Annotated in this window: 52 protein-coding genes and 1 riboswitch (2 of these 53 only partly in view); of the genes, 39 read left to right on the forward strand and 13 right to left on the reverse strand. The window is 61.0% G+C overall.

All coding sequences use genetic code 11. From position 1 onward, the window contains the following. Together HB676_RS20850 and HB676_RS20855 are read right to left on the reverse strand one after the other, a co-directional pair. Positions 1-381 carry the 5' end (the start) of an SDR family oxidoreductase gene (locus HB676_RS20850; RefSeq protein WP_213739992.1) on the reverse strand. The gene continues 426 nt to the left of window position 1, outside the view, so only the first 381 of its 807 coding nucleotides appear in the window; it begins with the start codon at positions 379-381; its stop codon lies off the left edge, out of view. A gap of 76 nt (positions 382-457) precedes the next feature. After that, the gene (locus HB676_RS20855; RefSeq protein WP_213739993.1) at positions 458-1516 is read right to left on the reverse strand and encodes a polysaccharide deacetylase family protein; all 1059 of its coding nucleotides are present in this window, start codon (positions 1514-1516) and stop codon (positions 458-460) included. Between the two features lie 368 nt (positions 1517-1884). On the opposite strand from HB676_RS20855, the gene HB676_RS20860 reads away from it, so the two are divergent. The 11 genes from HB676_RS20860 to phoB all read left to right on the forward strand — a co-directional run bounded on the left by HB676_RS20860 (position 1885) and on the right by phoB (position 12336). Then, positions 1885-3282, forward strand: coding sequence for an OmpA family protein (locus tag HB676_RS20860; protein WP_213739995.1), 1398 nt, complete (start codon positions 1885-1887; stop codon positions 3280-3282). Between the two features lie 2 nt (positions 3283-3284). Further along, a complete protein-coding gene (locus HB676_RS20865; protein WP_213739997.1) occupies positions 3285-3581 on the forward strand; it encodes a hypothetical protein in 297 nt (98 codons plus the stop codon). A 35-nt stretch (positions 3582-3616) separates the two neighbouring features. Continuing rightward, positions 3617-4132, forward strand: coding sequence for a DinB family protein (locus HB676_RS20870; RefSeq protein WP_213739999.1), 516 nt, complete (start codon positions 3617-3619; stop codon positions 4130-4132). Positions 4133-4403: 271 nt separating this feature from the next. After that, complete coding sequence (locus tag HB676_RS20875) at positions 4404-5456, forward strand: lysylphosphatidylglycerol synthase domain-containing protein (RefSeq protein ID WP_213740001.1); 1053 nt, start codon at positions 4404-4406, stop codon at positions 5454-5456. Between the two features lie 34 nt (positions 5457-5490). Continuing rightward, positions 5491-6798, forward strand: coding sequence for an ATP-binding protein (locus HB676_RS20880; protein WP_213740003.1), 1308 nt, complete (start codon positions 5491-5493; stop codon positions 6796-6798). Between the two features lie 115 nt (positions 6799-6913). Further along, positions 6914-7924: a phosphate ABC transporter substrate-binding protein PstS gene (gene pstS, locus HB676_RS20885; RefSeq protein WP_213740005.1), complete on the forward strand. Its 1011-nt coding sequence runs from the start codon at positions 6914-6916 to the stop codon at positions 7922-7924. A 244-nt stretch (positions 7925-8168) separates the two neighbouring features. Next, positions 8169-9158: a phosphate ABC transporter permease subunit PstC gene (gene pstC / locus HB676_RS20890; RefSeq protein ID WP_213740223.1), complete on the forward strand. Its 990-nt coding sequence runs from the start codon at positions 8169-8171 to the stop codon at positions 9156-9158. Between the two features lie 2 nt (positions 9159-9160). After that, positions 9161-10006 carry a phosphate ABC transporter permease PstA gene (pstA, locus tag HB676_RS20895; protein ID WP_213740007.1) on the forward strand — a complete coding sequence of 282 codons (846 nt, stop codon included), beginning with the start codon at positions 9161-9163 and terminating at the stop codon, positions 10004-10006. Then, the gene (gene pstB / locus HB676_RS20900; protein WP_213740008.1) at positions 10003-10827 is read left to right on the forward strand and encodes a phosphate ABC transporter ATP-binding protein PstB; all 825 of its coding nucleotides are present in this window, start codon (positions 10003-10005) and stop codon (positions 10825-10827) included. The genes pstA and pstB overlap by 4 nt, the downstream gene beginning before the upstream one ends. An 11-nt stretch (positions 10828-10838) precedes the next feature. Beyond that, entirely contained in the window at positions 10839-11555 is a 717-nt protein-coding gene (gene phoU / locus HB676_RS20905) for a phosphate signaling complex protein PhoU (RefSeq protein ID WP_213740009.1), read from the forward strand. Positions 11556-11634: 79 nt separating this feature from the next. Next, on the forward strand, positions 11635-12336 hold the full coding sequence (phoB, locus tag HB676_RS20910) for a phosphate regulon transcriptional regulator PhoB (RefSeq protein WP_213740010.1): 702 nt from the start codon (positions 11635-11637) through the stop codon (positions 12334-12336). A 425-nt stretch (positions 12337-12761) separates the two neighbouring features. Here phoB and HB676_RS20915 read toward each other — a convergent pair whose 3' ends face one another. Beyond that, complete coding sequence (locus tag HB676_RS20915) at positions 12762-13271, reverse strand: GcrA family cell cycle regulator (protein ID WP_213740011.1); 510 nt, start codon at positions 13269-13271, stop codon at positions 12762-12764. A gap of 445 nt (positions 13272-13716) precedes the next feature. Here HB676_RS20915 and HB676_RS20920 point away from each other — a divergent pair, with 445 nt between their 5' ends. The 3 genes from HB676_RS20920 to HB676_RS20930 all read left to right on the forward strand — a co-directional run bounded on the left by HB676_RS20920 (position 13717) and on the right by HB676_RS20930 (position 16976). Next, complete coding sequence (locus HB676_RS20920) at positions 13717-14928, forward strand: aspartate aminotransferase family protein (protein WP_213740012.1); 1212 nt, start codon at positions 13717-13719, stop codon at positions 14926-14928. After that, complete coding sequence (argF, locus tag HB676_RS20925) at positions 14925-15851, forward strand: ornithine carbamoyltransferase (protein ID WP_213740013.1); 927 nt, start codon at positions 14925-14927, stop codon at positions 15849-15851. Before HB676_RS20920 ends, argF begins: the two co-directional genes overlap by 4 nt. 120 nt (positions 15852-15971) lie before the next feature. Further along, positions 15972-16976, forward strand: a complete 1005-nt coding sequence (locus tag HB676_RS20930; protein ID WP_213740014.1) for an Hsp33 family molecular chaperone — start codon at positions 15972-15974, stop codon at positions 16974-16976. Positions 16977-16982: 6 nt separating this feature from the next. On the opposite strand, the gene HB676_RS20935 is transcribed toward HB676_RS20930, so the two are convergent. After that, positions 16983-17855 (reverse strand): aldose 1-epimerase family protein, encoded by an 873-nt coding sequence (locus HB676_RS20935; RefSeq protein ID WP_213740016.1) that lies wholly within the window; start codon positions 17853-17855, stop codon positions 16983-16985. A gap of 163 nt (positions 17856-18018) precedes the next feature. Between HB676_RS20935 and HB676_RS20940 the strand changes: the two genes are divergently transcribed. Further along, the gene (locus HB676_RS20940; RefSeq protein WP_213740018.1) at positions 18019-18804 is read left to right on the forward strand and encodes an outer membrane beta-barrel protein; all 786 of its coding nucleotides are present in this window, start codon (positions 18019-18021) and stop codon (positions 18802-18804) included. A gap of 70 nt (positions 18805-18874) precedes the next feature. Here the strand turns inward: HB676_RS20940 and HB676_RS20945 are convergent, their stop codons facing one another. The 3 genes from HB676_RS20945 to mdcA all read right to left on the reverse strand — a co-directional run bounded on the left by HB676_RS20945 (position 18875) and on the right by mdcA (position 22867). Further along, positions 18875-19606: an alpha/beta hydrolase gene (locus tag HB676_RS20945; protein ID WP_249780381.1), complete on the reverse strand. Its 732-nt coding sequence runs from the start codon at positions 19604-19606 to the stop codon at positions 18875-18877. 126 nt (positions 19607-19732) lie between these two features. Beyond that, positions 19733-21154: a malonyl-CoA decarboxylase gene (locus tag HB676_RS20950; protein ID WP_213740020.1), complete on the reverse strand. Its 1422-nt coding sequence runs from the start codon at positions 21152-21154 to the stop codon at positions 19733-19735. 60 nt (positions 21155-21214) lie between these two features. Next, positions 21215-22867: a malonate decarboxylase subunit alpha gene (gene mdcA / locus HB676_RS20955; RefSeq protein WP_213740022.1), complete on the reverse strand. Its 1653-nt coding sequence runs from the start codon at positions 22865-22867 to the stop codon at positions 21215-21217. Positions 22868-22986: 119 nt separating this feature from the next. On the opposite strand from mdcA, the gene HB676_RS20960 reads away from it, so the two are divergent. Beyond that, positions 22987-23850, forward strand: coding sequence for a LysR substrate-binding domain-containing protein (locus HB676_RS20960; protein ID WP_213740023.1), 864 nt, complete (start codon positions 22987-22989; stop codon positions 23848-23850). A gap of 128 nt (positions 23851-23978) precedes the next feature. On the opposite strand, the gene apaG is transcribed toward HB676_RS20960, so the two are convergent. Continuing rightward, on the reverse strand, positions 23979-24371 hold the full coding sequence (gene apaG / locus HB676_RS20965) for a Co2+/Mg2+ efflux protein ApaG (RefSeq protein WP_213740024.1): 393 nt from the start codon (positions 24369-24371) through the stop codon (positions 23979-23981). A gap of 237 nt (positions 24372-24608) precedes the next feature. On the opposite strand from apaG, the gene HB676_RS20970 reads away from it, so the two are divergent. From HB676_RS20970 to HB676_RS20980, 3 genes are read left to right on the forward strand one after another with little or no spacing between them, the layout of a single operon-like run. Further along, positions 24609-25880, forward strand: coding sequence for an OpgC domain-containing protein (locus tag HB676_RS20970; protein ID WP_213740025.1), 1272 nt, complete (start codon positions 24609-24611; stop codon positions 25878-25880). After that, positions 25877-26644 carry an SGNH/GDSL hydrolase family protein gene (locus HB676_RS20975; RefSeq protein ID WP_213740026.1) on the forward strand — a complete coding sequence of 256 codons (768 nt, stop codon included), beginning with the start codon at positions 25877-25879 and terminating at the stop codon, positions 26642-26644. Before HB676_RS20970 ends, HB676_RS20975 begins: the two co-directional genes overlap by 4 nt. A 13-nt stretch (positions 26645-26657) precedes the next feature. Then, entirely contained in the window at positions 26658-27677 is a 1020-nt protein-coding gene (locus tag HB676_RS20980) for an SGNH/GDSL hydrolase family protein (RefSeq protein ID WP_213740027.1), read from the forward strand. A gap of 156 nt (positions 27678-27833) precedes the next feature. Here the strand turns inward: HB676_RS20980 and HB676_RS20985 are convergent, their stop codons facing one another. Then, on the reverse strand, positions 27834-29039 hold the full coding sequence (locus tag HB676_RS20985; protein ID WP_213740028.1) for an O-succinylhomoserine sulfhydrylase: 1206 nt from the start codon (positions 29037-29039) through the stop codon (positions 27834-27836). Between the two features lie 72 nt (positions 29040-29111). Continuing rightward, positions 29112-29191, reverse strand: a riboswitch (SAM riboswitch). Between the two features lie 219 nt (positions 29192-29410). Here HB676_RS20985 and HB676_RS20990 point away from each other — a divergent pair. After that, positions 29411-30517 carry a 2'-deoxycytidine 5'-triphosphate deaminase gene (locus HB676_RS20990; protein ID WP_213740029.1) on the forward strand — a complete coding sequence of 369 codons (1107 nt, stop codon included), beginning with the start codon at positions 29411-29413 and terminating at the stop codon, positions 30515-30517. A gap of 125 nt (positions 30518-30642) precedes the next feature. Here HB676_RS20990 and HB676_RS20995 read toward each other — a convergent pair whose 3' ends face one another. Beyond that, entirely contained in the window at positions 30643-31992 is a 1350-nt protein-coding gene (locus tag HB676_RS20995; protein WP_213740031.1) for a sorbosone dehydrogenase family protein, read from the reverse strand. A 283-nt stretch (positions 31993-32275) separates the two neighbouring features. On the opposite strand from HB676_RS20995, the gene HB676_RS21000 reads away from it, so the two are divergent. Continuing rightward, entirely contained in the window at positions 32276-33730 is a 1455-nt protein-coding gene (locus tag HB676_RS21000; RefSeq protein WP_213740033.1) for an MATE family efflux transporter, read from the forward strand. A gap of 131 nt (positions 33731-33861) precedes the next feature. On the opposite strand, the gene HB676_RS21005 is transcribed toward HB676_RS21000, so the two are convergent. Continuing rightward, positions 33862-34443, reverse strand: a complete 582-nt coding sequence (locus tag HB676_RS21005) for a methylated-DNA--[protein]-cysteine S-methyltransferase (RefSeq protein WP_213740036.1) — start codon at positions 34441-34443, stop codon at positions 33862-33864. Positions 34444-34704: 261 nt separating this feature from the next. Between HB676_RS21005 and HB676_RS21010 the strand changes: the two genes are divergently transcribed. The 11 genes from HB676_RS21010 to HB676_RS21060 all read left to right on the forward strand — a co-directional run bounded on the left by HB676_RS21010 (position 34705) and on the right by HB676_RS21060 (position 45698). Next, complete coding sequence (locus HB676_RS21010; RefSeq protein WP_213740037.1) at positions 34705-35655, forward strand: helix-turn-helix domain-containing protein; 951 nt, start codon at positions 34705-34707, stop codon at positions 35653-35655. Positions 35656-35757: 102 nt separating this feature from the next. Further along, a complete protein-coding gene (locus HB676_RS21015; protein ID WP_346347396.1) occupies positions 35758-36999 on the forward strand; it encodes an acyl-CoA dehydrogenase family protein in 1242 nt (413 codons plus the stop codon). 38 nt (positions 37000-37037) lie between these two features. Next, entirely contained in the window at positions 37038-38288 is a 1251-nt protein-coding gene (locus HB676_RS21020; protein ID WP_346347397.1) for an acyl-CoA dehydrogenase family protein, read from the forward strand. A 35-nt stretch (positions 38289-38323) separates the two neighbouring features. Then, a complete protein-coding gene (locus HB676_RS21025) occupies positions 38324-39043 on the forward strand; it encodes an SDR family oxidoreductase (RefSeq protein ID WP_213740038.1) in 720 nt (239 codons plus the stop codon). 292 nt (positions 39044-39335) lie between these two features. Next, positions 39336-40247 (forward strand): 3-hydroxyacyl-CoA dehydrogenase, encoded by a 912-nt coding sequence (locus tag HB676_RS21030; protein WP_213740039.1) that lies wholly within the window; start codon positions 39336-39338, stop codon positions 40245-40247. A gap of 20 nt (positions 40248-40267) precedes the next feature. Further along, on the forward strand, positions 40268-41218 hold the full coding sequence (locus tag HB676_RS21035; protein ID WP_213740040.1) for a 3-hydroxyacyl-CoA dehydrogenase NAD-binding domain-containing protein: 951 nt from the start codon (positions 40268-40270) through the stop codon (positions 41216-41218). A gap of 60 nt (positions 41219-41278) precedes the next feature. Continuing rightward, positions 41279-42493, forward strand: a complete 1215-nt coding sequence (locus tag HB676_RS21040) for an acyl-CoA dehydrogenase family protein (RefSeq protein ID WP_213740041.1) — start codon at positions 41279-41281, stop codon at positions 42491-42493. A 93-nt stretch (positions 42494-42586) separates the two neighbouring features. Continuing rightward, on the forward strand, positions 42587-43399 hold the full coding sequence (locus tag HB676_RS21045) for an enoyl-CoA hydratase-related protein (RefSeq protein WP_213740229.1): 813 nt from the start codon (positions 42587-42589) through the stop codon (positions 43397-43399). Between the two features lie 35 nt (positions 43400-43434). Further along, entirely contained in the window at positions 43435-44661 is a 1227-nt protein-coding gene (locus HB676_RS21050) for a CoA transferase (RefSeq protein WP_213740042.1), read from the forward strand. Positions 44662-44739: 78 nt separating this feature from the next. Then, positions 44740-45522 (forward strand): enoyl-CoA hydratase, encoded by a 783-nt coding sequence (locus tag HB676_RS21055; RefSeq protein ID WP_213740044.1) that lies wholly within the window; start codon positions 44740-44742, stop codon positions 45520-45522. A 26-nt stretch (positions 45523-45548) separates the two neighbouring features. Continuing rightward, complete coding sequence (locus HB676_RS21060; protein WP_213740046.1) at positions 45549-45698, forward strand: hypothetical protein; 150 nt, start codon at positions 45549-45551, stop codon at positions 45696-45698. Between the two features lie 32 nt (positions 45699-45730). Here HB676_RS21060 and HB676_RS21065 read toward each other — a convergent pair whose 3' ends face one another. Next, positions 45731-46174: a hypothetical protein gene (locus HB676_RS21065; RefSeq protein ID WP_213740048.1), complete on the reverse strand. Its 444-nt coding sequence runs from the start codon at positions 46172-46174 to the stop codon at positions 45731-45733. Between the two features lie 876 nt (positions 46175-47050). Here HB676_RS21065 and cyoA point away from each other — a divergent pair. From cyoA to HB676_RS21100, 7 genes are all read left to right on the forward strand, one after another. Then, positions 47051-47926, forward strand: a complete 876-nt coding sequence (gene cyoA, locus HB676_RS21070) for a ubiquinol oxidase subunit II (protein WP_213740050.1) — start codon at positions 47051-47053, stop codon at positions 47924-47926. Then, positions 47923-49905 (forward strand): cytochrome o ubiquinol oxidase subunit I, encoded by a 1983-nt coding sequence (cyoB, locus tag HB676_RS21075; RefSeq protein ID WP_213740051.1) that lies wholly within the window; start codon positions 47923-47925, stop codon positions 49903-49905. The genes cyoA and cyoB overlap by 4 nt, the downstream gene beginning before the upstream one ends. Positions 49906-49907: 2 nt before the next feature. Then, a complete protein-coding gene (gene cyoC, locus HB676_RS21080; RefSeq protein WP_249780383.1) occupies positions 49908-50537 on the forward strand; it encodes a cytochrome o ubiquinol oxidase subunit III in 630 nt (209 codons plus the stop codon). After that, positions 50534-50929, forward strand: coding sequence for a cytochrome o ubiquinol oxidase subunit IV (gene cyoD / locus HB676_RS21085; RefSeq protein WP_213740055.1), 396 nt, complete (start codon positions 50534-50536; stop codon positions 50927-50929). The genes cyoC and cyoD overlap by 4 nt, the downstream gene beginning before the upstream one ends. A 460-nt stretch (positions 50930-51389) precedes the next feature. Further along, positions 51390-51968: an AraC family transcriptional regulator gene (locus HB676_RS21090; protein WP_213740057.1), complete on the forward strand. Its 579-nt coding sequence runs from the start codon at positions 51390-51392 to the stop codon at positions 51966-51968. Further along, the gene (locus HB676_RS21095) at positions 51965-54805 is read left to right on the forward strand and encodes a winged helix-turn-helix domain-containing protein (RefSeq protein ID WP_213740059.1); all 2841 of its coding nucleotides are present in this window, start codon (positions 51965-51967) and stop codon (positions 54803-54805) included. Before HB676_RS21090 ends, HB676_RS21095 begins: the two co-directional genes overlap by 4 nt. 525 nt (positions 54806-55330) lie before the next feature. Continuing rightward, on the forward strand, positions 55331-56962 hold the full coding sequence (locus HB676_RS21100) for an NB-ARC domain-containing protein (protein WP_249780372.1): 1632 nt from the start codon (positions 55331-55333) through the stop codon (positions 56960-56962). 182 nt (positions 56963-57144) lie between these two features. On the opposite strand, the gene HB676_RS34270 is transcribed toward HB676_RS21100, so the two are convergent. After that, on the reverse strand, positions 57145-57538 hold the final stretch of the coding sequence (locus HB676_RS34270) for a LuxR C-terminal-related transcriptional regulator (protein WP_213740062.1). Its footprint extends 2246 nt past the window's final position; only the last 394 of its 2640 coding nucleotides appear in the window; its start codon lies off the right edge, out of view; it ends in the stop codon at positions 57145-57147.

Below are 57538 nucleotides of genomic sequence, written 5' to 3' on the forward strand. Positions count from 1 at the left end.
CAGAAAGAACGGCGTCTTGACGTTGAGGTTCATCACCTTGTCCCAGCCGCTTTCCGGAAATTCGTCGAAGTCCGCGCCCCATGCCGCACCGGCATTGTTGACGAGAATGTCGAGCTTCGGTTCGCGCTTCCTGATCTCGCTGGCCAGCATGTCGATGCCCGCCATGGTCGAAATATCGATCGGCAGCGCGATGCATTCGCCGCCATATTCGGTGGTCAGTTCTTTCGCGGTTGCCTCGCACGGCCCGGCCTTGCGCGCGGTGATGTAGACCTTGGCGGCGCCTTGGCTAAGAAATCCGGACGCGATCATCTTGCCGATGCCGCGCGATCCCCCGGTCACCAGCGCGACGCGGCCGTGCAGCGAAAACAGATCCTTGAACATGGGTGTCCTCCCTTTATTTTGCCGATATTTTTGGGCGCGAGGGAAGGATGAGTCAAGGAAAGGGCAGCGAGTGAGTTTACGCCGCGTCGATGCGCCGAAAGCCGTTCCACATCGCGGTGGCGGCGCCGGAGGTCAGGACCGGCAGGATGCGGATGTCCTGGTAATTGCCGTTGAGCGAGACCCGCGGCAACGCCGTCAGATGTCCCGCACTTTCCGGAAAGATCATGCCCGGACGTGTGGTCACCGCGGTTTTGAATCCGGCCGCTTGTGCCATGGTGAATTCGCGCGCGGCGGCCGCGAACTTGTCGCCATAGGGATAGGCGAGGTGGAGCACGGGCTTCTGTAGCGCGGCTTCAATCCGCTGACGGCTTACCGCCATTTCCTGGCCGGCGATTTCTTTGGATTGTCGGGCCAGACTGCAATGCGTGATGGTGTGTGCACCGATGCCGATCAGAGGATCTTGCGCGAAAGATTTCAATTCGTCCCAGGACATGCAGAGATCGCGGCTGATCGCGGTCTCATCGACGCCGTAACGCGCGCATAGCGCGCTGGCCTCGCGCTGCAGGTCGCCGCCGCCCCGTAACCCGCGCAGCCAGTCGTGTAGACGGTTGAAGGCGGCCCCTTTGGCAGCCAACGTGCTGGTATCGAGGCGTGCAGTCAGGCCGGCGACACCGGCTTCGATCGAAGATGTCCTGGCAATCACCATCTCAAGCGCGATCCACCACAGACGGCCGACACCTTCGGCGAAGTCGCTGGCCGCATACACCGTAAACGGCGCTTCGAACTCCCGCATCACCGGCAGCGCGAAGTCCCTGTTGTCGCGATATCCATCGTCAAAGGTGAAGCAGGCGAACCGCCGCGAAAAGTCGCGTTCGGTCAGCCGCCGGTACAGCTCATCCATGGTGATGATATCGACGTCATGCGAGCGAAGATGCCCCAGCATCGCGCGCAGGAATTCCGGCGCCACCTCGAGATGTCGGTTGGGCTGGAATGCGGCGTCGCGCGGCGGGCGGACATGATGCAGCATGAAGATGCTGCCGACGCCGGCGAACATCGGACGAAGCAAATTATGCGCGCCGGTGATGTAAAGCGCTCCAAGTCCGGCGCGGATGACGTTATTGCGAAGCTGCTTCATCAGGGGCGGTTGGCCGGTTGGAACGTGATTCCGAAGCTAGCGGGGGACCGCTGAAGAAACGGTTAGTCGGGCAGTTGCCCGGCGCAGGACTTGTTACAGGACTATTCCCTGTTATTTCGGGTTTGACAGCCCTGCAAGGGTTTGTTTTCTCTCTGTTCCCAGTGCCGCCGGTTTGACGTTCCTGCTAGGGCTTTGCCTGCCAGAGCTTTGCCTGAAACGGCTTTGCAAACGCGCAGGAAGCATCAAATTGAAAGCGGCGCTGAAATCATCGTTATACCGTACCCCCTTTATTGCCGAAGTTCGTGTCAGGGGATGCATGGCAGGTCACGAATTTCGGAAACGGGGAATCAGGCCCCGCGGGACATCGAATGCACGGACTTTTCAGGTGGAGCAGCAAATGGTGGCCGGGTGTTATTCCACTGATTGTCTTGTGGGCTTTGGCCGCATGGAACAACACCGTGCCCCTGGAATCCGATCTGGCCGCCCGCAGCACAGCCGCACTTAAGGATACCGTGCTCGACAAGAGCAGAATAGCGCTCGCGGGCCGCGACGTGACATTCAGCGCCGAAGCCTTCTCCGAAGAAGGCCGGCGCAGCTCGGTGGCCGCAGTGGAAGCGGTGCCGGGCGTGCGGCTGGTGGACGACCAAACCCGTCTGGTTCCTGAAGCCAAGCCGTTCGTCTGGTCGGCGGAACGGGACGTCGTCAGGGTTACCTTGAGCGGCAATTCGCCGCTGCCGGCCAGCAAGGGCAAATTGCTGGAAGCGGCCCGCGCGGATCTTGGTGGCGTCGAAGTCGTCGATCACATGAATCTGTCGCGCGGCGCGCCACCGCGTTTCGACAATGCTGCATTGCTGCTGCTCGATCAGATCGCCAAACTGAAAGACGGCAAGATCACCCTTTCGGACACCAAGGTCAGCCTGTCCGGCATGGCGCGTGACCTTGGCGGCCGGGAAGCGATTGCGGCCGCGCTGAAAAATCTTCCCGAAGGATTTTCGGTTGCCAGCAACGAGATCAAGGCGCCGCCCTATATCTTCCAAGCCTACAAGGATCCGGTTGCGCTGACACTGACGCTGACCGGCTATGTGCCCGACAACAATGTCCATGCGGCGCTGGTCGCGGCAGCCGGCCGCAAGTTCTTCAGCGAAAAGGTGGTCGACAATCTCAAGGCCAGCGTCGGCGCGCCCGCCGGATTTACCAACGCGGTGGTCGCGGCGCTGGGTGCGCTTTCACGGCTGTCGACCGGCACGCTTGTGGTGTCGGACCGGGAAGTGAAGCTGTCGGGCGATGCATTTTACGATGCGGCGCCGGCCCAGATTCGTGCCGGCTTTGCCAAGGATCTCCCGCAGGGCTGGCAGTCCAAGGCGGACATTCCGGTCAAGCCTGCCGCCGCTCCGGTGGATGCCACCGTGTGTCAGCAATTATTGTCGGATTTGCTGGCCAAGGGAACCATCCGCTTCGAATCCGGGCTTTCCACCCTCGATCCGGATTCGGCCGGGTTGCTCGATCATCTGATCGAAACCGCACTGCGCTGTCCGACCATCAATATCGAGATTGCAGGTCACACCGATGCCGATGGCCCCGAGGGCTTCAACAAGGCCCTGTCGGAAAAGCGGGCGGAGGTGGTGACGGATTATCTTGTGAGAGCCGGATTGCCCGCGAGCCGCTTCACGGCGGTGGGCTATGGCAGCACCCAGCCGGTTGCGTCGAACGACACCGACGAAGGCAAGTCGCATAACCGCCGCATCGAATTCGTGGTGAAGGAATAACGATGATCTATCTCGCGACATTTCACTGGGGCTGGCTGCTGGGATCGCTGCTGCTGGGTTTTGCGATGGGCTGGATCGCGGTGGTTCAGCGCGGTCAGGGCGTATCGAAGGTGACGTCGCGATGGCTGGCGGTGTTGGCGGCGGCATTGGTTGCCGCGGCGCTGGCCCACGTGATCCCCGGCCGCCCCGGCTATTGGCTCGATCTCGGCCTTGTCATGTTTGCATTATATCTGGCTGGCTGCACGGTGGGATCGTGGCTGCGCGCCTGGGTGGTTTCAGGCCACGCGCCGGCCGCTTGAAAGTAGCGGCGATCTCTGGATCCCTGAGGCAGACCATGACTCTCGCGGCTCATTATCAGATGTTCGGTCATTACAATGCCTGGGCCAACGGCCGGCTTTATGAGGCGGCCGCAGCACTGAGTACCGAGCAATACCGCGCCGATCGCGGCGCCTTCTTCAAATCGGTCCACGGTACCTTGAACCATCTCCTGGTAACCGACCGTGTCTGGATGCACCGCTTTACCGGGGAGGGCGGCGCACCGGATCGGCTGGATGCGATCCTGTTCGAGAGTTTCACCGAGCTGCGCGCGGTGCGTGAGGCGGAGGACCAGCGGATCATCGATTTCGTCGACCGGCTCGATGACGGACGCATCGCGGGCACGATCAGATATCGCCGCGTCTCCACGCCGGAGCAATTCGAGCAGCAGATGGCTCCGGCGCTGGCCCACTGGTTCAACCACCAGACCCACCATCGTGGACAGGTCCATGCCATATTGACCGGTCTCGTCGGCAAGGCGCCAGAGCTCGATTTGTTGATTTTCCAGCGGCTGTCGGGCCTCTCAGCCGCCTGAAATCGGGAAAACCCCATTTGCCGCCGATGGGGTTGTGTCATCAGACTATGCTAGACTGGGGCGAATGCCCCAAAACTGTGCGTTCTGCTGCTCTGAATCTGGCCTAATATATTGAAGGAACGTGTTTTATTCACATCAAGCGAATTCCACTCCGGCTCAAAACAAGCTACGACATCCCGGCAGGGAGCAAGCGTGGCGCTGGCGGCGGCGAAGTTCGCCCGGCATCCACCGTGGTGAGATCGTGGTTCTGGGATCGTAATTCGAGGTGTAGATGCTGGAAGCAATACGCAGGGCGATCTCGTTTCTGCGCCACAAGCAAATCTTGCATAAACTGGGTGTTGTGGTCAGCGTCACGGTCATCGGGATCGCGTGCTACGTACTTTATCATATGCTCAAGGGCATCGACACCGAAGAGGTCATCGAGGCCATCAAGGGCACCGAGCCCAAATCGATCGCTCTCGCGGCGTTGTTCGTGGCCGCGGGCTATTTCACCCTGACATTCTATGATCTGTTCGCGGTGCGCGCGATCAACCGTCCCGATATCCCCTACCGCGTCAACGCGCTCGCAGCCTTCACCAGCTATTCGATCGGACATAATGTCGGCGCCAGCGTCTTTACCGGTGGCGCGGTGCGCTACCGCATTTATTCGGCCTGGGGGCTGAACGCGATCGACGTCGCCAAGATCTGCTTTCTGGCCGGCCTGACGTTCTGGCTTGGCAATGCCGCGGTGCTGGGACTTGGGATCGCCTACCACCCGGAAGCGGCGTCCTCGATCGATCAGCTTCCGCCGTGGATGAACCGCATGGCCGCGTTCGCTATCATCGTGGCGCTGGTAGCTTATGTGGTCTGGGTCTGGACCCAGCCGCGGCGGGTTGGCCGCGGGCCCTGGACGGTGCTGCTGCCGGGCGGTCCGCTGACGTTGCTGCAGATCGTGATCGGCATCGTCGATCTCGGCTTTTGCGCCCTGGCGATGTACGTGCTGGTTCCGGATGAACCCAATCTCGGCTTTGTCGTGGTGGCCGTCATTTTTGTCTCGGCGACGCTGCTTGGCTTCGCCAGCCATTCCCCGGGAGGTCTTGGGGTGTTCGACGCCGCCATGCTGGTCGGCCTGTGGCAGATGGACCGGGAGGACCTGCTGGCCGGAATGCTATTGTTCCGGGTCCTCTATTATCTTGCTCCCTTTGTCATATCTGTAATCTTACTGACGTTTCGGGAGGTTATCGTCGGGACGCGGCTGAAGCGCCTGCGGCAGGCGACGGCTGGCTCCGGGGAACCGAAACACAAAGCCGTGTACGTGAGAGAGCGCGGGGATTCCGGCGCCTGACGATACGGACGCGAATGGGAAGAGAACCGGCCTGATGGCAATAGATGATTCTTCTTCATCGTCCTTTTTCTCGCCTTGGCCGGACCGGCTGCGGCATTCGGCCATCATCCTGATTGCGGCCGGCATGGCGCTGGCGGCCCTGGTCACCTTCGGCGAATTGTCGCCGCTCCGCGCCGTCGCGGTGTTTATCTGCATCGCTGCTGCTGCGCTGGTGCCGTGGCGATTGCATAACGTGTCCGCGTCCCGCGAGGATGTCCGCGGGGTCAACCCGGTGGAGTCTGCCGCGGTCAGCGCCATTGTCGCCGGCATGCCGGATCCCGCCGTTCTCCTCGACCGCGCCGGTCGCGTCATTCATCTCAATGCCGCCGCCGCACAGCTCGCGCCGGCGCTGCGCCGCAACGAGCTCGCCCAGTTCGCGCTGCGCTCGCCCGAGATCATCACGGCGCTGCGCGAAGCCATTGCGACCACGGAAACCAGGCGTGCGACCTATCTCGATCACGTGCCGGTCGATCGCTGGATGGAATTGATCATCACGCCGGTGCCGGTACCGACACTGTTCGGTGGCGCCGACAAATGCATGCTGATGACATTCCACGACCAGACGCCGCTGCGCCGGGTCGAGGAAATGCGCGCCGACTTTGTGGCCAATGCCAGTCATGAATTGCGCACGCCCTTGGCGGCCCTGTCGGGCTTCATCGACACGCTGCAGGGGCCGGCCAAGGATGACGTCAAGGCGCGCGAGCGCTTTCTGGGCATCATGCACACCCAGGCGACCCGGATGGCCCGGCTGATCGACGATCTGTTGTCGCTGTCACGGGTCGAACTGTCAGCCCATGTGCGCCCGGACACGCTGGTGGATATCGTGCCCATTATTCGCCAGGTGGCGGATGGGCTTGAGCCGCTGGCAGGGGAGCGTCAGGTCGAGATCGATATCGATTTGCCGGAGACGCCGGTGGCGATCGCGGGGGACCGCGAGGAATTGTTGCGGCTATTCGAAAACCTGATCGAAAACGCGCTGAAATACGGCGCGTCCGGCGGCAAGGTCATCGTCTCGCTCAGTCAGGCGATGTCGGGCGAAAACTCCCCCGAGGTGCGGGTCATGGTGCGCGATTTCGGGCCTGGTATCGCGCCCGAACATCTGCCGCGGCTCACCGAACGGTTCTACCGGGTGGATGTCGGCGACAGCCGCGCCCAGGGCGGAACCGGGCTCGGTTTATCGCTGGTGAAACATATTGTTAACCGGCATCGCGGCCGGCTTTTGATCGAAAGCGTGCCGAAAAACGGCGCTACTTTTACCGCCTGTTTTCCCCAGGCAAAGACCTCCGCTTCGGCATTAAGTTAAGCAATTTCAATAGCCTAACGCTGTCATCCATCTGTCACCAAACCTTCGTAAAAGGGGCACCGACCGCCCCTAAACGGGCGACGTGAGCGCTTCGCTTACGAGATGGAGACCAGCAATGAATTTCATGAAAACGATCGTCGCTGCCGGCCTGGTCGCCGCATCGACGTCGGCGTTCGCCGCCGACATCACCGGAGCGGGTGCGACGTTCCCGTTCCCGATCTATTCGAAGTGGGCCGATGCCTACAAAAAGGAAACCGGCAACGGTCTGAACTACCAGTCGATCGGTTCGGGTGGTGGCATCAAGCAGATCGAAGCCAAGACCGTGACGTTCGGCGCCACCGACATGCCGCTCAAGGTCGAGCAGCTCGAGAAGGACGGTCTGGTGCAGTGGCCGATGGTCATGGGCGCGATCGTGCCGGTGGTTAATCTTGAGGGTGTGAAGCCCGGCGAGCTGGTGTTCGACGGCGATACCCTTGCCAACATCTATCTCGGCAAGATCACCAAGTGGGACGATCCGGCGATCAAGAAGCTCAATCCGAACGTAAAGCTGCCGACCGACGCCATCACGGTGGTCCGCCGCTCGGACGGATCGGGCACGACGTTCAACTTCACCGACTACCTTTCCAAGGTGAGCGCGGAGTGGAAGACCAAGGTTGGCTCCGGCACCGCGGTTGAATGGCCGGCTGGCGTTGGCGCCAAGGGCAATGAAGGCGTTTCCGGCAATATCGGCCAGACCAAGAACTCGATTGGTTATGTCGAATACGCCTATGCCAAGCAGAACAAGCTGACCTATGCGGGTCTGATCAACAAGGCTGGCAAGGCTGTGCAGCCGAGCGTGGAGGCCTTCCAGGCCGCCGCCTCGAATGCCGACTGGGCCAAGGCTCCCGGTTATTACGTGATCCTCACCGACCAGCCGGGTGAAAAGTCATGGCCGATCACGGCCTCGACCTTCATCCTGATGCATAAGGAGCCGGCCGATAAGGCGGCCTCCGCGGAAGCCGTCAAGTTCTTCACCTGGGCTTTCGCCAAGGGCGACAAGATGGCTGAGGAACTCGACTACATTCCGATGCCGGACCCCGTGGTCAAGCTGATCGAGAAGACCTGGTCGGCCGATATCAAGAGCTAAAGATCGCTCTCGCTTCCCGTCGTTTGCGAACGTGCCATCCGGCGCGTTCGCGGGGCGGATCAAACCAGCAAACTCCGGAATCCAGGACTGCCGCAGTGCACTTGGATTCCGGGTTTTGCCCCCAAAGCGGATGCCGGAACGACGCGGCTGGATCAGTCGGTAAAAACTATTCCAAGAAACTACCTCGACGCGTGGCGACATCTTCGCCGCTTTGAACTAGACAGAGGACATTGGCGTGGCAGACATGGCCGTTCAGAGCGATGTGATGGAAGCTGCCGGACCTTACGATCGCGCCCGGGCGCTCAATGCCTTCAGGCTCGGCGATGTCACGTTTTACTGGATCACCCGCGCTTGCGCGATCTCGGTCCTCCTGATCCTCGGCGGCATTATCCTATCGTTGATCGCGGGCGCTTGGCCGGCGATGAAGGAATATGGCTTCGCATTCCTGTGGACCCAGCGCTGGGCGCCTTCCGCCGATCCGCCGGTGCTGGGTGCGCTCGGCCCGATGTACGGCACGCTCGTCACCTCCTTCATCGCGATGCTGATCGCGATCCCGGTCGGGCTCGGTATTGCGATCTTCCTCACCGAGCTCTGTCCGCAATCGCTGCGCCGCCCGATCGGCATCGCGATCGAACTGCTCGCCGGCATCCCCTCGATCATCTACGGCATGTGGGGCTTCTTCGTGCTCGGGCCATTTCTGGCCTACACGTTCCAGCCGTTCATGATCTGGCTGTGCGATGGCATTCCGGTTCTGGGATCGATCTTCGGCGGACCGCCGTCCTATCTCAGCCTGTTTAACGCCGCGCTGATTCTGGCCATCATGGTGCTGCCGTTCATCACCGCGATTTCGGTCGACGTGTTCAAGACCGTGCCGCCGGTGCTCAAGGAAGCCGCCTATGGCGTCGGCTGCACTACTTGGGAAGTGGTACGAAATGTGGTCATTCCCTACACCCGGGTCGGCGTCATCGGAGGCGTCATGCTGGCGCTCGGCCGTGCGCTCGGCGAAACCATGGCGGTCACCTTCATCATCGGAAATTCATTCCGCATCTCGTCGTCGATCTTTGCACCCGGCACCACGATCTCGGCGGCGATCGCCAGCGAGTTTGCCGAGAGCGACGGCCTGCATCAGTCCGGTCTGATCCTGCTCGGTCTGCTGCTGTTTGTGCTCACGTTCTTCGTGCTGGCGGCTGCGCGGCTGATGCTGTTGCGGCTGGAAAAGAAGGCGGGGAATTGAGCATGAACCCGATCTACAATGCCCGCCGCCGCCGCGACATCATCATCCGGGCGCTGTGTTGGGGCGCCGCACTGTTCGGCGTCACCTGGCTGGCGCTGATCCTGTTCACCCTGTTGTTCAACGGGGTGGCCGGGCTGAGCCTGCAACTCTTCACCGAGAACACCCCGCCGCCGGGCGCCAATGAAGGCGGCCTGCTGAATGCGATCGTCGGCTCTGTTATCATGACCGTGATCGGCGTCGGCATCGGCGCGCCGCTGGGTCTGTTCGCCGGGACATATCTGGCCGAATATGGCAGGAACGATCGCCTCACCTCGGTGATCCGCTTCATCAACGACATCCTGCTGAGCGCGCCGTCGATCATCATCGGCCTGTTCATCTACGGCGCGATCGTGATTCCGATGGGCGGTTTCTCGGCGCTCGCCGGCTCATTGGCATTGGCCGTGATCGTGATCCCCGTGGTGGTGCGCACCACCGAAGACATGCTGCTGCTGGTGCCCAATCCGCTGCGCGAAGCGGCTTCCGCGCTGGGCCTGCCGCGCTCGCTGGTCATCAAGCGCATTGCCTATCGCGCGGCGCGTTCCGGCCTGATCACCGGCGTGCTGCTGGCGACCGCCCGCGTCGCCGGTGAAACCGCGCCGCTGTTGTTCACCGCGCTCAGCAACCAGTTCTTCAGCCTCAGCCTGAACAAGACGATGGCCAACCTGCCGGTCACCATCAACAATTTCGTGCAAAGCCCCTATGCCTACTGGAAGCAGCTCGCCTGGAGCGGGGCCCTGATCATCACGCTCACCGTGCTCGCCTTGAATATTGGCGCGCGCATTCTGGGCGCCGAGAGGACTGCAAAATGAACGACCTTTCCGTATCCGTGAGTGTTCCAAACGCGCCGGCTTTGTCGGGCTCCAGTCAGGCGGATGTGCCGGCCAAGGTCACCGCGCGCGGCCTCAACTTCTATTATGGCGAACATCACGCGCTGAAGAACATCAACATCACGCTGGGCACCAACCGCGTCACCGCGTTCATCGGGCCGTCCGGCTGCGGCAAGTCGACTTTGCTGCGGATTTTCAACCGGATGTACGACCTCTATCCGGGCCAGCGCGCCACCGGTCAATTGATGCTCGACCAGACCAACATCCTCGATCCCAAGCTCGATCTCAATCTGCTGCGGGCGCGGGTCGGCATGGTGTTCCAGAAGCCGACGCCATTCCCGATGACGATCTACGAGAACATCGCGTTCGGTATCCGGCTCTATGAGAAGATTTCAAGGTCCGAGATGGACGGCCGCGTCGAGAAGGCGCTGCGCGGCGGCGCGCTGTGGAACGAGGTCAAGGACAAGCTGAACTCCAGCGGCCTCAGCCTGTCCGGCGGCCAGCAGCAGCGGCTTTGTATCGCCCGTACCGTGGCGGTGCGGCCCGAAGTGATCCTGTTCGACGAGCCGTGCTCGGCGCTCGATCCGATATCGACCGCCAAGGTCGAGGAATTGATCCAGGAGTTGGCGGAGGACTACACCATCGCCATCGTTACCCACAATATGCAGCAGGCCGCGCGCGTCTCCGACAAGACCGCCTTCATGTATCTGGGCGAACTGATCGAATTTGACGAGACCAACAAGATCTTCACCTCGCCGAACGATCGACGCACCCAGGACTACATCACCGGCCGGTTCGGCTAAGGAGAAACAGGATGGCTTCGGAACATACCGCCAAGGCGTTCGACAGCGATCTGCAGGAACTGACCCGGCTGGTCGCGGAAATGGGCGGCCTCGCCGAGCGCATGATCGTCGAATCCGTCGATGCCCTGATCCGCCGCGACGTCGCGCTCGGCAAGCGCGTGGTTGTTGCGGACGCGGAAATCGACAATTTGCAGCGCGTGATCGAAGAGCGCGCGGTATTGACCATCGCGCGGCGCCAGCCGATGGCGGTGGATCTGCGCGAAATCGTCGGCGCGATGCGCGTCGCCACCGATCTCGAGCGGATCGGCGATCTCGCCAAGAATATGGGCAAGCGCGTCGCGGCGCTGGAGAGCGATTTCCAGCCGCTGAAGCTGATCCGCGGCCTCGAACACATGACCGACCTCGTGCAGTCGCAGGTCAAATCCGTGCTCGACGCCTATGCGGCGCACGATTTGCCGGCCGCGATGGCGGTGTGGAAGGGCGACGAGGAAGTCGACGCCATCTGCACTTCGCTGTTCCGTGAACTTCTGACCTACATGATGGAAGATCCGCGCAATATCAGCTTCTGCATCCATCTGATGTTCTGCGCCAAGAACATCGAGCGGATCGGCGACCACGCCACCAACATCGCGGAAACCGTCTTTTACATGATCGAAGGCCAGCAGATTCTCGACAAGCGCCCGAAGGGCGACATGACGGCCTTTGCCACGACTGTCCCCGGTAGCTGAAGCCGCGTTTTCGAGGTGAGATCATTCACGTGAAGAAAACCCGCCCACATAATCCATCTAAAACGAGAAGGTTATTCACATGAGCGCGCGCATTTTGGTGGTGGAAGACGAGGAAGCGCTCACCACGCTGTTGCGCTACAACCTCGATGCCGAAGGGTATGACGTCGAAACCGTCGGGCGCGGCGATGATGCCGATACCCGCCTGAAGGAACGTGTTCCCGACCTGATCGTGCTCGACTGGATGCTGCCGGGTCTGTCCGGGATCGAATTGTGCCGGCGGCTGCGGGCGCGGCCGGAAACCCGGCAATTGCCAATCATCATGCTGACCGCGCGTGGTGAGGAGAGCGAACGGGTTCGAGGTTTGGCGACCGGCGCCGACGATTACATCGTCAAGCCGTTCTCGGTGCCGGAATTGCTGGCGCGGGTACGGGGCTTGCTCCGCCGCGCAAGTCCTGAGCGCCTCGCCACCGTGCTCACCTATGGCGATATCGAACTCGATCGCGAGAAACGCCGCGTCGCCCGTTCGGGTCGTCCGGTCGATCTCGGTCCGACCGAATATCGCCTGCTGGAGTTTTTCCTGGAGCATCCCGGCCGCGTGTTCAGCCGCGAGCAGTTGCTCGACAGCGTCTGGGGCCGTGACATCTACATCGATGAGCGCACCGTGGACGTGCATATCGGGCGCTTGCGCAAATTGCTGAATCCCGGCCGCGAGCAGGACCCGATCCGCACCGTGCGCGGCGCCGGTTACGCGCTGGACGACCGGTTCGCGAAGGTGGAGTAGCTGGTCGTCCTCGAAACGACGGCCTCATGCTGAGGAGCGCCGATAGGCGCGTCTCGAAGCATGGACCAAACTTCCATCCTTCGAGACGCGCGCAAGTACGCGCTCCTCAGAGTCTGACTCATAATTCGCAGGACGGCCGCACTTTGGCATTTTTGTCCTGCGGCAGTCGATCTGGCTTCGCTTATCTTGATTCTAAAATTTCAGAACCACACGCTAATCGATTCTAAAGTTGCGCGGGAACCGGTACTTAAAGCCACACACGGTGGCTCCTGCCAATTATCAGTCAGGCTCTCAGGATGAGGTGTGAAACTGTCGATCCAGATTTTGAGAATGGTTGCCCAACTGGGCATAACCGCGACTACCGGCGGCTATAGGTCCCGGCCTTCGCCGGGACGACGACAGATATTATGACACAACAGCAGTTCTTACCGCGTCGGCTTCGGCTGCTGGCGGCGACGGTCGCTCGCCGGCTGATAGGCGATCCGCGAGTGATGGGCGCAGTAGGGCAGGCTGGTCAGCGCCTTGCCGCCGCAGAAGAAGAACTCGGAACTGGAGGGATCGCCGATCGGCCAATGGCAGGTCGCCTCGTTGAGTTCCAGCAGCGACAGCCGCTGGCTCATCGGCACGACATTGTCATAGGCGACCGGATCCGGCTCAAGCTCGACCTCGAAGGCGTGGGCCAGCGCGGTGTTGCCGCGCGAAACCGGGCGCGATACCCGCATCATGTGCTGAGCCGGCCGAGCCTTGCGTTGCCGCGGTGCCGCCGAGGAGGGACTCTTGGCGCGACCGGAAAGTCCCAGGCGGTGGACTTTGCCGATCACCGCATTTCGGGTCACGTTACCAAGTTCTGCGGCAATCTGGCTCGCCGAAAGCCCGGCTTCCCAGAGTTTCTTCAGTTGCTCGACGCGATCGTCAGACCAGGTCAGTACCGTCATCGCACTCTTTCCTTCGCGTTGCGCCGGCCGGTCAGGGGCCGCGCTGCGGTGCCAAAGCTCTAAAAATCCCAGCGGACAGAATCCCTTAGCCCTCGCCGGGCGCGAAATTTGCGCCCGAACGTTTACGCCAAACACCAGCGACTAAGAGGGTCAGTACTGCCGCACGAGATGTCGTACCCGACAGCCGAGAAGCTACAATATGGCGTGACTCCGGCGCAAGAGTCCGCATCGTTGCGTCCACATGTTCCGTTATTTAAGCACTGTAATCGGCCTTTTCCACGGCACCGCAATTCTACGGGGACTGTTGACACCTATCGCCGCGCGCATAGAATGATTGCCACGTGCCGCCCCGAAAAGGCGGCACGTTTTGTTTTCCGAGGCTGATTGTTGATGCGATCGCGTCAATGCGCGCATCAAGAACAGTCCAAACGTTCAAGTGATCGCCATGACCAAGAGCGCCACGTCGCATCTGCTTCCCGTATTCGCCAGGGTCGATCTCGGTTTCGAGCGCGGCGAGGGTGCATGGTTGGTCGCCACCAATGGCGAGCGTTATCTCGATTTCACCTCCGGCGTCGCGGTGAATGCGCTCGGCCATGCGCATCCGCATCTGGTCGCAGCCCTGCAGGAGCAGGCCACCAAGCTGTGGCACATGTCGAACCTGTTCAAGAGCCCCGATGGCGAACGGCTCGCGGCACGGCTGTGCGAAGTGAGTTTCGCTGATTTCGTGTTCTTCGCAAATTCCGGCGCCGAGGCGATGGAATGCGCGATCAAGATCACGCGCAAACATCACGCCGCCAAGGGCCATCCGGAACGCTATCGCATCATCACCTTCGACGGCGCGTTTCACGGACGCACGCTGGCGACGCTGGCGGCAACCGGCTCGGCCAAATATCTCGAAGGCTTCGGGCCGCCGATGGACGGCTTCGATCAGGTGCTGCTCGGCGATCTCGACGCCGTCAAGAAAGCGATCGGCCCGCAGACCGCCGGCATCCTGATCGAGCCGCTGCAGGGCGAAGGCGGCGTGCGCGCCGCACCGCATGCGTTCTTTCGGGCGCTGCGCGAGCTTTGCGACGACAACGGCCTGCTGCTGGTTTTCGACGAAGTGCAGACCGGCATGGGCCGCACCGGCGAGCTGTTCGCGCATCAACGCCTCGGCGTCACGCCGGACGTGATGTCGCTGGCCAAGGCGCTCGGCGGCGGCTTTCCGATCGGTGCCTGTCTGGCGACCGCCGACGCGGCGGCCGGCATGACGCCGGGTTCGCACGGCTCGACCTTCGGCGGCAATCCGCTGGCGGTTGCGGCGGCCAATGCCGTGCTCGACGTGATGCTGAAACCGGGCTTCTTCGACCACGTGCAGAAGATGTCGCTGCTGTTCAAGCAGAAGCTGGCCTCGGTGGTCGATCGCCATCCGGACGTGCTCTCCGAAGTGCGCGGTGAGGGGCTGTTGATCGGCGTCAAGGCCGTGGTGCCGTCGACGGATCTGGTGGCGGCCCTGCGCGATCAGAAACTGCTCACGGTCGGCGCCGGTGACAATGTGGTGCGGCTGCTGCCGCCCTTGATCGTCACTGAGGCGGAGATCGAGGAAGGCGTACAGCGGCTCGAGCGCGCCTGCACGGCGTTGTCGGGCGATCATTCAAAACGGGCGGCGGTGCTATGAGCAAGCCGCCGCGCCATTTTCTCGATCTCAACGAGCTTCCCACCAAAGAGCTGCGCAACATGCTCGACGCCGGTGTAGCGCTGAAGGCGAAGCAGAAGCAGGATGCCAAGCCGCCAAGGCCGCTCGAGGGCAAGACCCTTGCGATGATTTTCGAAAAGCCCTCGACCCGCACCCGGGTGTCGTTCGATGTCGGAATGCGCCAGCTTGGCGGTGAATCGATCATGCTGACCGGCGCCGAAATGCAGCTCGGACGCGGCGAAACCATCGCCGACACCGCGCGGGTACTGTCGCGCTATGTCGATGCGATCATGATCCGCATCCTCAACCATGATGCGCTGCTTGAACTGGCCGCGCACGCCACCGTGCCCGTCATCAATGGGCTGACGCGGCGCTCGCATCCCTGCCAGGTGATGGCGGATCTGATGACGTTCGAGGAGCATCGCGGTCCGATCCAGGGCCGGACCATTGCCTGGACCGGCGACGACAACAATGTGCTGGCGTCATGGGCGCACGCGGCAGAGCGCTTTCGTTTTAATCTGCACGTCGCGACTCCGCCGCAGCTGGCGCCGAACAAGTCGATGAAGGACTGGATCAAGGCGACGCAGGCGCCGATCGTACTTGGCAACGATCCCGAAGCCGCAGTGCGTGGCGCCGATTGCGTGGTCACCGACACCTGGTTCTCGATGGGGGACAAGGACGGTGAGCATCGCCACAATTTGCTGAAACCCTATCAGGTCAACGCCAAGCTGATGTCGCTGGCCAAACCCGATGCGCTGTTCATGCATTGCCTGCCCGCCCATCGCGGCGACGAGGTGACGGATGAAGTGATCGATGGTCCGCAGTCGGTGGTGTTCGACGAGGCCGAGAACCGCCTGCACGCGCAAAAGGGTATTTTGGCGTGGTGCTTCGGGACGGTGGCGTAGTTTTATTCGACGCGAGAACTCTCAACGAGTCGTCCCGGCGAAGGCCGGGACGACTCGTTGAGATATTTTCGGGCGTTCCAAGCCCTTCCGATTTACGCCGACCAACCCCAAATAAGCCCCATGACCTCACAATCCCCCGACATCAAAATACCAGATGAAACCCCGGTCCGTGCGCCGTCGGCCGTTCCGGTCGACGATGCGGTGCTGCCGTTCGAGGTTGCGTCACTCGATCTGCGCGGCCGCCTGACCAGGCTCGGCCCTGCGCTCGACGACGTCCTCACCAAGCATGATTATCCGCCCGCGGTCGGTAAATTGCTCGGCGAGGCGATCGTGCTGACCACGCTGCTCGGCTCATCGCTTAAATTCGACGGCCGCTTTATCCTGCAGACCCAGACCGACGGGCCGGTGTCGTTCCTGATCGTGGATTTCCAGGCACCGGATCGCCTGCGCGCCTATGCGCGCTTCGACGCCAAGCGGCTGGTCGACGGGCAGGATTCCGGAGCGCTGCTCGGAAAAGGTCATCTCGCCATGACCATTGATCAGGGCGCGGATATGAGCCGCTATCAGGGGCTGGTCGCACTTGAGGGCAGCAATCTGGAAGACGCCGCCCATGAATATTTCCTGCGCTCGGAACAGATTCCGACGCGGGTTCGGCTCGCGGTCGGCGAAGAATGGCGCGGCGGCGGCGACGGGCCGAAACATCGCTGGCGCGCCGGCGGCATGCTGCTGCAGTTTCTGCCCAAGGCGCCGGAGCGGGCGCGGCAGGCTGACCTGCATCCGGGCGATGCCCCCGAAGGCGCGGTGACCCATGAAGTTGCCGAAGACGATGCCTGGGTCGAAGGCCAGTCGCTGATCTCGACCGTCGAGGATGTCGAACTGATCGATCCGGATCTGTCGGGCGAGCGGCTGTTGTACCGGCTGTTTCACGAGCGCGGCGTGCGGGTGTTCGCGCCGCTGCCGCTCCGCGCGAAATGTTCGTGCTCGCGCGACGCGGTATCGGCGATGCTCGGCAGCTTCGCCGCCCAGGATCGCGCCGACATGGTCAAGGATGGCAAGGTGGTCGTAACCTGCGAGTTCTGCAGCTCGGTCTACGAATTCACGCCGCAGGAAGCCGGCGTGGAATAACGGCGCTTATCCGACACGAATTCGATAACTCAGCGTGCGATGCTTGGCCGGTGCGATCTGCATCAGACCAGGCTTGTCGGTGAACTCGCCGTCGAAATCGACGGGGCTTGCAAAGCCATGCCAAGGCTCGATGCATAGCAATTGCGCGCCATCCAGTTTCGCCCACACCCCGAGTTCACGGAATCCCTGCCAGGCCACATCGATCGATGGGCCGCGATCGGCGCTGTAACGTACCGATGTGCTGGCAGGGCGATCCAGAATGATCGCGTCGTCTTCAAAGAGCTGTTCCGAAAGGACGAGGGTTTTGCCCTGGATCGGCGTGGGCTCGGGAAGGGTTCGAAGCAATCCGTTTTTCAGGCGGCGGATCGGCGCGCTCTCTTCGCTGGAGAAGGTCAGCCGATAGGCCTCCTTGGGGAGTCCCGGCAGCAACGGCCAGTTGAAAGCCGGATGGCCGCCGATCGATGTAGGCAGCATTTCCTCGCCGGTGTTGGTGACTTCATAGCTCACATGCAGATCGGCTCTGTCCAGTGTGTAGGTGACCGCCAATTTGAATGCGAATGGATAGCGGGCACGGGTTTCCGCATCATCGTTGAGAACCAGTGTGCACGATGCCGGCCCGCGCTCGGCCCAATCGAAACGACGGTCACGCGCAAAACCGTGCTGCGTCATCGGAAAGACTTTCCCCTGATGCCGCAACGCATCGTTCTTCAGCTTGCCGATGATCGGAAACAGGATCGGCGCATGGCGCGGCCAGACCGCGCCGGCCTGCCAGAGCAGCTCGAGCCCTTGCCTTTCTTTGAGCGAAACCAGTTCGGCGCCGTCCGGAGCGATGATCGCCGTGATGTCGTCACTGCGGAGTGTGTGGCGGTCTTTGTTCATAGGGCACTCGCTTGGGGGCTCTCGCTCATGGTCCAAAAAGGTAAACATCGGATCGCCGGTCCGGGGTACAATTTCCTCGATATGTTGCCACTATATCACAGGCAGTTTTCCGATTTTGGCGTAAAAACCCTGCAAGCATAAGTTGATAGGTGGGGACGCCATCATGAGGAAACTTCTTTTGGCAGGTAGCGTATTGGCGCTGTTCGCAGCCGCCCCTGCTTTGGCAGCGGATCTTCCGGCTCAGGCCATCCCGGCCAAGGCCCCGGTCTATATCCCGCCACCGATCTACAACTGGAACGGCTTCTATGTCGGCGGTCATGTCGGCGGTGGCTGGTCTTCGCAGCAAGCGACCGAGCTTGCTCCGGGCGTGGCGGCCTTTCCGACCGGGACCGTATTCAACAAAAACAACATGAGCGGCTTTTTCGGCGGCGTGCAGGGCGGCTTCAATTGGCAGGTCAGCAATGTCGTTTTCGGCATCGAAGGCGAATATTCCTGGGCCGACGTGAACGGCTCCGTCACGACCGTAAGTCCGGTCTTTGGCGGATTCAGCAGCAACGTGACGGCCAAGGACAAGGACTATGCGCTGGCAACAGGCCGTATCGGTTACGCCGCGGATAACTGGCTGTTCTTTGCGAAGGGCGGCGGCGCCTGGGGTCAGACCAGCTCGACCGGGACCGGTCTGCTCGCAAACGGGACCGTGTTCGAAACAAATACCGCCAACTCCAACCGCAGCGGCTGGGTCGTTGGCGCGGGTGTCGAATGGGGCTTCGCGCCCAACTGGTCTGCCAAGGTCGAATACAATCACATCGATTTTGGCTCCAGCAACGTCACGGTTCTCGGCACCGTCACCGGCGCTTCGAGCATAAGCGTTTCGAATACGGTCGAGGTGGTGAAGGGCGGCGTCAACTATCGCTTCAACTGGGGCAGCCCCGTCGTCGCGAAGTACTGACGCTGCCGGGTTTTCCCGATGGCAGCAAAAAGGCCGGCGAACCTGCCGGCCTTTTATTTTGCGCGTTGGCCTAGCCGGCCGCCTCAAGGATCAAATTCGCGATCGTGTCCGGCTGCGAGATCAGGGAAAGATGGCTCGCTTTCACTTCGATCGTCTTCGCGCCCATTCGTTTCGCCATGAATCGTTCGAGCTCCGGATTGATGGTGCGGTCCTCCGTGGAGACCGCGTACCAGCTCGGCTTCGACCGCCAGGCGGCATGGGTCGTTTTACCGGCCAGCAGACTTCGCTTGAACGGGGCCTGGACGGCGTAAAGTACGCGCGCCTTTTCCGCGGGAAGGTCTCCGGCGAAGTCGCGCAGGAAGGCCTCTTCGCTCAACTGTCCCTCATCGCCGGACCAGACGATCCCTGCTGAGGCGGGTGGTGTCGGATATTGCTTGGCCAGCGCGGTGTAATCTTCGCCGGCATCGGGGGCCCGCGCCGCGACGTAAACAAGCGACGACACCTTCGGGTCCACACCGGCTTCGGTGACGATCATGCCGGCAAAGGAGTGACCGACCAGTACGGTCGGTCCTTCCTGCAGAGCGAGCGCGCGTTGCGTCGCCTCAACCGCGTCCTGCAGACTGGTCAACGGATTCTGCACCGCCGTGGCCCGGATGCCTTTTGACTGAAGTCTTGCAATGACTTCGGACCAGCACGATCCGTCGGCAAAAAGCCCATGCACAAGCACGACGTTTCGGGCTTTTGGCAATGGTTGCGCCGCGGCCTTACTCTGCAGAAGCGGGATCGCCGCTCCGGCTGCCATCATGCCGACGAAGGCACGGCGATTCATCCGATATCCCTGCGCGAGTTCATCCTGGTTGCTCATTGAAGTTCTCCTTTGCGTTGAATGATAATTGACTGTTGGCGATGTCGAGTTGGCGAAATTCGATTACGGCTTCGCCTGCCGTTTCTTGTGGCCTGAGTTTGATGCCGGAGTATGTTCGGACAGCAGCGCATCCACCTCGGCGGAGCGCACGACCGCTCCGTCATTGACGAAAGCCTCATGGTTGCTCTCGATCGTTTCGAGGTCGTACAGATAGTTCACCATGACGCCGAACGATTCACTGATGCCGCGCGGATCGGTATTCCCGAGCCAGTTGATCCGCTCAAGACGCGCGCCATTTCCCAAATGAAAGCGCGCGACAGGATCGGCCGGTTCTTGCGCCGTGGCGCGGTGGGTCAAATAGGTTGCGCAGAGATCCAGCAGTCGCGGCCTCAGGGATTCGTCTGGAAGCGCATCAGCCCCCGACTGGACCAGCGAGACGGCCTCTGCATCGTTCGTTGAAGCGGCTTGCTTCGCCAGCCATCGCCGGAATCCCGGCACAGGTGACAATGTTGAGAAACGTGTCAGATGCGGCAGCTCGCCCTTTAATTCTTCGACCACCTGCTTGATCAGGAAATTGCCAAAGGAAATTCCGCGCAGGCCGTCCTGGCAGTTCGATATCGAGTAAAAGATCGCCGTATCGGCAAGCGATGCGCGATTGCGGGCGGCTTCGTCGTCGGTATCCTGAACGAGCAATGGCTGAACGGCGCCCGCCAATCCCCGGACAAGGGCGACTTCCACAAAGATCAGCGGATCGTCCGGCAATGCCGGATGAAAGAAAGCAAAGCAACGGCGGTCCGGCGCCAGCCGGCGACGCAGATCATCCCAGCCGTGGATTTCATGCACCGCTTCGTAGGCGATCAGCTTCTCCAGGACGGCAGCCGGAGACTGCCAGTCGATGCGGCGCAGTTCGAGAAAACCCCGGTTGAACCATGATGCAAACAGGTGCTTCAGGTCGCGGTCGAGCAACTTCAAGGCTGGCTCGTCGCGCAAATGTCCGGCGATTTCCTTGCGCATCGCGACCAATGCGCTCGTGCCGCCGGGCGCCATATTCATGCGTCGCAACAGTTCCTGCCGGGGTGGATCGGCGGCCTGCGCCAGCACCGCTGCGGCCTCGGCCGTGGGGGCTGAGAGATAGGTCTCTGCCGCGACTCGCAGCATCGCCGTATCCGGCGTGAATTCCGCCGCCAAAAATCGCTGGAATTTCAGGCGATCTGCCGCGGCGAGGCTGCCGATGGCCTCGTGCAGTTCGCGCGAGACCACCGCGCCGGAGGCTTCGCCACGTTCGGACAGCAATGCTTGCGCAAGCTTCCTGGCGTGGTCGAGTTGACTGACCGCGGCGATGGGCTGTCTTGCGCCGTTGCGCAAACCTAGCGTGCTGCGGAGGCGATCCAGCCAGGACGGGGACCTGGCGGAGTTGAGGCGGTTACCTGGCGATCCCTTGTCTGCAGAACGCGCATGGGGCGCCTTAACGGTATTCGATGTCATCTCGGTATCCTCTTCATCTGTCGATGTTACGTGCGGCAATCTTGCGGCCGGGCATCGCGGCTAGACGGCGGTGGCATGCCGGCGAAATTTCGCGGGCGGCGCGTACAGGCCGCCGGAGGAAACGACGAGATCGTCAATCGTTTTGGCGGACAACAAGTCACGCGTCGCCTCGCGTACGTCGATACCCAGATCGGTCGGGCGCATGACGATTTTGCGCCGGCGCAGATCGTCGGTCATGTCCTGCGATTGCGCGTGTCCGAAATCGGTATCTCCGGCGATCGCGCGCAATGCGCCTTCCCGTTCACTTGGCGAACGGCAAAGCAGAAGATTGGCGACGCCCTCTTCGGTGATGACATGGGTGACGTCGTCGCCATAGATCATCACGGGTGGCAATGCGAAGCCCGCTGTCGCTGCGAGGTCGACGGCGTCCAGTCGCTCGACGAAACTCGGAGTTCCATCCGGCTGGCGGGTATTCACCATTTGAACGACGAGCTTGCGTCCCCGGTTGTCGTCGCCAGCGTCACGGCCCGCACGTAACCACGCCGTGCTGGTGTGCCGGCGCCCGCGCGCATCCGCGCCCATGTTGGGTGCGCCGCCGAACCCGGCGATCCGGTCCTTTGTCGCCGTCGAACTGTTGCCCTGCGCGTCAATCTGAAGCGTGGCGCCGACAAAGAGGTCGCAGGCATATTGGCCGGCGACCTGCGCCAGTGCGCGGTTTGAGCGCAGATGACCGTCTGCGCCGACGGAAAAGACGTCCGAACGTTCCGAGACGTAACGCTCCATTCCGACTTCGGAACCGAAGCAATAGACGCTTTCGACAAAGCCGGCCTCGATCGCCGGGATCAGCGTCGGGTGCGGATTAAGAACGAAATTGGTCGCCACCTTGCCCTTCAGCCCGCGTGCTGCGGCGAAAGTGGGCAGGATCAATTCAATCGCGGCGGTCGCATAGCCGATGCCGTGATTGAGCCGGCGGATTTCATAGGGTTCGTAGACTGCGGCGATCGCCATCATCGCCATCAATATCTTGTCTTCGCGAATTTTGGCGGGATCGCGCGTGAACAACGGCTCGATTGCGTAGGGCGCGGGGCTCTGCACGACAAAATTGACCCAGCCGCCGGGAATATCGACGCGGGGCAGGCGTTCAACAATCTCATTGACCTGCGCCACGACGATACCGCCGTTGAACGCTGCGGCTTCCGCGATGACGGGCGTGTCCTCGGTGTTCGGACCGGTGTAGAGGTTGCCCTCCCGGTCCGCCTTGTCGGCGACCACCAGCGCGACACGCGGCGTCAGATCCACCAGCATGCGTGCGTAAAGTTCCAGATAAGTGTGGATCGCGCCGATCTTCAGCGAGCCGGTCGAGACCAGTTCCGCAAGCTTCCGGCTTTGCGGCCCGGCAAAAGCGAAATCCAGCCGGCTGGCAACACCACGCTCGAAAACAGTCAGATGATCGGGCCGCGCCAACACCGACTGCACCATATGCAGGTCGTGCAAGCGCGTGGGATCTGCCTTGGCGAGAGCCGCCGCGAGGAAGTCGGCCTGCTTCTGATTGTCGCCTTCGATCGCGACGCGGTCGCCCGGTTCAATAACCGCCTCGAGCAAGTCCGTGATCCGCTTAGACGGGCAGATCTTGGTGTCTGAGCCGATCACCTCTGCGGCTCGTGCCAAACGTTCGCTGCGGTTCGTCGCGCGCTGGTTCGATCTTGCCACCATGACTGGTCCCTTTCCCGGTTTCGCCTATCGGCATCTCGTGACCAGGAAGGTAGGGCGAGGCTATTGATTATAGAAACGATATTTTATAATATGATTGATCGTAAATATGGATCAATAGAATGATGGAATTTGAGCTGCTTCGTTCGTTCATTGCCGTCGCCGATTGCGGCGGCTTTCACCGCGCAGCCGAGCAGCTCAACCTGACGCAATCGACCGTCAGCCAGCAGATCAAGCGGCTTGAGCTTGAGATCAAAAGGCCGCTGTTTCGCCGCACGACGCGGACGGTCGCCTTGACCGACGACGGCGAGATGCTGCTGGGCGATGCGCGCCGCCTGCTGCAGCTTGAAGAAGCCGCCCGTCACCGGCTCACGGCCCCGCGGCTGTCCGGGACCGTGCGCCTCGGCGCCAACGAGGAAGTCGCCAGTGGCTCCCTGCCTTCGGCGCTGGGCCGGTTTGCCAGCCTGCATCCGGACGTAAAGCTGGAGGTCCAGATCGGCGTCAGTTCGGAAATGATCGAACAGCTCGATGCGGGACGTCTGGATGTCGTATTTGCAAAGCGTCCATTGGGATCATCAAGAGGCCGTCTGGTATGGCGCGAACCGCTGGTCTGGGCTGCTTCGGAGTCGTTTGATCCCGTGCCCGGCGCGGCGCTCCCGCTGGCCCTGTATCGCGAGAACTCTGTCTCGCGCGACGCCGCGCTCACGGCGCTGCGTGCCAGCGAACTGGTCTGGCAGATCGTCTACACAAGCCCAAGTCTCACCGGTGTTCGCGCCGCAGCGCTTGCAGGTCTTGCAATAACGCCGCTTCCAGCAAGTGCTGTTATCGGGGGCCTTCGTTCCCTGGGCGCGGAAACCGGCTTACCGCCATTGCCCGATCTTGAATTTACAATCTTCGAAAAGCGCCGCCCTGACGCTGCCGCCACCGCGCTCGCGGCCGTGCTTTTCTCGCTCGGCCAGGCGGCGGTTCGGCCAATCGTGAGTTAGAACGCGATGAACCGGCGCATGGTGATGTCCTATGCCATCTGACGAAAACACCTTCGTCATGCCCGGACTTGATCCGGGCATCCATCAATCTTCGCCAGAATCTTCAGAACGAGATGGATTGCCGGGTCCTAATTCAGCACCCGCTTGCTGTCGGGGCTATCCAGCGAAAATGTCGGCACGTCGATCTCGAAGCGTTCGCCGCTTTCGCTTTCCATCTGGTAGCTGCCGGTCATGAAGCCCGACGTGGTCGCCAGCGGCACGCCGCTGGTATATTCGAAGCGTTCACCAGGTGCGAGCACGGGTTGTTCGCCAACCACGCCTTCGCCGCGGACTTCCTGCTTGCGGCCGGAGGCATCGGTGATGATCCAGTGCCGGGTCCGCAACTGCACGGTCTCCGCGCCGGTGTTGATGATCACAATGGTATACGACCAGAAATATTGACGGTTTTCCGCCGACGAACGTTCAGGCATGAAGTTCGGCTCAACGGTGACTTCGATCTGGCGGGTAACGGCGCGGTACATGCGGGCTAATCTTCCGAATCCTGCGGCGGCTTCATCAATCGTTCGGGCGGAACCAATGAACCAGGCAAGCCCCGCTATTGTAACGCCAATCGTCGTTTCAACATAGTTCGGACCTAAAGCGCAACCCGTTGGCCAATGGGGCGTAACTTGGGGGCGTAACTTGCCTGCAACCCATTGGCGGCCGATACTATCTCTTGAGTCCCGCAGGGGTGGCCAACCTGCTCCAGACGGTGCCAGATGACGTCGATAGCCGATCGAATTGCCGGACCGCCGCTTGCCGGCGCAGCGGATGTTATCGTGGATACCCCCGCGACGGCCCCGGCCGCGCCACCGCTCCCTGTTATTTCGGCTCCTCCCAGCGGCGAACGTGAACTGCGGCTCGATTTGTTTCGCGGCCTCGCGCTGTGGCTGATCTTCATCGATCATCTGCCGCCGAATATCCTGACCTGGCTGACGATCCGCAATTACGGATTCAGCGACGCCACCGAAATTTTCATTTTCATCTCGGGCTACACCGCGGCCTTTGTGTACGGCCGCGCGATGCGGGAGGCCGGCTTCGTGATCGCGACCGCGCGCATCCTGCGCCGGGTCTGGCAGATCTATGTCGCGCATGTCTTTCTGTTCACGATCTTCCTCGCGGAAATTTCCTATGTGGCCACCAGTTTCGAGAACCCGCTGTACTCGGAAGAAATGGGCATCATGGATTTTCTCAAGCAGCCCGATGTGACCATCGTCCAGGCGCTGCTGCTGAGATTTCGTCCTGTCAACATGGACGTGCTGCCGCTCTACATCGTGCTGATGCTTTTCCTGCCGCTGATCCTGTGGCTGATGAAATGGAAAGCCGATGTCACGCTGGCGCTGTCGGTCCTGCTCTATGCGATCACCTGGGAATACGATCTGTATCTGAGCGCGTATCCGAACGGCTTCTGGGCGTTCAATCCCTTCGCCTGGCAATTGCTGTTCGTGTTCGGCGCGTGGTGCGCGCAAGGCGGCGCGAAGCGGATGTCGCGCATCCTGTCGTCGCCGGTCACATTATGGATTTCGTTCGCCTACCTGTTCGCCGCGTTCTGCGTCACGCTGACCTGGTACGTGCCGCAGCTCAGCCATCTGATGCCGCGCCGGCTCGAGCAATGGATGTATCCGATCAGCAAGACCGACCTGGACGTGTTGCGGTTCGCGCATTTCCTGGCGCTGGCGGCGGTGACGGTGCGCTTCCTGCCCAAGGACTGGCCCGGGTTGAAATCGCCCTGGTTGCGGCCGCTAATCCTGTGCGGACAGCATTCGCTGGAGATTTTCTGCCTCGGCGTGTTCCTGGCGTTCGCAGGGCATTTCCTGCTCGCGGAAGTCTCCGGCGGCGCCGGAATGCATTTCGTTATCAGTATTTCCGGAATCCTGATTATGTCCGCCGCGGCATGGTTGTTTTCATGGTACAAGTATTCCGCCGACAAGAATTCATCCCGGAAAAGGGACGCTGGCGGCAACGCCGATATGGCGGGAGGGGGGTCATGAGGTCTCACTCAGGTTTGATCCTGGGCTTGACGATGCTGGCGGGTGTTTTGTCCGCCGCCCCCGCACGCGCCGAGGAACCGGCCGTCAGTTGCGAGGTTCCAGACTATCTGCTCGCCAGTGAAAGCGCGCTGCCGAAGGTCGCGGAGGCCATAAAAACCGGCCATTCGCTGGATATTCTCGTCGTGGGCAGCCGATCGTCGACGATCAATACAACCAATGCGTCGGATGCGAGCGCTTATCCCGGCAGGTTGCAGGCGATCCTGAAAGAGAAGTTACCGTCGGTCGCAGTCAACGTATCCGTAGAAATACAGGCCAAGAAAACCGCCGAAGAAGTTGCTGCCGATATGGTTAAGGTGGTTGAAGGCAAAAAGCCGACTTTGGTTATCTGGCAGACCGGTACCGTCGATGCTATGCGATCCGTCGATCCCGAGGATTTTCGCAGCGCCGTCGACGAGGGAGTTGTTGCGCTGCGGGAAGCTGGAACCGATGTGGTCCTGATGAATCCGCAATACAGCCCGCGCACCGAGACGATGATTTCCGCGCCGCCGTACCTAGATAGTATGCGTGTGGTGGCGCAGCAGCACGATGTTCCCCTGTTCGACCGCTTCGCCATCATGCGGCACTGGAACGAGTCGGGGGACTTCGACCTGTTCAGCACGGTCCATGGCATCGAACTTGCCAAGCGTGTCCATGATTGCCTTGGCCGCGCACTGTCGCAATTTGTGATTAATGCGGGCCACAGCATTCCGGCCCAGCAGAATTGAGGATCAGGCGTTTATGAGTTCGACGAATTTTTACCGCTCTTTTTGCCGTGTGACATTGCTGGCCGCTGTTGCGATCGCCACGTCTGTATCGCTGACGCCGGTGGCGAACGCGCAGACCGCTCAAGCTACGCAACAAGCTGCATTATCCGACGGTGCCAAGTCTGAGGACGCCAAGGTTTCCACGCCGCAGATCAGCGCGAGCGATGTCCAGCCGGTCGACGATTCCAATCCGTCGCAGCCGAAAAGCATCACCAGCAAGGCGATCGAAAAGGTGAAGCAGGTCGCCAAATCGGCCAGCGACATTTTCAGCCGCGTGCCGTGCCTGCCGCCGAAGGGCGGCGCCAAATCGATGGGCTCGCTGCCGCATGTCGCGAACAAGCTGGCTTCCGGGGACCCCGTGACGATCGTCGCCTTCGGATCGTCATCGACACAGGGCTATGGCACGACATCTCCCGAATTCACCTATCCCAATCGGTTGGCGGCGCAGTTGCATCGGCATTATCCGGGCGCCGACATCACGGTGGTCAATGCCGGCAAGGGCGGCGAAGACGCGCCCGAAATGATGAAGCGGCTGCAGGACGAGGTGATCGAAAAAAAACCGGATCTGGTGATCTGGCAGGTCGGCACCAATGCGGTGCTGCGTAATCTCGATCCCGCCGAGACTGCAAAGCTGGTGGAGGATGGCGTCACCCGCATTCAGGCCGCGGGCGCCGATCTCGTGCTGGTCGATCCGCAATATTCGCCGCGGGTCACTGAGCGCGCGGAGAGCGCCAGCCAGATGATCAAGCTGCTCGGTAAAGTTGCCGACCTTCGCCATGTCGGCATCTTCCCGCGCTTCGAGGTGATGCGCGAATGGCACGAGAACCAGGCGCTCCCGATCGACAGTTTTGTGATTGCCGACGGCCTGCACATGAACGACTGGGGTTATGCCTGTTTCGCCCAATTGCTCGGCGACGACATCATCAAGTCGGTCGGCCAGATCAAGCTCGGTGTCAACGTGCAGTCACGGGTGCGCGCCTATCGGCCGATGTGAAATCGATCTATCGGTGTCGTCCCGGCGAAGGCCGGGACCCATAACCACAGGACGATGTGGATAGAAGAAGGTCTTTAACACCGTCTTTCGTTAGCACCGCCGCGGCGTATGGGTCCCGGCTCGGTGGCCGGGACGACAGCGGTGTTGTGGTTAGACTCACGCCTTCTCCAGCGCCGCCTGCAAATCCTCGATCAGATCGTCGCGGTGTTCGAGGCCGGCCGAGAACCGGATAAAGCCTTCGCTGATGCCGAGTTCGGCACGCGCTTCCGGCGTCAGCCGTTGATGCGTGGTGGTGGCCGGATGGGTGACGAGGCTCTTGGCATCGCCAAGATTGTTTGAAATCCGCGCCAGCTTCAGCCCGTTGAGCGTGCGGAACGCCGCCGCCTTGCCGCCCTTGACCTCGAAGCCGACCAGCGTCGATCCGGCACGCATCTGCTTCTTAACCAAAGCGGCCTGCGGATGATCGGCGCGGCCGGGATAAATCAACCGCGAGATCTTCGGATGCTTCGCCAAGGCTTCGGCCACGCTGGCGGCGGTTTCGGTCTGGGCGCGGACGCGGACCGCCAGCGTCTCCAGGCCCTTGAGCAGCATCCAGGCGTTGAACGGCGACATCGACGGGCCGGTCTGGCGCATGAAGGTATGGATGTGCTCGGTGATGAAGGCTTCCGACGACAGGATGATGCCGCCGAGGCAACGGCCCTGACCGTCGATGTGCTTGGTCGCGGAATACACCACGACATCGGCGCCGAGCGTGAGCGGACTTTGCCAGAGCGGCGTCGCGAACACATTGTCGACGATCAGCCGAGCGCCAGCCTTGTGCGCGATCTCGGCAATGGCGCCGATGTCGAGCACGTCGAGCGTCGGATTGGTCGGGCTTTCCAGGAAGCAGCTCTTGGTGTTCGGCTGCATCGCTTTCTTCCACTGGTCGAGATCGAGGCCATCGACCAGCGTCGATTGAATACCATAGCGCGGCAGCAGATCTTCCACCACATAGCGGCATGATCCGAACATCGCCTTGGCCGCAACCACGTGGTCGCCGGCTTTCAGCGGCGCGAGGATGGCCGTCGTCACCGCTGCCATGCCGGTCGCGGTAGCGCGGGCGGCTTCCGCGCCCTCAAGTTCGATCATGCGGCGCTCGAACATCGAGATATTGGGATTGGAAAAGCGCGAATAGATGAAGCCGGGATCTTCGCCGTTGAAGCGCGCCTCGCATTGCTCGGCGGTGTCGTAGACAAAGCCCTGGGTCAGAAACAGCGCCTCGGATGTTTCGCCGAATTGCGAGCGTAACGAGCCGGAATGAACTAGCCGGGTTTCCGGGCGGTAATGGGCTGTCGGCGAGGTGGGTGCGGTAGACTCAGACATGTGACCTCCGTCGTGACCACCCTTGAAAATGGTCACAAAAAAACCGGCCTGGAAAAATTCCACAGGCCGGGATCACACGTGTCCCCGGCCTGTTTAGCGACTTATTTTACGTGGCTGCAAGCCGGCCGGCTCAAATCACCACGGGATAAGTCATGCTCTTATTCGGTCGCGCCCTTTCCGTCAAGGCGGCCATCGGATAACCGATAAAAGCCTGTATTTTCAGTGTCTAGAGCATGATACCGAGGTGAGAATCGGTTTTCCGAAAAGGTCATGCTCAAACAAGGTCATGCTCAAACAAAGAGATGCGATCATAACCGGATCGGTCCATGATCACCATGACGGTAACGAAGTCACCCCGGGGACCCCCAATCGTGTCGTTTACGCTTCCACCCGACGCCAATGGCATTCTGCCCGACCGCATGATCGCGGCAATGGCGGATGCAGGCCTGATCCTGCCGGCCTATCCCTTTGTCGAAAGCCAGATCCAGCCGGCAAGCCTCGACCTGCGGCTGGGCGACATCGCCTATCGGGTGCGTGCCAGTTTCCTGCCCGGACCGGGTGCAACGGTGGCCGAGCGCATCGACGAACTGAAACTGCACGAGATCGACCTGACTGATGGTGCAGTGCTGGAGACCAACTGCGTCTACATCGTGCCGCTACTGGAATCGCTGGCGCTGCCGCCGGAAATCGTCGCCGCCGCTAATCCAAAGAGTTCGACCGGTCGGCTCGATGTATTCACCCGCGTGATCGCGGATGGCACGCGCCGGTTCGATATGATTGGCGCGGGTTATCACGGCCCGCTCTATGCCGAGATCAGTCCAAAAACCTTTCCGGTATTGCTGCGCGAGGGATCGCGGCTTTCCCAGGTGCGCTTTCGCACCGGTGATGCGATCCTCAACGCCGACGAACTCGACGCGTTGCATGAGCTGGAACGTCTGGTCGATGCCGACGATGCCGATCTCGTCAACGGTGTCGCGCTCAGTGTCGATCTCAGCGGCGAGAATGCCGGTGGCTTCGTCGGTTACCGCGCCAAACGCCATACCGGCGTGGTCGATATCGACCGTCGCGGCGGTTACTCGGTCGATGAATTCTGGGAGCCGATTTCCGCGCGGCCCGACGGCAGCCTCATTCTCGATCCCGGCGAGTTCTATATTCTGGCCTCCAAGGAAGCGGTCCAGGTGCCGCCGGATTATGCCGCCGAGATGGTGCCGTTCGATCCGCTGGTCGGCGAATTCCGTGTGCACTATGCAGGATTTTTCGATCCCGGTTTCGGCTATGCCGGCGCCGGCGGGCAGGGGTCCCGCGCGGTGCTGGAAGTGCGTTCGCGCGAGGTGCCGTTCATCCTTGAGCACGGTCAGATCGTCGGTCGGCTGGTCTACGAGAAAATGCTGGGCCGTCCCGACGCGCTCTACGGCCAGCGCATCGGCTCGAACTATCAGGCGCAGGGCCTGAAACTGAGCAAGCATTTCCGGGTGTAATTGGCGTAACTCAACTATCGCCCTCATCCTGAGGAGCGCGCCTGGCGCGCGTCTCGAAGGATGAACCGTTCCGGGCTTCATGGTTCGAGACGGCGCTAACGCGCCTCCTCACCATGAGGATTGAACTATCGCGCCGCTGACTTCGCCGACGGCATCACGCGCCATATCGTATTGCCGACATCGTCAGCCACCAGCAGCGCGCCCTGCTTGTCGATCCGCACGCCGACCGGGCGGCCTTGTGCCTCACCATCGGCGTTGAGGAAGCCGGTCAGCACGTCCTGCGGTTTGCCCGAGGGCATGCCGTTGGTGAACGGTACGAAGATCACTTTATATCCAGCGCGCGGCTTGCGATTCCACGAACCGTGCTGGCCGACAAAGGCGCCATTGGCCATCTCGGGCGGAAACAATTTTCCGGTGTTGAACGTCAGTCCCAGTGATGCGGTGTGCGCTCCCAGCGCATAATCCGGCGCGATTGCCTTGGCTACCAGATCGGGCCGCTGCGGTTCGACGCGGGTATCGACATGCTGACCGTAATAGCTGTAGGGCCAGCCGTAGAACGCGCCGTCTTTCACCGAGGTCATGTAGTCGGGGACTAGATCGTTGCCGAGTTCGTCGCGCTCATTGACCGTGACCCATAGCGCGCCGCTTTGCGGTTGCCAGGACGGCCCGTTCGGATTGCGCAGGCCCGAGGCGAACACGCGCCACTTGCCGCTGGCGCGATCGACTTCGAGCACCGCGGCGCGGTTGGTCTCGGCCTCCACGCCATTCTCGCCGACATTGCTGTTGGAGCCGACGGTCGCATAAAGTTTGGTGCCGTCGGGACTGGCGGTGAGATCCTTGGTCCAGTGATGGTTGATGCGGCCGGCGGGCAAATCCGCCAGCTTGACGCCGGGCGCGGTGATTTTGGTATCGCCGGCGTGATAGGGGAATTTCATGATCGCATCGGAATCGGCGACATAGAAATCATCGCCGACCAAGACCATGCCGAACGGCGAATTCAGCCCTTCCAGAAATACGCTTTTGGTTTCGGCGACGCCATCGCCATCGGCGTCGCGCAACAGCGTGATGCGGTTCGCGGTCGGATTGTTGGCGCCGGCGCGGCCCATCACTAATTTGGTCACCCAGGCCTTGATGCCGCTACCGTCGTCAGGCTTCGGCGGCGCATTGGTCTCGGCCACCAGCACATCGCCATTGGGCAGCACGTATACCGTGCGCGGATGGTCGAGCCCGGTCGCGAAGGCATTGACAGCCATGCCGTTGGCGGCGACGGGCTTGCCGCCGGCGGGCCAACCGATCGCCTTGGCGACATTGACCGTCGGCATCCAGGAATGCTCCGGCGCCGGCAAAGTGGGCGAAGACCCGAAGGTCTGTTCGGTCGCGGCGGTGTCCTTCTCGTTGCAGGCGGCGAGCGGAAGCGCCAGAATCCCGACCGAGGCGAGCAGCATAAGTTTTTTGACCGGCATCGTGTGGCGCATGTTTGTCCCTCGCTTGAGCCCATACAATACGGGAAGCCGGCGGATGTTCACGGCCTTTGCCATGAATTTCGCGTGAAATAAGGCTCAGCCGGTTCGCACTGCACAAGCAAGACCTGAAAACGCTCTACGGAGCGCGGCACAGCACATATTCCCCTTGGCTCCGCAGGCTGCCCATGCGCCCGCCGCAGGTGAAATCGGAATCGTCCGTGCTAGGAAATATTCAGGCGCGGCAGGCAGATCGCGCGGGAGCGTGATCGACGTCGCGTTCCGCAGGGAGAAACCATTGCCCGATATCGCGGTCGCCGAAATACCTGTCGATGAAAAGGAGCGTCCGCTTCCGCCGCCCGAGCCACGTGCGAAAGATGCGCTGCTCGATGGCCCGATTTTACCCACGCTGTTGCGGCTGTCGTGGCCCAATCTGATTGCGCTCAGCGCCGGCACCTGCGTGGTGATTGCCGAGACTTCCTATATCGGCCGGCTCGGCGTCGAGTCGCTGGCGGCGATGGCGCTGGTGTTTCCGTTTGTGATCCTGACCATGACGATGTCGGGCGGCGCGATGGGCGGCGGTGTGGCCTCGGCGATCGCACGGGCGCTCGGCGCCGGTGACGTTGACCGTGCGTCAACGCTTGCCGCGCATGCGCTGTTGATCGGCATCTGCTTCGGGCTGACATTCATGCTGCTGATGCTGATCTTTGGCCCCGCGCTGCTGGCGCTGCTCGGCGGCCGCGGCAATGTGCTGGCCAACGCGGTCGGCTATGCGCAGATTTTCTTCGGCGGCGCGGTGCTGCCCTGGCTGATGAACAGCATGGCGGGAGTCCTGCGCGGAACCGGCAACATGAAGCTGCCGTCGCTGATGATCTTGAGTTCTGCCGTGTTCCAGATCATTCTCGGCGGCACGCTCGGGCTTGGTCTGGGCCCGGTGCCGCAATTCGGCATGCGCGGCGTCGCCGCGGGGTCGCTGATCGCGTATCTGATCAGCATCTCCGTGATGGGATGGTATCTGTTCTCGGGGCGGGCGCGCGTCATTCCCAGGATATTTGGGCTTCGCATCCGCTGGGCGATGTTCATCGATATCCTGAAAGTCGGCGCGGTCTCGTGTTTCTCGCCGCTGCAATCGGTGCTCACCATCAGTATCTTCACGCACATGCTGGCCGGTTTCGGCACGGCCGTTCTGGCCGGCTACGGCATCGGCGCGCGGCTCGAATTCATGCTGACGTCGGTGGCCTTCGCGATCGGGATCGCATCGGTGCCGATGGTCGGGATGGCGATCGGTGCCGGACGGATCGCGCGGGCGCGGCGGATCGCATGGACCGCGGGATCGGTGTCGTTCGTGTCCGTCGGCCTGATCGGCACGTTCATCGCGATCTTCCCGGATTTGTGGGTCAATATATTCACGGGTGACGCGAGCGTGCGCGCCGCGAGCCATGAATATCTGTCGACCGCGGCGCCGATGTACGCCTTTATCGGGCTTGCGATGTCGATGTATTTTTCCTCGCAGGGCGCCGCCAAGGTGATCGGACCCGTGCTGGCGCAGAGCGCACGGCTGTTGTTTATCGCCGGTGGCGGCTGGTGGCTGTCGACGCATCATGCGACGGCGTCGAACTTCTTCGTGCTTGCGGCAGCCTCGATGGTGGCGCTCGGCGCATTCTCGGCTTCGAGCGTGATCCTGACGCGGTGGGGCCCGAAGCCAAGCGAGGTCGCGCCAACCCGTCCGGCGCTATCCGGCGTGGTTGATTAGAGCGTTTTCGAGCGAAGTGGATACCGGTTCGCGTGAAGAAACGCGTCAAAACAAAAGATTAGAGCCCGGTTCTGATTCAATCAGAACCGATAAGGTTCCAGGATCACATTGCGGGCGGCAACGGCGGTTTGCTAGCCCTGCGGCCGGGGCGGGGCAACGGGCAGCAACACGTCGAACAGGGTCTTGCTGCTCATCATCCCATGCGCGCCTTCGATCGACAGCAGCCGGCGCTTGGAGATGGCGCCGCCGTTCGGCGAGATCTTGTCGGCATAGCTGCCGGCCTCGAGTACGCGATGGCACGGCACGATGATCATGAAGGGATTTCTGGAAATCGCCTGCGCCACCGAATGCACGGCGCCCGACGCCCGCAGGCTGGCGGCGACCTCGCCATAGGTGCGGGTTTCGCCGCGCGGGATGGTCCGGGCGAATTCGTAAACCCGCATATTGAAGGGGTGAATGCCGCTGATATCGAGTCTGACGTCGGTTAGGTCGGAAGACTGGCCGCGCAGTAGCGCGACGATGCCTTCGATCGCGATTTCGACATTTAGCGGCGGACGAAGTTCGCGCGCCTCGGGATATTGGCGCAGCATCCGGCCCCGGGTTTCGAGCTCGCGGGCCTCCGGCAACTGCACGCCGACGACGCCGTACCCGCTCCACGCGATAGCGCACCGGCCAATCCCGGTATCGAATATAGTGTACGCACGCCCCGCCATACCACCCCCAACCCCGCAGGGATCATAGCACCGCCACAAACCGGCGCACCTGGAAAATGAGGGTTCGGTTAAGGCGGGGGCTGGCAATGGCCGCCGCGTTTTTAGGCGACGAGTGGAGGATGCGATGCGCGCGATTTCAGGGATTTCCGGTTGAGGTCCGGTCTCGTGTGCCGTCGTTTATTTGACCTCGCTCCCCCCTGATGTATTCTCCTGCGCAGGCCCGAACCATGAAATTTGCAGCCGTGAATTCAGGGTGGTCCCATGCAGTGGTCGACAAAGGCGATTGAGGCGGACCGGCCCTTCGGAAGTTGGGCCGAGGATCTGGCCGACGCCTTCGTTCAGCTCGAACCGCGAAAAATCGCCGATCAGCCTTTCCAGGGAACGATCTCGCGAGCAGATGTCGCGTCAATCCAGATCTCGCGTGTCGATGCGACAAAGCACGTGGTTCTCCGGTTGCGTTCGCACATCGCGCGAAGCCTTGGCGATGTCTACTTTGTCAATCTCCAGCTTGATGGCGTCGGACGCTATACCCAGCGCGGCCACGAGCAGATCTGCGGGCCCGGAGATCTTGCGATCGTCGACACGACGGAGCCGTTCGAAATCGCGAATTGCCGGAATTTCAGCCTGTTTTGCTTCGCGGTGCCACGCAAGTTGTTGCCAAAAACTCTTGCCGAGCGGCCGCGGTTGAGGCTTTCCGCGACCGAGGCTGGCCGCGCGCTATCCCGCACACTCGCAGGACATGCAGATCTATGCCTTCGTTCCGAGCCGAATTCGGGAATCTCTGCCTTCGGCGCTCAACATGTCGTCGACCTGATATCCCACGTGCCGGGGATTCTGGAAGAAAGTCCGCCGGAGCGGGCCGGGCGGTCCGTCGTGCTGTCGATGATGCTCGACTATATCGATCGACACGCCGACGACCCCGAGCTTGGCGCGGCCACGCTTGCGCTGAAATTCCACTGCTCGCAACGATATGTGCACAAGCTGTTTGCCACCACGGGCCGCTCGGTCGGAGAACACATCAACGGGTTGCGGATTCTCGTTTGCACCCGGAATTTGCTGGATCACGCGCATCGACGCGCAACCATTGCGGAAATCGCATTTAATGCCGGCTTCCGGGATATTTCGCATTTCAACCGGCTGTTCAAGCGCAGCAGCGGCCTGGCGCCGCGAGAATTCCGACGTGCCAACAGCACCGCCGACGGTACACAATAGGCCAAGGAATCGGTTCACCACCGTCCAAGACTTTCTCCCATCGGCAAGCTAGTCCTCGGCTGATCGCGGCGACATGCCGCTGAAGGTCGAGGAAACTCAACAGTGATTGATTTCACGCTCACGGCGCAACAGCGCGATCTCCAGCTCACCTCCCGCAAATTTGCCAAGGAGGTGCTGGGCGCGGCCAAGGCGGCCGAATTGCTGTCAACACCGGAAGAACGTTTTCTGGCGACCAGGCCGACCTATGAGGCGATGGTGGCGGCCGGCTATTTGCGCAAATGTATCCCGGCGCCGGCCGGTGGCGACAATGCCGGCATGATCGATATGGCGCTGCTTGCGGAAGAATTTTACAGCGTGAACGCCAGCGTGACGCTCACAATGCTTGGCACGGTGCTCGGGCTGTTGCCGCTTCTGCTCGGCGGAACCCCGGAACAGTGCATGCGGCTGCTCGGACCGTTTCTCAAAACCAGCGGCGCGCCGTTGGCCGGTTTCTGCTCCAGCGAGCCGGGGGGCAGCGCCAATGCCGCGTCGCCGCCGCCCGGCGAGGGCGTTCGCACCACGGCCAGGCGCGAGGGTGACAACTGGATCATCAATGGCCGCAAGAAATGGGTGTCGTCAGCCACCGGTTGGAATCGCGAAGGCGCCAATTTGCTCTGTGTGGTCTGCCGCACCGGTCCCACCGCGTCGCCCGAGACCGCAATGTCGATCATCGCGGTGGAAGGACCGGTAAAGGGTATCGTGTTCGAACGCGCGATCGACGCGATCGGTCACCGTGCGCATCTTGTGCCCGAGTTCAGTTTACAGAACGTCGCGACACCCCATCACAATCTTCTCGGACCGGAAGGTTCGGGGCTCGCACTGACGGCAGGAGCATTCACGGGCACCGCGGCACTCGTCGGCATCTTCGGCGTCGCGCTGATGCGCGCCGCATTCGACTATGCGCTGCATTTTGCCCGCACCGAAAAACGCGGCGGCGTTCATCCGATCATCGAGCACCAGGCGGTCGGATACGCCTTGGCCGACGCGAAGACCACGATCGAAGCCGCGCGCTATCTCAGTTGGCGCGCTTGCCATGCGCTCGATACCCAGTCGCCGGTGGCCGAGGAGCTTGCCGTCCAGGCAAAGATTTTCGGCTCCGAGTCGGCGGTGCGCGTGATCACCGATCTGATGCGCGTGGTCGGCATCGACAGCTACGATCACGAGGCGCCGTTCGGTCGTCTGTTGCAGGATGCGCTCGCACTTCCGATCTTCGACGGCGGCAATATGGGCATCCGACGGCGGCAACTGCACGCGCTGTTAAAACGAAGCGATTACGACCCGCTTGCCGCAAGCGGCGCGGCGTAGGGGGTGGGCTGATGATGTTCCCTTAGGAAGGAAAGTCGGTGGCCATTGATTTCCGATTGACCGCGCACCAACGCGAACTTCAGCTCCAGTCCCGCAAATTCGCGCGGGAGGTGCTGTCGCCGGCTTTGGCGGCAGAGTCGCTGTCGACGGCGGAGCAACGGTTCGCCGCAACCAGGCCCGCTTACGAAGCGATGATCGCGGCCGGATTCTTGCGGAAGTGCATTCCTCTATCTGCCGGGGGAGAGAATGCGGGCCTCATCGATACGGCGATCATGGTCGAAGAGCTCTATGCGGTGAACGCCGGCGTTACCTTGACATTGATCGGGACGGTCCTTGGGTTGTTGCCGCTCTTGATCGGCGGCACGCAAGAGCAAAGGGGGCGGCTGTTGCCTCCATTCCTCAAACAGACCGGCGCACCCTTGGCTGGATTTTGCGCCACCGAGCCGGGCGGCAGCGCCAATGCCGGATCGCCGCCGCCGGGCGAGGGCGTTCGTACCACCGCCACGCTTCGGGGCGGGCGATGGATCATCGAAGGCCGAAAAAGCTGGGTCTCTTCGGCCACAGGCTGGGATCGCAAGGGCGCAGATATTCTAACGGTGCTGTGCCGAACCGATCCTGATGCGCCTCCCGAACGGAGCATTTCGATTCTGGCCGTGGAGCGCCCGGTATCGGGTCTCGTGTTTGAGCGTGCGATCGATGCGGTCGGGCATCGTGCGCACCTCTTGCCCGAGTTCAGTCTTAAGGGCGCTAGCGTACCCGAAGATCACGTTCTGGGCAGCGTTGGCGGTGGTTTATCTCTGACGGCTGCGTGCTTCACAGGCGCAGCGGCCCTCGTTGGAGTTTTCGCGGTCGCGCTGATGCGGGCGGCGTTTGAGTTCGCGCTGGGCTTCGCGCGCAGCGAAACGCGCGGCGGCATTCACCCCATTATCGAACATCAGGCCGTGGGATACGCGCTGGCCGACGCGAAGACAGCCATCGAAGCGGCCCGCTGTCTTTGCTGGCGGGCATGCCAGGCAGTCGATCTGCAATCGGCCAGTGCGCCGGAGCTGGCGATCGAAGCAAAGGTCCATGGTTCGGAAACCGCGGTGCGGGTGCTGACGGATCTCATGCGCGTCGTCGGGGTGGAGAGCTACGATCACGCGCTCCCGTTGGGGCGCCTGCTGCAGGATGCGCTCGCGCTTCCTCTGTTTGGCGGCGGCAACATCGGCGTCCGGCGCCGGCAACTCCACGCGCTCTTGAAACAGCCGGGATACGATCCGCTGATGACCAGCGGCGAGGTGGAAGTCTGACCAAAGCGAAGTTTTTTTATTGAACGAGGTAAATCATGAGCACAGAGCAGAAAGTAGTCGTCGTCACCGGAGCATCTCAGGGGATCGGTGCGGGTATGGTTCAGGCTTTCAAGGACCGCAACTATCGGATTGTCGCCACATCGCGCTCGATCAAGCCGTCGACCGATGCGAGCATCGTCACTGTACAAGGCGACGTCGGCGCCGCGGACACCGCCGAGCGGGTGTTTAAAACGGCAATCGAGAAGTTCGGCCGCGTCGACACGCTGGTCAACAACGCCGGCATGTTCATGGCAAAGCCATTCACGCTTTATTCGCCGGAAGACTATGCGGCCTATATATCGACCAACGTGACAGGCTTCTTTCACATGACCCAGCATGCCCTTCAATTGATGGGCAAGCAGGGAAGCGGCCATGTCGTTTCGATCACCACAAGTCTTGTCGACCAGCCGATGAGCGCTGTCCCGGCCGTATTGGCCTCGCTCACAAAAGGGGCGCTCGGCGCCGCAACGAAATCGCTTGCTATCGAATATGCGAAAGCCGGGGTCCGTATCAACGCCGTGTCTCCGGGAATCATCAAGACACCGATGCACCCACCGGAAGCACATCAAGCCTTGGGCGCGCTCCATCCAATGGGCCGGATGGGAAATGTGTCCGATATAGTAGACGCGGTGCTCTATTTGGAAGATGCGGCGTTTGTAACCGGGGAGATTCTCCACGTCGACGGCGGGCAAGCCGCTGGCCATCACACGTTATAAACCGGCAACACCTCAATATCATGGCCAGGATTGGCGGCAACGGACCGCCGTTCCAGATTTGCAGCCCGATGGGTTACGCCAGAGGCGAGAACCGGTCATAGACGGATCCCAAAAATCTTCGCGTACGAATGTGTCAGTGCGCAGCGAGGCGACGAACCGCGCTGTACAACAACGAGAAGCAGCACAACCATTCCAGCGATGATCGTCCCATTCAATATCGTGGCAGGCATTCGCGGCACAGTCGCGATCAGGCGCGAGCCAGTTTCGCGTCGGATCGTCACACGGGTGCCGCATGTCCGAAGCTGTCAAGAAAAACAATCGAAGCGCCGATGCTGGCGTTCCTCGGCTCTTTGTCCTCGAGCTGAACGCCGGCCGCATTCACACCATGAATACGGACGGTTCCGATCGCAAGACCATCGTATCGGATTGTCATTTGCCCGACGGCATCGTCGTCGATGTGGACGCGGGCCATATCTACTGGACCAATATGGGCATCCCGAACCTGGATGACGGGTCGATCGAACGTGCCGACCTCGACGGCAAGAACCGCAAGATCATTGTCGCACAGGGACACACCCACACCCCAAAACAGATCATTCTCGATAAGAACGGCGGCAAGCTCTATTGGTGCGACCGCGAGGGTATGCGCGTCATGCGCTGCAATCTCGATGGCTCGCAGTTGGAGACGCTCATCGAAACGGGGCGCGGCGAAGCCGAAAGCCGGGATGCGACGCGATGGTGCGTCGGACTGACCATCGACCCGAAATTAGGACATATCTACTGGACACAAAAAGGTCCTGACAACGCGGGGCTCGGCCGCCTCCTCCGTGCCAACGTCGAAATTCCCGCCGGCCAAACGGCAGCGACCAGATCCGACATCGAGATATTCTTCGACAAACTGCCGGAGCCGATCGATATCGAGCTCGATCACGCCAACCGCGTTCTCTACTGGACCGACCGTGGCGACCCTCCGCGCGGCAACACCGTGAACCGGGCCTCGATCGACAACAAGCCTGCCGAGCCGGAGATCGTGGTGACCCATCTCATGGAAGGGATCGGCATCGCGCTCGATATTCCAAACAACCGCATGTTCGTGACCGATTTCGCCGGTTCGGTCTATTCCGCCGATCTCGACGGAAAGAACGAGCGCAATTTCGTCTACGCCCAGGGCAATCTCACCGGCATCGCCTACGCCGAAATCTGACAACGCTTCGGAGACCTGACATGACCGATACCAAGCCCATTCGCCGCATCGCCATCATCGGCACCGGCGTGATTGGCGCGAGTTGGGCCGCGCTGTTTCTCGCCAAGGGATTGCAGGTCGTTGCGACCGATGTCGCGCCGAACGCCGAAGCCGGCTTGAGGAAGTTCGTGGATACGGCCTGGCCCGCGCTCCAGCGCCTGGGCCTCTCACCGGGCGCGTCGCAATCGAATCTGAAGTTCACCGCCGCACTCACCCAGGCAGTAGATGGAGTCGATCTCGTCCAGGAGAACGGGCCCGAGCGGATCGAATTCAAGCAGAAGCTCTATGGGCAACTGGATGAACTGCTGGCGCCTGACGTCATCATCGCCTCGAGTTCGTCGGGCCTCACCATGAGCGAAATCCAGAAGGGCGCTGCGACCCATCCGGAGCGCTGCGTCATCGCCCATCCGTTCAATCCGCCTCATCTGATTCCGCTGACCGAGATCGTCGGCGGGGCCAAGACCTCGGAAGCGACCATCAAGCGCGCCGAAGCGTTTTACACCTCGATCGGGCAACGGACGGTGCGGCTTAACAAGGAAATGCCCGGGCATGTCGCCAACCGCCTTCAGGCAGCGCTGAGCCGCGAGGTTTATTACCTCGTCGCCGAAGGTGTGGTGAGCGCGGCCGACGTTGACACTGCCTTGAGCTGGGGGCCGGGCCTGCGCTGGGGGGTGATGGGCAGCATGATGCTCAACCATCTCGGTGGCGGCCCTGGCGGTATCGAGCACTTCTTCCAGCAGTTTACCGGCCCGATGACGGCGTGGTGGAAGACCCTCGGCTCCCCGGTGCTGACGCCGGAAGTGCAAAAGAAGCTCATCGACGGCGTCCATGCCGAAGCCGGATCGCGCTCGATCGACGAACTCGCGGCGGAACGCGACGAGGTCCTGCTCGGCCTCATCGAGCTGCGCAAAAAGCTTGCCAGGCCGAGCTGAGCGAATCTGACGCGTCTTTCAATTTTCCGGATTTCAAGGCCGCCACATCAGGAGTTCCCAATGCCCACCGTCACCGCAGCCAACAAGAGCGCCGCACCGGCGCCCGCACCCAACGGCGATTTCTATCAACTGGTCGAACTTCTCACGCCCGAGGAGAAAGCGCTGGTGGCGAAGGTGCGGACATACATGGAAACCAAAGTACAGCCGATCATCAACAAATACTGGTCCGACGATGCGTTTCCGTTCGAACTGCTGCCTTCGTTCAAGGAACTCGGCATCGGCGGGCTAAGCTACGAGGGGTATGGCTGTCCGGGCGGAAGCCAGAAGCTGTTCGGCTTTGTCGCGATGGAGCTGGCCCGCACCGACGCGTCGTTCTGCACGTTCTTCGGCGTGCACAGCGGCCTGGCGATGGGATCGATCTATCTCGATGGATCCGAGGAGCAGAAGCAGAAATGGCTGCCGCCAATGGCGCGTTTCGAAAAGATCGGATGTTTCGGATTGACCGAGCCGCTGGTCGGTTCGGGAACGAGCGGCGGGATGACCACGACCGCCAAGCGTGAAGGCGATACCTGGATTCTCAACGGACAGAAGCGCTGGATCGGCAATGCGCCGTGGTGCGACATCTCCATCATCTGGGCGCGCGATCTCGATGATAATCAGGTCAAGGGCTTCATCGTCGAGAACAAGTCGACGCCCGGCTTCAGCGTCGAGAAGATCGAGCACAAGATTGCGCTCAAGGTGGTCCAGAACGGCCAGATCACGATGAAGGACGTTCGGATACCGGAGGCTAACCGCCTGCAGGGCGGCAACTCGTTCCGCGATACCGCGCGCGTGTTGCGGATGACGCGCTACATGGTGGGTTGGGCGTCAACCGGCATTCAGATGGGCGCATTCGAAGCAACCCTCAAATACGCCCAGGAGCGGCTGCAATTCGGCAAGCCGATCGCCTCGTTCCAGATGATTCAGGATCTGCTTGCCAAGATGCTTGGCAATCTGACCGCCTGCCAGTGCATGATGCTCCGCCTGGCGCAGCTCGATGACGAAGGCAAGCTTACCGACCATCATGCCGCGCTGGCGAAAGCGTTCTGCACCTCGAAATCGCGCGAGACGGTCTCATGGGGGCGCGAGGTCCTGGGCGGCAACGGCATCGTTGCCGACTACAACGTCGCGCGCTTCTTCGCCGATGCCGAGGCGCTCTATTCCTATGAAGGTACCTATCAGATGCAAAATCTGATCGTCGGCAAGGCCATCACCGGCCACGGCGCCTTCATTTGACATCGCGGCGGCCGGCGCTCGGACGCCGGTCGTCCCCATCCAGGAGACACGATCATGGTTTCGGGAACTGTACCGCTCACCCCTTCGCCTGCAATGGCGCCGAACTCCCAGCCGAGAGCGGCGTTGGCGCTTGCCAATGCGCTGTACGAGAAAAAAGGTCCGATCGCCTACGTAACGGTTAATCGGCCCAAGGTGCTCAACGCGCTCAATACGTCGACCTGGGTCGATTTGCAGACTGCATTTGAGGATGCAAAGGCCGACGCGTCCATACTCGGCGTGATTCTGACTGGCGCGGGCGACAAGGCTTTCATCGCCGGCGCCGATATCAGTGAGCTCGCGCATGTCGAAGCCTACGATGCGGAGGAGTCCAGCCGGTTCGGGCAGGGCGTGCTGGACTTCATCGAAAACCTCGGCAAGCCGGTGATCGCGGCGATCAACGGCTTTGCGCTGGGCGGCGGTTGCGAGACGGCAATGGCTTGCACGATCAGGATCGCGGTCGAACATGCCAGATTTGGACAGCCCGAAGTCAAGCTGGGCCTGCTGCCCGGCGGCGGCGGAACGCAGCGTTTGCCGCGTCTGGTCGGCAAGGGTCGCGCGTTGCAGCTGATCCTCACGGGCGAGACGATTTCCGCGCAGGAGGCCTATCGTATCGGCCTCGTCAATGAGGTCGTTCCTGCTGCGGATCTGATTGCCCGTGCCGAGACGATCCTGAAGCAGATCGCGGCCAACGCGCCGATCGCGGTGAAGTTCTCGCTGCAGGCGGCCAACAAGGGGCTGGAGACCAGCCAAAGCGAAGGCCTTGCGCTGGAGGCTTCCTATTTCGGTATTTGCGCCGCCACCGAAGACAAGAAGGAAGGCACCTCCGCCTTCCTCGAGAAACGTGCACCGAAGTTCCACGGTCGGTGAAGCAGCCCGAATAAGACGATCTGGAAAGGACTGTCATGGCAAGCGACAATATTTTCTCGGGACTGAAAGTGGTGGATCTCGCGAGCTTCATCGCCGGCCCCAGTGCCGCGGTGATTCTGTCGGACTTCGGCGCTGACGTCATCAAGGTGGAACCGCCGCACGGCGAACTATGGCGGCATGCGAACAACCTGCCACCGCAACCGGTCGCCGAAGATGCCTATCCCTGGCACCTCGCCAATCGCAACAAGCGGGGTATCGCGCTTGATCTGAAGTCTCCAAGCGCCGCCCAGGTCCTCGAAAAGCTGGTCAAATGGGCCGACGTTCTCATCGTCAACACGCCGCATCCGGCGCGGGCGCGACTGAAGCTTGAATACACGGATGTGATGCAGTGGAATCCGCGTTTGATCTACGCGGACATCACGGGTTTCGGCGACAAGGGACCCGATGCAGATCTTCCCGGCTTCGATATCACGTCGTACTGGGCGCGCAGCGGATTGCTGTCGATGACACGCGATGCCGGTGCGCCGCCGACCTGGCCGGTGGCCGGCAGCGGCGATAATGCCACCGCGGTCGGGCTTTATTCGGCGATCGTCACGGCGCTGTATCGTCGCGAGCGCACGGGGGAGGGGGCGCATGTTACGACCTCGCTGCTCGCCGAAGGTGTCTGGTCCGCCAGCGTCTCGATCCAGGCCGCGCTATGCGATGCGAAATTCTTCGGGCTGCACGATCGCAAGCATCCCGCAAATGCAGCCATGAATGTCTACCGTGCCAAGGACGAGACCTGGTTCGTTCTTCTCATCACGGCCGACAAGGTGGCAGCGGTCGCCAAGGCCATCGGTCGTCCCGATCTTCTGACCGATCCGCGCTTTTCCGACCCGGCGAAGCTGATGGCGAATATGCCACAGCTTACGGCAATCCTTGAGGAGGTCTTCTGTGCCGAGCCGATGGATCATTGGTACAAGGTATTCAGCGGCGTTCATGTGACGTTCGGCGCGGTACGTGGACCGCAAGAGGTGATCAACGATCCCCAGCTTCGGGCGAACGACATCATCATTCCGCTCGAGGGCGCGGGCGGCAAGCTGACGTCCACCATCTCCAGCCCGCTTCAGGTGCATGGCGTCACCAAAGTGTCCGCGAAGCGTGCCCCAAAGATTGGCGAACACAATGACGAGATTCTCCGGCAGCTTGGATTTAGCTCAGCCGAAATCGATGGGTTGCACCTAAGTGGCGCCGTTCCGAAAGCCAGGGAACAGGTGGCTTAATCGTGACGATAAGGAGTGACGTCAGTCGCTCCGAACCTCGATTTGCCATCAAATTTACCGGGAAACAGGACTTTGACAATGGAAGACATTGTTACCGCTCAGTCAGGAAGCATCCTGCGTGTCCAATTGAACCGCCCGGCCAAGCGCAACGCGATGACGTCGGCAATGTACGTGGCCCTCGCAGACATCCTCAACGAGGCGGCGAAGGACGAGAACACGCGCGTTGTCCTCTGGCATGGCGCCGGCGATTCATTCTGCGCGGGTAACGATATCGATGATTTCCTGAAGAACCCTCCGGGACCCGGAGTATCCCCGCAGGCCCGCCTGATGGAAGCGCTGGTGAACTTCGACAAGCCGCTCGTCGCCGCGGTCCAGGGTGCGGCGATCGGTGGCGGCACCACCATGCTGCTGCATTGTGACTTCATCTATGCGGGCGAGAGCACCAAATTCCAGTTGCCCTTCATCAATCTTGCCGTGGTGCCGGAATTCGGATCGAGCTGCCTGATACCGGTGCGGATCGGTCACATCAGGGCGGCAGAACTGCTTTTGTTGGGAGGTCCCTTCGATGCCAGCCGCGCCGCGGAATTGGGGCTGGTCAACCAGGTCATGCCTGACAAGGACGTCATGGCGAGAGCTCGCGAAACGGCCGAGAAGTTGGCAGCGAAGCCGGCGGCGGCGCTGCAAGCCGGCAAGAGACTCGTCAAGCAGCCGTTTCGCGAGCAGATCAGGGCCGCGATGAAGGCCGAGAACGAAGAGTTCAGTGTGCAGGTCCGCTCCGACGACGCCAAAGAGGCGTTCAACGCTTTCCTGGAAAAGCGAAAGCCCGATTTCACGAGGCCGGCGAATGCGCAGCGCACCTGATGGCGTGCAGTAACCCTGGGTTACCGATGGATGGGCCTGATAACGGCGAGCGCCCCGGCCTTGAAGTCGTTGCGAGGGTCCTGCGCCGGTTGTTTTTCGTGACGTTGATATTGTTGGGGCTGGCTTTTGCCGCGGCCTGTTACGCCGAGATGCTCGGCGTCTTTCAGTTCGATTAACTCGGAGCAGGTTCGGGATTGCGGGGCGAAGCTCAGAATAGCCGCATATCTTCGAATTCGTCGTGGCACGCATCGCTGAAGCGGCTCAGCAGATCGATTGTGCCGTTTACGGCCATTTCGCGCAGTTCGACGAAGTTCTTGTCCGGCTCCAGATAGGTATCCAGGATTTTTCGGGTGACTTCTTCGGCGCGGTGGACCACCTGTCTCGAAGACTGGACCCGCATTCTGTTCATCTTGGCGTAAAGGCCAACCAGGCTGGGAATGTCGGCTTCATCGTGCTGGAGCGCATCAATGTAGCATTTGGACGCTTCCTCGATGAAATCCCGGTAGAGGATCTGCCGGCGGCTCTTCTCGTGAAGCAGCCACTGGGCGCGGACCTGACTGCGGTGATTCAGCCAGTTCGCAATTCCGCTGGTTAATCCGCCGACAGCGGCTCCAGTGAGGGCGGCGAGCGCGGAGATGATAGAGGCGTCCACAGGTGCAGGTCCCATTGGCTGCTGGAAATGATGGCTACCGGTTCTCGCTGCGATTATGGCGCGGGCTTATGGCGCGGGCAATCGCGGCGATTCCGAAATCAGCCGCGAGCTTCGGATAAGATGTTTCCTTTCCAAACGGATCAATTGCGTTGTGCGGTCCAATAGCCCGCGCATCGCGAACTTCCCGAACTTCCGGTCCATTTCCCGCGGCCAGACGCCCCCGAAAGTCTGCCGGTGCCAGAGGCAAATTTGTCCTGAACCGTCACCGATGCACGAACTGCACCCGATTTTGCGACGTATCCCTTGAATCGCACGAGATTGGGATGGGTCACAATTCCATCATTGATATTGACGGTAAAGTTGTAACTGGAATCGCAAGAGCCTTTTTGCGTCACAAAGACCAGATCCCAGGAGCCATCGAAAGCGGAACGCGCGTGGGCCACGGAGGCCGGGGCGATCAAGCAGGCGGCTGCAATCAGCCAGAGTGAAGGCGTCTTCATTGGTAGTTCTCCGTTAGGCGCGATCGTTGCTTCGAGGCAACCGCAGCCGACCTCGTCGATGATCTAAATTGGGAGCGGCGTTGATGACATTCAACGATGACTTGCCTATGAAAAGTGGACGCAAAGCGCTTGTTGAAACATGCTCAGATTGCCTGAATCCTGCGGTCGCGACGGCTGTCTTCAGACCTGAACCCGTCAGCCGGCAATTTTGAGCATGATTGGCCCCAATCGAGCAGCCGCGTTCAATCGCGGCCCGGGGGCGGGAATGCATGGTGCATATTGAATGCACGCGCCGCTGCGGTAGCTGCCGGCCCCTTTGCGGGAACCGTTCGTGGTATACTCAGTTCCACCAACCTCAGCACAAGCGGGGTCTAACATGCGATATGGCTTGCTGGCCGTCCTGATCGGCGTCGCGATGCTCGGCGGCTGTAGCGAGGGTGTGCTCGACCCGAAAGGGCCTATCGCCGCCGCCGACCGGCAAATTCTACTCAACTCGCTTGGCATCATGCTCGCGATCGTGATCCCGGTGATCCTGGCGACGCTTGGTGTTGCGTTCTGGTTTCGTGAATCGAATACGCGCGCACGCTACCGGCCGAATTTCGCGTATTCCGGCCGGCTCGAGATGCTGGTCTGGTCGATCCCGGCCATGACGGTGTTCCTGGTTGGCGGCGTGGCGTGGGTCGGCTCGCACGACGTCAGTCCGCGCAAACCGATCGTATCCAGCGTGAAGCCGCTGCGAATCCAGGTCGCTTCGCTCGACTGGAAATGGCTGTTCATCTATCCCGATCTGGGCGTCGCAAGCGTCAATCGGCTGACCATTCCCGTCGGCACGCCGATCAGTCTGGAGCTGACTTCCTCGGGCGTGATGAACAGCTTCTTCGTGCCGCAGCTCGGCAGCCAGATCTACACCATGGCGGGAATGGTCACCCGTCTCCACCTGCAGGCCGATCAGCCAGGAACGTATCGCGGTTTTTCTGCCCAGTTCAGCGGTGAGGGCTTTGCCGACATGCATTTCGATGCCGATGCGGTGACGAGCGAGAAGTTCACCCAGTGGCTCGATGGTGTGCGCAGCGCCGGTCCCGAGCTCAATGCGAAAAGCTACTCGGATCTGGTGAAGCCCAGTACGGCGGTGGCGCCCTTCACCTATCGATCGGTCGAGCCCGGTCTGTTCGACAAGATCACGGTCTCCGAAATGCAGTCCGACGACGCCATGTGCCGCAGGTACCCGACATCAATGAGGGCGGAACAATGAATCTACTCGGTAAACTGGACTGGAGCGCGATCCCCTTCAACCAGCCGATTATCATGGGTGCCTCGGGCGGCGTGGTCGTGGTCATCGTAGCCATCCTTGCGTGGGTCACGCTCAAAGGGTACGTGCCTTATCTGTGGCGAGAGTGGATCACCTCTGTCGACCATAAGCGCATCGGCGTCATGTACATTATATTGGCGCTGATCATGCTGCTGCGTGGCTTTTCCGACGCCATCATGATGCGGGCACAGCAGGCGGTCGCCGCGGGCGGTTCGCAGGGGTACTTGCCGCCGGAGCATTTCGACCAGATATTCTCGGCGCATGGCACGATCATGATTTTCTTCATGGCGATGCCGTTCGTGATCGGAATGATGAATTTCGTGGTGCCGCTGCAACTCGGCGTCCGCGACATGGCGTTTCCGACGTTGAATTCGGTCGCGCTCGGGTTAACGGCGTCGGGCATCCTCCTGACAAACATCTCGCTTGCGGTCGGCGAATTTTCGAAGGCCGGCTGGGTTGCCTACCCGCCGCTCAGCGAGCTGCAATACTCGCCCGGCGTCGGCGTCGACTATTATCTCTGGTCGCTGCAGATTTCAGGCGTTGGCACGTTGATGACCGGCATCAATTTCGTCGCGACGATCCTGAAAACGCGTGCACCGGGGATGAGCTATATGCGCATGCCGGTGTTTTGCTGGACGTCGCTCGCCGCGAACCTGCTCATCGTCGCGGCTTTCCCGGTCCTGACTGCGACCCTGACAATGCTGCTGCTCGATCGCTACCTCGGTTTCCATTTCTTCACGACCGATGGCGGGGGCAACGCGATGATGTACGTCAACCTGTTCTGGATCTGGGGGCATCCGGAGGTATACATCCTGGTCTTGCCGGCGTTCGGCATCTTTTCCGAAGTTGTTTCGACATTCTCCGGCAAGCCGCTGTTTGGCTATCGCTCCATGGTTCTGGCGACGATGGCGATCTGCGTGCTGTCCTTTGTTGTCTGGCTGCACCACTTTTTTACCATGGGGGCCGGCGCCAACGTCAATGGCTTCTTTGGCGTCATGACAATGATCATCGCTGTGCCGACGGGCGTCAAAGTCTTCAACTGGCTATTCACGATGTATGGCGGCCGCATCCGCTTCACCGTTCCGATCCTGTGGTCGATCGGCTTCATGGTGACGTTCGTGATCGGTGGCATGACCGGCGTGCTGATGGCCGTACCTCCGGCCGACTTCCAACTGCACAACAGCCTGTTCCTGATCGCGCATTTCCACAATGTCATCATCGGCGGCACGGTGTTCGGCTTGATGGCGGGCTACAATTACTGGTTCCCCAAGGCATTCGGCTTCATGCTCGATGAACGCTGGGGCCGAATCTCGTTCTGGTGCTGGCTGATCGGCTTCTATCTCGCTTTCATGCCGCTGTACGCATTGGGCCTGATGGGCATGACCCGCCGCATGCAGCATTACGATGTTGCGAGCTGGCAACCCTGGCTGATTGCGGCCGCCCTCGGCGTCGTCGTCATCCTCGCCGGGATCGTCAGCCAGATCATCCAGCTCGTGGTGTCGATCCGCGACCGCGAAAAACTGAAAGTCACCGCGGATCCATGGAACGGCCGCACGCTGGAATGGGCGACCGCCTCGCCGCCGCCACCCTGGAATTTCGCTGTGCTGCCGCAAGTCACTGGCATCGACGCCCTCTGGCAGAAGAAGCGTCGCGGCCGCACGCAAGCCGAGCCGTTGAAAGAGCGCGAGTTCGAACCGATCGAGGTGCCGAAAAACAGCGCGACCGGCTTCATCATCGCATTTTTCGCTGTTATCGCCGGCTTTGCGATGATCTGGCACATCTGGTGGATGGCCGGTGTCGGGGCCATCGGCGTTTTCCTGACCATGCTTGCCTTCGCGTTTCGTGACGAAGAGGAAATTGAAATCCCGGCCGAGCGGATTGCCCGGTTTGAACAGGCAAACCCGGCGGAGATTGCAGTATGACCATGTCTGTTGCCGTTGATGATGGGGTTGGTTACGAGGCGCAGTCGCTTGCAAGCGAGGCTGGCCCCGCCACAAGGCGGGTCGTGGTTGGCTACGGCTTCTGGATATTTCTCCTGAGCGACATCGTGATGTTTTCGGCGTTCTTCGCCGCTTACGCAGTGCTGGCTCACGCGACCGCCGGCGGGCCAAGCGGTATGCAACTGTTCAACCAGCGCAGCGTCGCGATCGAAACCGGTTGCCTTCTGGCTTCGAGCTACACCTGCGGATTGATGTCCATGGCCATCGGCTCGCGGCGCTATGGCGCCACTTATCTGGCGGCTCTCGTCACTTTCGTGCTGGGGGCTGCGTTCCTCGCGCTGGAGCTGAAGGAGTTCGCCGGCATGATCGCGATCGGAGCCGGTCCGCAGCGCAGCGCGTTTCTGTCGTCCTTCTTTACGCTGGTCGGCTGTCACGGGCTGCACGTTACCGCCGGCCTGGTCTGGCTGGTGGTGATGATGGCCCAGGTTTCAATCAAGGGCTTAACCGCGACGGTGGAGCGGCGTCTGCTTTGTTTTTCCCTGTTCTGGCATGCGCTCGATATCGTCTGGGTCTGGCTGTTCACGGTGGTCTATCTGATGGGAGTTCTTTCATGACCGACACGCGATACGATAGCGCGCCCGGCGAGGCGTCAGATCTCCCAGACGCGGAGGAGGATGCGCCATCCGGCATGCTCGTCTATTCGATCGGATTGGTTCTTGCCGTCGGTCTTACAGCCATGTCGTTCTGGGTCGCCAATACGTCATTGCTCTGGGTGGGCGGCATCTCGCTCGGCCTGACCGTCCTCGCAATCGCGCAAATGGGTATTCATCTGGTGTTTTTCCTGCATGTCACCACGGGGCCCGACAACACCAACAACGTGATGGCACTGGCGTTCGGCGTGCTGATCGTTGCTCTGGTGGTGGTCGGATCGCTGGTGATCATGGCAGATCTGAACGACAACATGATGCCGGGGGCAGAACTGATGAATTTGCAAATGCAGCGCTGACGAGCGTCCTGAAGATACCGCCAAGCGTTGCGCGGATTGCGGCAGGAATAAACAAGTCGGCGCATTTCAATCAAATTAATTGTGGCTGGTTTTGGTAACTTCTTTGCGGAGAGTGAGGCGGCGGCATTTCCGACATCGCCATCCGCTCTTGCCGCATCGGCGAAGCACCAGGTCCCTCGCTCCGCCGAGAGGCTCTCCGCGGCGCCCCCGCCTTGCCCGCGGAGAGCCTTGTCAGGCGAGGCGGTTTCGACAGGGAAGAAGGATTTGGCTCGTAGCTCTGATTGGAAGGTTCCGCACAGCGAACAGCGTTTTCAATATAACGTATTGATAAAAAATAATAAATTTGGATCTGGGTAATTACCAATATTAACTTTCCATAACGCTGATTAACGCGCCAGGAGAGGCGCCTTGCTGCACTCTCACGCCGATCCGGAGCGTCGGATCGTTTGCTGAGGGGACGATGATGGAAGCACTTCAGACTACCGCACCGGAATCTTCCTTTGCAGCCGACCAACAATTCCACCTGGTTGCGAGCAGCCTCGCCAAACTGCTTGAAACGGCAAGGCGCGAGTTGGAGGGTGACCAGGAGGTCGCCAAGGCGTCGCTCGCTACGGCATCCAACATCCTGCAAGCGGAGATCGAGCGGTGCTCGGGCGCTAGTGGCTTCACAAGGGGCGGTCTGGCGGCGTGGCAGATCCTTCGCGTGCGGGCTTTTATTGACGGCAATTTGCACCGCGCCATTCACATCCGGGATCTCAGTGCCGTCGCGCGTCGAAGCCCGGCGCACTTCTCTCGAAAATTCAAACTGGCTGTCGGGGAGTCGCCCCATGCCTATGTGGTGAGAAGGCGCCTGGAGAGAGCCTGCCACCTGATGATGACCAGTACGGCATCGCTGAGTGAAATAGCCTTGAGCGTGGGCTTTTCGGATCAAGCGCATCTATGCAGGCTGTTCAGGCAGGCCTTTGGTCAAAGTCCGGCCAACTGGCGACGGGAGCGCGGAGTTCCCGGCGGGGCCGGCATGGACGAGAACGCCGCATGAACGATCAGCGCGGCAAGGTCCTGAGCTTCGGACCTTTCGAACTGTCGATCGGAAACAGACGTCTGACCAATGGCGCAAAGATCGTACCGCTGGGCGGGCGCGCCATGGACCTTCTTATCGTTCTCGTGGAGCAAGCAAACGAGGTCGTTGGCAGGAGAACCCTGATTGAGCGCGTTTGGCCAAAAAGAGGGGCTGAACAGGTCAGCCTGCGCGTCCACATTTCGGCGTTACGCAAGGCCCTCGATCGGACCGACCCCGGCAGGCGATATATCGCGAACGTGCCCGGGAGGGGGTACAGCTTCGTCGTCCCGGTGACGTTCCTTTCCTCGGGGGATGCCAATCCACCGTCAAGGTCTCGACTGCCTGCGCGTCTGATGCGCATGCTCGGACGAAAAGACGCCTCGGCCGCGATCCGGAAGAAGCTGACCGAGCAGAAATTTGTGACGATCGTCGGGCCTGGCGGCATCGGAAAGACCACGTTGGCGATTGCTATCGCCCATGACATGAGCGCGGTCTTCAACAGCCATGTCCATTTTATCGACCTCGGTGCGCTTGGCGACGCCTCGCTCGTTGCGCCCGCCGTGGCCGCCGCACTTGGCGTGTCGGTACAGACAAACAATGTCGTACCGGCTTTGATCGATCGCTTGCAGGAAACACCAGCGCTCATCGTTCTCGACTGTTGCGAACACGTTATCGATGGAGTCGCCGCTGTCGCGGAAGAACTGATTCGCCATATCCCAACGTTGCATTTGCTCGCGACCAGCCGGGAGGCGATGCGTGTCGAAGGTGAACATGTCCATGACCTCTGCGCGCTCGAATGTCCGCCGGAAGATGGCGGCTTGTCGGCCCACGACGTCCTGCAATATCCGGCGGTTCAGCTGCTGGTCGACCGCGCGCGGGCCGTGCGAGGTGATTTCGAGCTGGTCGATGCGGATGCCGCGATTGCCGCGAAAATCTGCCGGCGGCTTGATGGGATTCCGCTGGCTATCGAACTCGCAGCGGGCCGGGTTGAAATATTCGGTCTCGGCAAGGTCGCAAGCCTGCTGGATGACCGGCTAAACCTGTCATGGGTGGGACGAAGAACGGCGCAGCCGAGGCACCAAACCCTAAACGCGGCGCTGGAGTGGAGCTACGACCTGCTTGGCGAGGCAGAAAAGCGCGTACTGAACCGTCTCAGTGTGTTTGCCGGCGGATTCACGTTTGAAGCAGCGGTCGCCGTTATTGCCGATGAGGCGATAGATGAAGCTAACGTTTCGGATTGCGTTTGGGAGCTGCGTTCGAAATCGATGATTTCCGCTCAGGGATCGGACGAGCGGCTCCGTCTACTCGACACGACGCTTGCCTTTGCCGCGCGGCGATTTCCCAGAACCGATGAAGGGAACGATTGTCGCCGGCGCCATGCCCTCTACTTCCGCGACCTGTTCAAACAAGGCGCTTCGATCGATGTGCCTGAAAGGCTCAGGGCTCTCGGGGACGAGATCGGCAATCTCAGAACCGCTCTGAATTGGGCATTCTCGGTCGATGGCGATGCGAAAATCGGCGTTGATCTTGCGGCCGCCTCGGCCAGCACCTGGATGGCGATGGCGTTGCTTACCGAATGCCGCGAGTGGATGACCAAAGCCATCCACCGACTGGACGATGCGAGCGCCGGCTCGCGGCAGGAAATGATCATTCAGTCCGCACTCGCCAGTTGCATGATGTTCACGGAAGGGATGTCCGAAGAGACCTATGCGAGCTGGGCGAAGACGCGCCTGCTTGCGGAATGTCTCAATGACACCGAATGCCAGCTCGATTCCCTGCTTGTTCTCTGGGCCCACCAAATACGGCTTCCAAGCTATGCCGAGGCGACAGAATTGGCGGATCGGTGCGGCGACGTTGCCGAGGGCAGTGGTGATCGCGGCGCGATCGCAACGGCCAATTACATGCGCGGCATAACATACCATCACAGCGGACGGATATTACGTGCTGAATCTCATTTCGAACTGGCCCTGCATCGCGATGATGAAGCGTCCCGACAATCCCTCATCAAGCGGTTCGGCTACGATCGGAAAGTAGACGCCCTGGCCGTATTGGCGAACCTGGTCTGGCTGCGGGGCTGTCCCGATCAGGCGCGGCGCCTCAATCAGATGTCGATCGCGGAGGCGCGCCAACTGGATCATGCGATACCGCTCTGCGTGGCGCTCGCCTGGGCAAGCTTCAACCTGTACCTGACAAGTCCGGGCGATCCCGAGACCGAAGCGCTTGCCAACGAACTTGTCGATCATGCCGCAAAATACGCTGTAGAGAGCTATCACGGCTTTGGCCTCAGTATGCAGGCTCTCTGCAGGGTCAGGCGGGGCGAGGGCGATGCGGCTTCGTCCGCGCTCAATCGCGGTTTGGAGAAGCTGTCGGCGGCGCGCTACGGCGTCTTCAATGGGATCCTGCAAGCAGAGTTTGCAAGATGCATGGCTGTTGCCGGTCGGGCCCGGCAGGGACTCGCTGTGTTCGAACAAGCGAAGATCGATCTTGATGAGATCCAATGGTGCGGGCCGGAACTGCGCCGTATCAGGGGTGAGCTGGCGCTGGCCAATGGCGAGGGGCTTGAGGTTGGCAGGCAGTATTTTCTCGGGGCGCTCGAATTGTCGGAGAGACAAGCGGGCTTGTCGTGGGCGCTCCGGGCCGCGACCAGCCTTGCCATTGCGGAAAAATCGGCTAGTCGAAAGGAAGCCGCGTGGCGGACCTTGCAAGCGACCTACGCAAAATTTCGCGAGGGTCTTGAGACCCCCGATCTACGGCTGGCCAGGCAGGTCCTGAACGGTTCATACGAGCGCGACAGCCCGATCAATTCGATACATTGACGGCTTGTTGCTGGAGGAGGTTTCGGCTTACACTCGGTGGGCTAGGGGCGTGTTTGCACAAGACCGACGACGAATGGCGCAACGATCGTATCGTCGCGGATCTTGGCGGAATAGCTCATGTTGCTTCAACAAATCAGCTCACCGGGTGCAACGCGGCTTCGGTTTGGCCCATTCGAACTCGATGTCGGCGAACGGAGTCTCAAAAAGGCGAACCAGGTCATTCCACTTGGTGGCAGGGCCTACGACATTCTGATTGCTCTTCTTGAAAACGCCGGTGAACCTGTCGCGAAGTCTGCGTTGATTGCGAAGGCGTGGCCTGACGTAACGGTCGAGGAAGGCAGTCTGCGCGTCCATCTATCGGCGCTGCGCAAGGCACTGGGCGACGGTCAGTTCGGTAACAAGTACATCGCGAATATCCAGGGCGAGGGTTATCGCTTCATCGCGCCGGTTACGCGCCTGCCCGTAGACCGCGACAGGAGCGGCGCGTCCGCAAGATCGTCCAATCTGCCGCCCGCACTCGGCCGCATGGTGGGCCGTGACCATGTTGTCCGTGAGATCAGCGGTTGGCTCCAGGCGGAGCAACGCCTGATTACAATTCTGGGTACCGGCGGCATTGGCAAGACAACGGTGGCGCTGGCCGTCGGACATGCAGTCCTGGCGGAGTTCTCTGGCGCGGCATTTTTTGTCGATCTGTCTGCCGTAAGCGACAAGGAGCATGTCATCGGCGTCGTCGCATCGGCGCTCGGGGCAGACCCGCGGTTTGCCGATCGCAGGGATGCGACACTCGATTTTCTACGTGCCAGAAGAGCTCTGGTGATCCTTGATGGTTGCGAGCATCACATCGAAAAGACCGCGGAGGTCGCCGACAATATTCTTCAAGGTGCTCCCGAAATTCGTGTGCTTGTGACCAGCAGAGAGACATTACGGCTCGCCGGGGAGCGTGTATTTCATCTTCCTCCGCTGGACTGTCCGCCGGAGCAGCCGGGATTGACCGCGTCGGAAGTGCTTGCCTATCCGGCGGTCCGGTTATTCGTCGAACGCATCAACGCCCGCGGCGCCGACTTTTCACTCAGCGATGATGAAGCTCCTGTCGTTGCCGAGATTTGCCGCAAACTTGACGGAATTGCGCTCGCCATCGAACTCGCCGCCGGAAGAGCCGCTAATTTCGGTGTTGGAAGTACCGCGGCAAAGCTGGGTTCGCGCCTTGATCACTTGAAGTTCGGTCGCCGCACCGCAAGCCCCCGGCATCAGACGCTCAAAGCGAATCTGGACTGGAGCCATGATCATCTTTCCGAGGTTGAACGCGTTGTGTTGCGGCGGGTTGCGACCTTCATCGGGCACTTCAGGCTGGAGGCGGCGCTCGCGGTGAGCCAGGATGAGAAAATCGGCAGATCCGAAGTCGAGGGCGCAGTCGAAAATCTCGTCAACAAATCGCTGATGGGAGTCCGGGCCAGTTCCCGGGGAACGCTTTACCGGTTGCTGGACACAACGCGCTCCTATGCATTGGATAAACTCGCTGAAAGCGGCGAGCAGGATTCCATTGCGGCGCGGCATGCGAATTTTTCGATGCAGTTGCTGGAAAGCAATCGCGGCAATCTCTTCGATCTGGAGCCTGCGGAAGCGCCGGCGGTGGCGCTGCGGGATTATCTTGGGAATATCCGTGCTGCGCTCGAATGGAGCTTTGGTTCCTCCGGAAACGACCACGCGGCCATACGTATGGCGGCGGCTGCCGCGCAGCTTTTTCTGACCATGTCGTTTTTTGTGGAGTGCCGGGAATGGATGGAGAGAGCCATCGAGCGGATGGCCGTCGATTGCGACCCGCAGGACCAGATGGAAATCCATGCTTCGCTCGCCTTGTCGCTGATGTTCACCGCGGGTAATAGTGAAAGGGTTCGCGATGCCTTCAACAAGGCGTTGACGTTCGCAGAGCAGTCTGACGACGCTCACCAGCAATTGCATCTCCTCAGCGTGCTGTCGATGTATCTTCATCGGACGATCGACGCGGCCAGTAGCCTTGAAGTTGCGCAGCGTGCCGAATCCGTCGCCAAGAGGACGCGGAGTCCGGAAGATGCTGCCCTCGCTGATTCGATGTTGGGGGCCGCGTATTATATGCCTGTAGACCACGTCCGCGCGCCCCGGAGGTTTCGCGGCGCCTGATCTCACACTCGCAAAGCGAACGGACGAGCGCTCCGGCGCGAGGGGCAGCGTCGTCGGCAGTCAGCGAGAGCCTGGAAGACGAGCTGAGCGGCGCATCTGCTCCTGAGCATTCATTTGGTAACGGCTGGTCGCACCAGCGGAAGTAAAGCAGATCGCCAAGCTTAAGTTTCGAGGCTCAAGCTTCATTGCGTGATGACAAGGCCCAGGGTCTGCGCGCGTGATACCGCTTGCGCGCGCTTTTCCACGCCGAGCTTGGTGAAGACGCTCTTGAGGTGCGACTTCACGGTCTCAGGACCGATATCGAGACTCCGGGCGATTTCCTTGTTGGACAATCCTTCTGCGATCAGCGAGAGAATGCCGGTCTCGCGAGGGCTCAATGCGCTTAGAATCCGTGCACCGGAGGCCGGCGTCGAACGATCCTGTCCGTCACGCTGCAGATCTGCCATCAGGCGATCGACATAGGGAACGAGGTCGGTCTTGAGATTGCCGCTCTCCCGGGTCGCCCGGAGCAAATCGAAAATCAACGGCCTCTCGTCCAGAATGATCCGATAGAGGCCGCCGCCCGCGCATGCGGCG

The sequence above is a fragment of the Bradyrhizobium sp. dw_411 genome, from assembly GCF_018449695.1.
In the GTDB taxonomy this organism is placed as follows: Bacteria; Pseudomonadota; Alphaproteobacteria; order Rhizobiales; family Xanthobacteraceae; genus Bradyrhizobium.

Coding starts and splice junctions, on each gene's coding strand:
- cyoA (WP_213740050.1), top strand. CDS start 47,051: ATGCGATATGGCTTGCTGGCCGTCCTGATCGGCGTCGCGATGCTCGGC.
- cyoB (WP_213740051.1), top strand. CDS start 47,923: ATGAATCTACTCGGTAAACTGGACTGGAGCGCGATCCCCTTCAACCAG.
- pstB (WP_213740008.1), top strand. CDS start 10,003: ATGAACGACCTTTCCGTATCCGTGAGTGTTCCAAACGCGCCGGCTTTG.
- phoU (WP_213740009.1), top strand. CDS start 10,839: ATGGCTTCGGAACATACCGCCAAGGCGTTCGACAGCGATCTGCAGGAA.
- HB676_RS20945 (WP_249780381.1), bottom strand. CDS start 19,606: ATGGCAGCCGGAGCGGCGATCCCGCTTCTGCAGAGTAAGGCCGCGGCG.
- pstA (WP_213740007.1), top strand. CDS start 9,161: ATGAACCCGATCTACAATGCCCGCCGCCGCCGCGACATCATCATCCGG.
- HB676_RS21045 (WP_213740229.1), top strand. CDS start 42,587: ATGGCGCCGAACTCCCAGCCGAGAGCGGCGTTGGCGCTTGCCAATGCG.
- pstS (WP_213740005.1), top strand. CDS start 6,914: ATGAATTTCATGAAAACGATCGTCGCTGCCGGCCTGGTCGCCGCATCG.
- phoB (WP_213740010.1), top strand. CDS start 11,635: ATGAGCGCGCGCATTTTGGTGGTGGAAGACGAGGAAGCGCTCACCACG.
- argF (WP_213740013.1), top strand. CDS start 14,925: ATGAGCAAGCCGCCGCGCCATTTTCTCGATCTCAACGAGCTTCCCACC.
- HB676_RS21100 (WP_249780372.1), top strand. CDS start 55,331: ATGGTGGGCCGTGACCATGTTGTCCGTGAGATCAGCGGTTGGCTCCAG.
- HB676_RS20875 (WP_213740001.1), top strand. CDS start 4,404: ATGCTGGAAGCAATACGCAGGGCGATCTCGTTTCTGCGCCACAAGCAA.
- HB676_RS20950 (WP_213740020.1), bottom strand. CDS start 21,154: ATGACATCGAATACCGTTAAGGCGCCCCATGCGCGTTCTGCAGACAAG.
- cyoC (WP_249780383.1), top strand. CDS start 49,908: ATGTCTGTTGCCGTTGATGATGGGGTTGGTTACGAGGCGCAGTCGCTT.
- HB676_RS20980 (WP_213740027.1), top strand. CDS start 26,658: ATGAGTTCGACGAATTTTTACCGCTCTTTTTGCCGTGTGACATTGCTG.
- pstC (WP_213740223.1), top strand. CDS start 8,169: ATGGCCGTTCAGAGCGATGTGATGGAAGCTGCCGGACCTTACGATCGC.
- HB676_RS21055 (WP_213740044.1), top strand. CDS start 44,740: ATGGAAGACATTGTTACCGCTCAGTCAGGAAGCATCCTGCGTGTCCAA.
- HB676_RS20865 (WP_213739997.1), top strand. CDS start 3,285: ATGATCTATCTCGCGACATTTCACTGGGGCTGGCTGCTGGGATCGCTG.
- HB676_RS20870 (WP_213739999.1), top strand. CDS start 3,617: ATGACTCTCGCGGCTCATTATCAGATGTTCGGTCATTACAATGCCTGG.
- apaG (WP_213740024.1), bottom strand. CDS start 24,371: ATGTACCGCGCCGTTACCCGCCAGATCGAAGTCACCGTTGAGCCGAAC.
- HB676_RS20975 (WP_213740026.1), top strand. CDS start 25,877: ATGAGGTCTCACTCAGGTTTGATCCTGGGCTTGACGATGCTGGCGGGT.
- HB676_RS20995 (WP_213740031.1), bottom strand. CDS start 31,992: ATGCGCCACACGATGCCGGTCAAAAAACTTATGCTGCTCGCCTCGGTC.
- HB676_RS20940 (WP_213740018.1), top strand. CDS start 18,019: ATGAGGAAACTTCTTTTGGCAGGTAGCGTATTGGCGCTGTTCGCAGCC.
- HB676_RS20860 (WP_213739995.1), top strand. CDS start 1,885: ATGCACGGACTTTTCAGGTGGAGCAGCAAATGGTGGCCGGGTGTTATT.
- HB676_RS21040 (WP_213740041.1), top strand. CDS start 41,279: ATGCCCACCGTCACCGCAGCCAACAAGAGCGCCGCACCGGCGCCCGCA.
- HB676_RS20855 (WP_213739993.1), bottom strand. CDS start 1,516: ATGAAGCAGCTTCGCAATAACGTCATCCGCGCCGGACTTGGAGCGCTT.
- HB676_RS20960 (WP_213740023.1), top strand. CDS start 22,987: ATGATGGAATTTGAGCTGCTTCGTTCGTTCATTGCCGTCGCCGATTGC.
- HB676_RS21095 (WP_213740059.1), top strand. CDS start 51,965: ATGAACGATCAGCGCGGCAAGGTCCTGAGCTTCGGACCTTTCGAACTG.
- HB676_RS21030 (WP_213740039.1), top strand. CDS start 39,336: ATGTCCGAAGCTGTCAAGAAAAACAATCGAAGCGCCGATGCTGGCGTT.
- HB676_RS21035 (WP_213740040.1), top strand. CDS start 40,268: ATGACCGATACCAAGCCCATTCGCCGCATCGCCATCATCGGCACCGGC.
- HB676_RS21060 (WP_213740046.1), top strand. CDS start 45,549: ATGGATGGGCCTGATAACGGCGAGCGCCCCGGCCTTGAAGTCGTTGCG.
- HB676_RS21025 (WP_213740038.1), top strand. CDS start 38,324: ATGAGCACAGAGCAGAAAGTAGTCGTCGTCACCGGAGCATCTCAGGGG.
- HB676_RS20915 (WP_213740011.1), bottom strand. CDS start 13,271: ATGACGGTACTGACCTGGTCTGACGATCGCGTCGAGCAACTGAAGAAA.
- mdcA (WP_213740022.1), bottom strand. CDS start 22,867: ATGGTGGCAAGATCGAACCAGCGCGCGACGAACCGCAGCGAACGTTTG.
- HB676_RS20935 (WP_213740016.1), bottom strand. CDS start 17,855: ATGAACAAAGACCGCCACACACTCCGCAGTGACGACATCACGGCGATC.
- HB676_RS21090 (WP_213740057.1), top strand. CDS start 51,390: ATGATGGAAGCACTTCAGACTACCGCACCGGAATCTTCCTTTGCAGCC.
- HB676_RS21005 (WP_213740036.1), bottom strand. CDS start 34,443: ATGGCGGGGCGTGCGTACACTATATTCGATACCGGGATTGGCCGGTGC.
- HB676_RS20970 (WP_213740025.1), top strand. CDS start 24,609: ATGACGTCGATAGCCGATCGAATTGCCGGACCGCCGCTTGCCGGCGCA.
- HB676_RS21010 (WP_213740037.1), top strand. CDS start 34,705: ATGCAGTGGTCGACAAAGGCGATTGAGGCGGACCGGCCCTTCGGAAGT.
- HB676_RS20920 (WP_213740012.1), top strand. CDS start 13,717: ATGACCAAGAGCGCCACGTCGCATCTGCTTCCCGTATTCGCCAGGGTC.
- HB676_RS21050 (WP_213740042.1), top strand. CDS start 43,435: ATGGCAAGCGACAATATTTTCTCGGGACTGAAAGTGGTGGATCTCGCG.
- HB676_RS20930 (WP_213740014.1), top strand. CDS start 15,972: ATGACCTCACAATCCCCCGACATCAAAATACCAGATGAAACCCCGGTC.
- cyoD (WP_213740055.1), top strand. CDS start 50,534: ATGACCGACACGCGATACGATAGCGCGCCCGGCGAGGCGTCAGATCTC.
- HB676_RS20880 (WP_213740003.1), top strand. CDS start 5,491: ATGGCAATAGATGATTCTTCTTCATCGTCCTTTTTCTCGCCTTGGCCG.
- HB676_RS20985 (WP_213740028.1), bottom strand. CDS start 29,039: ATGTCTGAGTCTACCGCACCCACCTCGCCGACAGCCCATTACCGCCCG.